Here is a 54,319-nt window from a genome sequence, read left to right as displayed (position 1 = left end):
AGGGCGGTGAGCGCGAGGATGTTCGATCGGGCGACGCGGCTGTGCAGGATGTCGCCGCAGATGACGACGCGCTGCCCCTGAATGTTGCCGCGCCGCCGCCGGATGGTGAGCGCGTCGAGCAGCGCCTGCGTCGGATGCTCGTGCGCGCCGTCGCCGGCGTTGAGCACCGGGCAGTCGACCTTGTCGGCGATCAGTCCGACCGCGCCCGAGGCCATGTGGCGGATGACGATCACGTCGGCGCGCATCGCATTGAGCGTGACCGCGGTGTCGATCAGCGTCTCGCCCTTCTTTACGCTGGAGGCGGCAACGGTCATGTTGACGACGTCGGCGCCGAGGCGCTTGCCCGCGATCTCGAACGACAGAAGCGTGCGCGTCGAGTTCTCGAAAAAGGCGTTGATTTGCGTCACGCCGTCAAGCCGCCGGTCGGACTTCGCGCGATTGCGGTTCGCCTCGACCCATTGTTCGGCTTCGTCGAGGAGAAAGGTGATTTCGTGCGGCTGGAGCCCGGCGATGCCGGTCAGGTGCCGGTGCGGAAACACGGCGCCGCCGGGGAGCAGCGTGGCGGGGCGGTGGTCTGACGGTGGCATCGAGGGGGCGGGTTATCGGGGCGGGTGGGCTTTGACAACACCTGGTCACCCCGGACTTGATCCGGGGTCCCGCCACCGTTGAACCGGCTTAGGAGAAGAAGCGGGATCCCGGATCAAGTCCGGGATGACGAGAGGTCAATCGTCCTCGCGCTCCTCGCGCTTCCGCCGTCGTTCTTCCTCGCGCAAGCGGCGACCCTCAGCGGCTTCCTTCTTGCGCATCTTGCGGCCGTAGTTGCGGTCGGCCTCTTCCTGGCTGGTGGTGGTCCAGTCGACGACCTGGCCCGTCGCCTTGACCGGCAGCGTCGCCACGTCCCACGCGGTCTTCGCAATGCACCCGCCGCTCAGCAGCGGCAGCGTGAGGGCCGCCAGCACCATTCCGATACGCATATCAACTACTTCCCCGTCCCCGCGAACGCATCGCGCGCCGCGACGCCATCATAGGGGAAGTCGGTGAAAAAGCCATCGACGCCGGTGGCGAGCTGGCGCGTGATCTCGCTCAGCAGCCGCCCGTGCGCGGCGGGATCAGTGCCGACACGATCGGCGGGCGGCAGGAAGACGTTTTCGGCGCGCATCGTCCAGGGATGGACCTTTAGCCCCGCGCGGTGCGCGTCGGCGACGAGCGTCGTTCCTTTGCCGTCGTTGCCGACGACCAGTGTCTTCTCCGGCCCGATCCCGTCGGCATAGGCGGCGATCGCGGCGAGCCCGTCCGCCGTGCGCATCGCTGCGTAGCTCGGCTCCGCCCCGTCGGCTGGACCGCCGTCGCTCGACATGAGCTGGATCAGGCGGAGGCGCGTCATCTTTCGCAGCGCCTTGAGGTTGTTCACCTCGAACGATTGGATGAACACCGGCGCAGTTGCCGAGTCCCAGCCGGCGGTGTGCAGCTGATCGACCAGCCGCCGCTCCATCGACTTGCCGATCGAGGCGAAATAGGTCGGGTGCTTGGTTTCGGGATAGATCCCGATCGTCCGCCCCGTCTCCTTCGACCGGCGCTTGGCGAGGGCGATGATCTCGGCCAGCGTCGGCACCTCGAACGTGCCGTCATAGGCGGTGTTCTGCGGGCGCAGCTTCGGCAGGCGCTCCTTGGCGCGCAGCGTCTTCAACTCGGCGAGCGTGAAATCCTCCGTGAACCAGCCGTCGTGGCGTTCGCCGTCGATCGTCTTGACGGTGCGGCGGGCGGCGAACTCCGGGTGCGCGGCGACGTCGGTGGTGTCGGTGATGTCGTTCTCGTGACGGGCGACGAAAACGTCGTCCTTGGTCAACACGAGGTCGGGTTCGATGAAGTCGGCACCGACCTCGATCGCGCGCTCGTACGATGCCAGCGTGTGCTCGGGCCGTTCGCCCGATGCGCCGCGGTGGGCGATGACGATCGGACGGTCAGACATGGGGGCTGCAGCCGCGAGGGCGAGGATCGTCAGGATCAACATTCTGCCTCTTCATGCGCCCGGGGTTAGCAAGCACGGGCCGCGATGCCTATGTGGTCGGCGCATGACGGTGAGGTGACAGGTGAGCGATAACGACGGCGTGCTCGACAAGGCGCGCGAATGGGCGGGGTCGCCGATGGCACTCGCGACAGTGGTGTCGACCTGGGGCTCGGCGCCGCGCCCGCGGGGAAGCCACATGCTCGTCCACGCTGATGGGCGGTTCGAGGGATCGGTGTCGGGCGGCTGTGTCGAGAACGACATTCTGGCGACCGCCGCCGACGTGATCGGCGGCGCGCCCGCGGTGCTGAAACGCTATGGCGTCGCCGATGCGGCGGCGTGGGAAGTGGGCCTCCCCTGCGGCGGCGAAATCGCGGTGCTGGTCCAGCCGGTCGCGGCGCACGGCTTCGACCCCGAATTGTTCGATCGCATCGCCGAGGCGCGGGGGAAGGGGGAGAGCACGCTGGTCTCCACCGACCTCGACAGCGGGCATTCGTCGCTGCGGCCCGTGGAGGGCGCGGCGTTCGTCAACCGCTACGATCCGGCCCGCCGCCTCATCATCGTCGGCGCGGTGCAGATCGCACAGGCGCTAGTGGGCCTTGCCCGGCCGCTGGGGATCGAGACGATCGTCGTCGATCCGCGCGAACGCTTCCTGACGGCGGAGCGGTTTCCCGGTGTCGCGCTCGACGACCGCTGGCCCGACGAGGCGATCGAGGCGCTGGCCCCCGGCCGGACGAGCGCGGTGGTAACGCTGAGCCACGATCCCAAGATCGACGATCCGGCGCTCGCGGCGGCGCTGGCGCGGCCGACCGGATACGTGGCGGCGCTGGGCAGCAAGCGCAGCCACGCGGCGCGGCGCGAGCGGCTGGCCGCGGCGGGCGTCGCGGCAACGGATCTTGATCGGATCGACGGGCCGGCGGGCCTGTCGATTGGTGCGGTCGGGCCGGCGGAGATCGCGCTGTCGATCGCCGCGGCGATGGTGCAGGCGTGGCGCGGGGACGAGGCATGATCGCGGCGGAGGATACCGCGCTCGTCCTGCTCGCGGCGGGCCGGTCGGATCGGTTCGGCGACCTCGACAAGTTGGAGCAGCCTTATCTGGCCGAGCCGGTGGGGATGCATGTCGTGACAGCGCTGGCGGCGGTGCCGTTCCGCGCGCGGATCGCGGTCGTGTCGGGCACGACCCTCGATTACGGCGCGCGCGGCTATCGCGTCGTCCAGAACCCGCGGCCAGAGGACGGGCAGGGCCGCTCGCTCGGCCTGTGCCTCGCGGCGGTGCGGGAGAGCGGGGCGAAGGCGGTGCTGATCGCGCTCGCCGACATGCCGCGGGTGACGGCGGCGCACATTTATCGCCTGCTGGAGACGGCGACCGGCGACGATGCGGTAGTTGCGTCGAGCAATGGCGAGCACCCGACCCCGCCGGCGCTGTTCGGCGCCGCGCATTTCGATTTCCTCGAGGCGCTGACCGGGGACGAGGGCGCGCGCCGGCTCGTCATGGGCGGGCGGCATGTCGTGACGAGCCCGGCGGAACTGGTCGATATCGATACGCCGGAGCAGCTTCAGGCGCTGACGGCGAAGGTGATGCAGGAAGCGCGAGACTGAACCGTACTCCCTCGGAAGCGTGAGTACCTGTTTCTCGTCACCCCAGGCTCGACCTAGGGTCCCGCTTTTTTCTTCGGCGAAGGCAGCGGGACCCAAGATCAAGTCCGGAGTGACGATCCTCTATCGAAAGCTCTTGGGTGCCGGGCTGACCGTCACCGTCGTGCCGCCGCGTACTTCCTTCACTTCCAGCGCGCGTTCGGCGATGCCGTCGCGGCCGAAGCGGAAGGCGCCGTCGAGCCCAGCAAACCCGTCACGATCGGACAGGCGGCTGGCGGGGAACGGCGAGCCGACGCGCCAGTCGCGGGCGATGCGCACGGTCAGCAGCACCGCGTCATAGCCCATCGACGACAGCCGATAGGGGGCGGCGTTGAAGCGCGCGCGGTACTTGCCCGCATATTGCGTGTAGAGGTTGTTCGCGACGCTGGCGTACCACGCGCCCGACAGCGCGGCATTTGCACCGACGTTCGAATCGCTGTTCCAGAGTTCGGTCCCGAGCACGCGTGCGGCCTTGCCCGCGGCGCTGCGGCGGATCACGGGCACTGCGCCCGCTGCGGTCTGCGCGCCGTCTGCGATCAGCACCGCATCATACGGGACGGTGAGCCGGCCGACCGCCGACGCGACGGCGCGCGGCGCCCGGTCGAAGGTCTGGAGCGCGACGACACGGCCGCCCGCGGCTTCCACCGCGCGCAGGAAGCTGGTCGAGGCGCGCTCGCCATAAAGGCCGGTGGGCACGAGGCCGGCGAAGTCGCTGACCCCGCTGCGCCGCGCATGGTCGACGACGCGCTCGATCGACTGGGCGGGGGTGTAGCCCATGATGAAGACGCCGCCGCCGGCAACGCCGGTGTCGTTCGAGAAGCTGATGACGGGCACGTCGGCGCGACGCGCGATCGGCGCCACCGCGCGCACGTCCTCGGCCAGCAGCGGGCCGAGGATCAGGCGGTTGCCGTCACGAATCGCCGCCTGCGCCGCAGCCGCGGCGCCGCGCGCCGTGTCGTAGGTGGTGATGCGCACGACCTCGCTGCGCGTGTCGAGCAGCGCGAGCTGGGTTGCGTTGGCCAGGCTCTGGCCGACGCGGGCATTGGGACCCGTCAGCGGCACGAGCAGCGCGACGCGGTGACGTGCCTGATCCTGGGGCAGGCCCGGACCGACCGGGGCGGGGCCGGTATCGGGGCGGGTGGCGGGCGGCGGCGCCTCACCCGGCGGCGCGCCGCGCGGGACGAGCGTCGAACAGGCGCTCAGAGCAAGCCCGACGGCGAGGACAGCGATCCGTCGCAGATGCTTTCCAGGTTGCGGTAACGCGTACGCCTCTGCCATGGCTTTCCCCTGATGAACGCCGAACTTGTCCCCGGTCTCTATATCGTTGCCACCCCGATCGGCAATCTCGGCGACCTGTCGGCGCGGGCGGCGCATGTCCTGTCGCACGCCGACGTGATCGCTGTCGAGGATAGTCGGGTTACCGCCGGGCTACTCAGGCATATCGGCACCAAGCGGCCGATGACGCCCTATCACGACCATAATGCCGATGCGGTACGCCCCGGCCTGATTGCGCGGATGGGGAGCGAGGTGGTGGCGCTGGTCAGCGACGCGGGGACGCCGCTTATTTCCGATCCGGGCTACAAGCTGGTGCGCGATGCGCGTGCCGCCGGCCATGCGGTCGTTACCGTGCCGGGGCCGTGCGCTGCGGTGGCGGCGCTGACGCTGGCGGGCCTGCCGACCGATCGCTTCCTGTTCGTCGGGTTCCTGCCGTCGAAGCAGCATGCGCGGGCCGAGGCAATCGCCGAGATTGCCGGCATCCGCGCGACGCTGGTCCTCTACGAATCGGGGCCGCGGCTGTCGGCGTGCCTGTCGGCGCTGGCCGAGGGGCTGGGCGACCGCGAGGCGGGCGTCGCGCGCGAGATCACGAAGAAGTTCGAGGAATGCGTGACCGGGCGTCTGTCGGTGCTGGCGACGCGCTATGCCGATACGCCGCCCAAGGGCGAGATCGTGGTCATCGTCGGCCCGCCCGACGCACCGCCGCCAGCCAGCGCCGACGATGGCGACGCGGCGCTGACCGAGGCGCTGGCACGACTGCCGCCGGCCAAGGCGGCGGGGGAGGTCGCCAAGCGGTTGGGGCTCGACCGCAAGGCGCTCTACGCCCGCGCGATGGAGCTCAAGGCCGGGCAATGAGGGACCGCCACGCCGCCGAGGCGCGCGGGCGGCGCGGCGAGGAACAGGCTGCGTGGTATCTCCGGCTCAAGGGCTGGACGATCGTCGCGAGCCGGGTGCGGACCAAGGCGGGCGAGGTGGATTTGATCGCGCGGCGGCCTGGCGTGCTCGCCTTCGTCGAGGTCAAGACGCGCGCGACCGCCGCGGAACTCGACCACGCGATCGACGAGCGGCGGCTGGTGCGCGTCGCGGCGGCGGCGGAGATCCTCGCCAGCGAACACGCGCTGGCGGGCGAGGCGATCCGCATCGACGTGGTGCTGCTCGCGCCCGGGTGCCTGCCGCGGCACATTGAGAATGCGTGGATCGGGTGACAGGGCTCGTCCGGCACCCTAAGTCGCCGCCTCAATCAGGGAGAAGTTCATGTCGCTGACCGTCGCCGTGCAGATGGACCCGATCGAAGGCATCAACATCGCGGGCGATTCGACCTTTGCGCTGATGCTCGCCGGGCAGGCGCTCGGACACCGGCTGTTCCACTACACCGCCGATCAGCTAAATTGGTCGGACGGGCGGCTGTGGGTCAATGCGCGGCCGGTTGAGGTACGGCAAGTCGCGGGCGACCACTTCACGCTCGGCGCGCCGCAGCCGCTGGACCTCGGCGACGAGGCCGATGTGGTGCTGATGCGACAGGATCCGCCGTTCGACCTCGGCTACATCACCGCGACGCATCTGCTGGAGCGGATCAGCGACCGGACGCTGGTCGTCAACGATCCCAAGAGCGTCCGCGATGCGCCCGAAAAGGTCTGGGTGCTCGACTATGCGCGGTTCATGCCGCCGACGCTGGTGACCCGCGATCTGGACGAAGCGCGGACGTTTCTCGCCCAACACGGGTCGGTGGTGGTCAAGCCGCTGCACGGCAACGGCGGCAAGGCGATCTTCAAGATCGACGAGGGGGGACAGAACCTCTCCTCGCTGATCGAGGTGTTCAACATGACGTGGCGCGAGCCGCACATGGTGCAGGCGTTCCTGCCTGGCGTGGCGAAGGGCGACAAGCGCATCGTCCTGGTCGACGGCGAGGTGGCGGGGGCGATAAACCGTCTTCCGGGCGAGGGGGAGATTCGCTCGAACCTCGCCGTGGGCGGGCGCGCCGAGGCGGCGGAGCTTACGCCAAAGGAGCGCGAAATCTGCGCCGCGCTGGGGCCGGAATTGAAGGCGCGCGGGCTGATCTTCGTCGGGATCGACGTGATCGGCGGCGAATGGCTGACCGAGATCAACGTGACGTCGCCCACCGGGATCGTCGCGATCGACCGGTTCAATGGTACGGATACGGCGGGCGCGATCTGGGACGCGATCGACGCGCGGCTCGCGGTGCGGTGATTGCCAGCACCGCTCGACGCGCCTAGAGCGCGCGCCTTCACACCAAGGAAGCGTGCATGACCGACCGCCTGATCGAACTCGTCGGCGCCTGGGGCTATCTGGGGATCGCGTTCGCGATGTTCCTCGAAAACGTGTTCCCGCCGATCCCGTCGGAGGTCATCATGGGCCTGACCGGCATGGCGGTCGCGGACGGCAAGCTGGGCTTTGCCGCGGCGGTCGCGGCGGGGACGATCGGCGCAGTGCTGGGCAACTGGGTCTGGTACTGGATCGGCCATGTCGTCGGCTATGCCCGCTTCAAGCCGCTGATCGACCGCTATGGCCGCTGGCTGACGCTCGACTGGCGCGAGGTCGAGAAGATCATCGGCTTCTTCACCCGCCACGACGGGGCGATCGTGTTCTACGCGCGCTTCCTGCCGACCGTCCGCACGATGATCTCGCTGCCCGCGGGCATGCTGAAGATGAGCCAGGTGAAGTTCCTGTTCTGGACGACGCTGGGCACCGCGATCTGGAACAGCGTGCTGATCGGGGCGGGGTACATCCTCAAGAACGAGTTCGGGCAGTTCGAACATTATTACGGTCCGGTGGCGATCATCCTGATGGTCGCGGTGGTCGTTCTCTATCTCTACCGCGTCTTCACCTGGAAGCCGCAGACCTGACGCGGCGGGCGGCAAGGCCCCTAGCGGCCAGCGCGCGCTGGACGGTGTCGCTGCCGGTCAGGTGGCCGACGCCGACCGCCATGAAGACGGTGCCGGGCCGTTTCAAGCGCTCGGCGATCCAGCCGGCCCAGCGGCGGTTGCGATCAGAGAGGATCGCATTGCCGAAGGCCGCCGAACTGGCGCGCTGATCGGCGTCGATGATCCGGCCGAGCGCGGCGGCGTCGCCCGCCCTCCACGCGGCGAGCACCGCATCGGTTGAGTCGCCGGTCGTGTCCATATTGTCGAGCTGACGCTTCAGCATCGCCATCTGCGCATCTTCGGGCAGCGCATCGAAATAGCCGAGCTGCTGCACCCGAGGTTCCAGCCCGACGATGGGCTTGCCCGCCCCCTGCGCCGCCTTCGTCAGCACTGCCTCCACGCCAGCCGAAACGTCGTAGCCGCGGCGCTTGAGCGGCAGGATCGACAGCGTCGTCGCGGCCAGCCACGGCTTCACCCGGTCGAACGCGCTCGCCGGATAGCCGAGTTCGGCGAGCGCGGCGGCGAGTTTCGGGCGATATCCCTCGGGCAGTCGATCGGGCAGGGTCGGGCCGTTCGCCGTCTTGCCGATCGCGTCCTGCGTCCGCTGCGCCTCGGCCGGCTCCACCGGCGGGGTTTCGAGGACGAGGGTGTCGGCGCGCTCGAACGCGCCGCGCACGTCGTCGTCGAACCAGGCGAGGTTGGGCTTCAGCCAATGGACGCTGCCGAACAGGTAGATGGTGGTATCCGCGTCGCGCACGACCCAGAGCGGCGGGTCGGCGGGGACCGGCGGCGGCGCCGGGCTCGCGAGGAACAGCGCGAACGCGGGCAAGAGGAGGCGAAGCGACATTGCGCCCGGTTTAGCGGGTTCGGGCGCCGATCCAAAGCCGTACCCCGGCCTTCGCCGGGGTACGGCTTTGTTAGGAGCCTCTGTCCCGAATTGTACGTGTTCCCCGATACTTTAACCATTGCGCAAGCTGGCGCGGGCGAGGAAGAGTGCGACCATGAGCGAAGACACGCCCGATACCCCGCCCGTCGAGACCGACGGCACGACGCCCGGCCCGGCCATTTGCCGTCGCGCGCTGATGATCGGTGCGGTGGGCGCGTCGGCGGTCATCTCGATTCGCCCGGCACTGGCACAGACTGCCGCTTCGATCTCGAACTGCCAGATCCCCGTGCCCGATCCGGCGCGTGCGGGCCAGTATATCGCGCCCGACGGCAAGCTGGTGCCCGCCGGCACGCAGGGTGCGTTCCCGCCCGCGGGCCGTCCGTTCAAGGGCGAGGAGGTCAAGCGCGCGCTGAACGGCGGCACGCTGCCCGGCACCGATTACCAGCGCAGCAAGGCGTACACCAATTACATCCGCCGGTTGCAGCAGGGGACGAGCGGCTTCACCTGCTTCGCCTCGCTGCAGATGCCCCGCGCCTGACGCGCCACGCGATGCGCTATCGTGCCGCCGCCCTGGCGAGCCTGCGCATCGTGCCGCTCGACGTGCTCACCGCCATCTATCACCGCGCCTCCGGCCAGACGCATATCGTCGAGGCGCCGGTGCCCGAAATCCTTGCGGCGCTGGGTGAGGAGACCATGGGCGTCGAGGCGATCCTCGACCGGCTGGCGCGCGATTATGCGCTGGTCGATCCCGACCCCGCCGCGCTGACCGATCGGCTGGAGGAGCTTGCCGCCGCCGGATTGGTGGCGCGGGCGTGAGGCACGTTTTCTCGGTGCGGATCGGCCCGGCGGGGTTCCGCGTCGGCAGCGACTGGCGTCGGCCGATCGCCGAGCTAGAGAACCTGTACCGCGACTATCCGAAGCCCGAGGATGGCGTGCCCGACTTTACTGTGCGCCTGTTCGCGGCGCGGCCGTGGCGACGCTTCGTGCGGCCGGCGGTGATGATCGGCGGCGACTTCACGATTCCCGATGCCGCGCCGCTGCCGCTCGATCTCGGCCTCTTGGCCGCGGAAATGGGGATGAACCTTCAGATGGCGCTGGCACAGCGTCGCTACCTGTTGCTCCACGCCAGTTGTGTCGAGCGGAACGGCCGCGCGGTGCTGATGACCGGGGAGAGCGGAGCGGGCAAGTCGACGCTCGCCGCCCTCATGATGGCGCGCGGCTGGCGGCTGATGGGCGACGAGTTCGCGCTGGTCGATCCGGAGACGGGTCTGATCCACGGGTTCCCGCGGCTCGTCAGCCTGAAGAACGAGAGTGTGGCGGTGATGCAGGCGGCGCTGCCACAGGCGCGGTTCGGCCCGCCGCAACTCAAGACACCGAAGGGCGACATCCGCCACCTCGTCCCCGACGCCGCTTCGATCGCGGCGATGGCCGTGCCTGCGGTGGCGGCGCATATCGTTTTCCCCCGCTTCGGGCTGGAGCGCGCGATCCGCGAGGTGCCGCCTGCCGAGACGTTCGTGCGGCTGACGCAGGCGTCGACCAATTACGTCGCGCTTGGCGAGCGCGGGTTCGACGCGCTGACCCGGCTCGTCACGAGCGTCCCGGCAACCGCGATCGACTATCCCGATGCGGCGACCGCGATCCGACAGGTCGAGGCGCTGGCATGAGCGCGCGGCTACTCGTCGCGGCATTGCGCGATCCGGCGTCGGTTGCGGAGTTCAACGCCGCGGGCTGGACCGCGCTGATTTCGGCGGCGCGCGCCGAGCAGATGATCGGCACGCTCGCGCACCGCGTCGCCGGGTTGCCGATGCCGGCCGCGGCGGCGCGCATCCTCGATGATGCCCGCGCCTCGGCCGAGCAGGGGCGGATCGCCGCGCTGTGGGAGGCGGAGATGGCACGGCGGGCGCTGGCGCCCATCGGCGTGCCGGTGATCCTGCTGAAGGGCACCGCCTTCGTCGCGGCGGGGCTGGAGGCGGGACGGGGGCGGCATATCGGCGACCTCGATATCCTCGTGCCCCGCGATCGGCTGGAGGAGGGCGAGGCGGCGCTGCTGGCGGCGGGGTGGGAATGGGTGAAGCCCGACCCCTATGACGACGCCTATTACCGCCGCTGGATGCACGAGTTGCCGCCGCTTATCCACCGCGAGCGGGACCGGATGATCGACGTCCACCACACGATCCTGCCGCTGACCGCCGCGCCGACGCCCGATGCGGCGGCGCTGGTGGCAGGGGCGGTGGAGATCGGCTGCGGGCTCTTCATGCTGAGCCGCGAGGACGTGGTGATCCACGCCGCCGCGCATCTGTTCGCCGATGGCGATCTGGCCGGCGGCCTGCGCAACCTGTGGGATATCCACTGCCTGATCGGCGAGTTCGACGCGCCGGGTTATGTCGAGAGGCTGCGTGAGCGGGCGCAGCTGCATGGGCTGCTGCCCGCGGTCGATCGCGCATTGCGGCTGAGCCAGTGGCTTTACGGCGCGGGGGCACCGCTCACGCCGATTGATCGGCCGTTCGTGCGGCGGCTTCTCGGCCGCGACGGCTGGGGGCGGCAGCGGCGCAAGGTCAGTGAGTTCGGCTTCTACCTGCGCGGGCATCTGCTCCGCATGCCGCCGGCGATGCTGGCACGGCACCTGTGGACCAAGTGGCGCAAGGGCTATCGGCCGGTCGGCTAGCCACCACAGCTCGTCACCCCAGCGAAGGCTGGGGGCTCTGGCCGCTCCTGCGGTGCGCTGTAACGGAGCGATCCCAGCCTTCGCTTGGATGGCGGATCATAGCAACTTGCCCATGTTGATGCGCGGCTCGATTACATAGCCGAGCCGTTCATAAAAGGCGGTGACGGCGGCGTTCCCCTCGCGGATCTGGAGGTTGATCTTCGGGCAGCCGCGCGCGGCCAGCGCCGCCTCGGCCGCGCGGACGAGTGCGGCGCCGAGCCCGCGGCCCCGATGCGATGGAACGACTGCAACGCCCCACAACCAGCCGCGATGGCCGTCATATCCGTGCATGATGCTGCCGACGATCGCGCTTACATCCTCGGCGACGAGGACCGAGCCGGGCTCGACGCGCAGCTTTTCGGGCACCGACACGGGCGCGGCGTTGCGCGGCGGATCGTCCGGGAAACAGATGCGCCACAGCGCGTCGACGCCGGCGAGGTCCCCGGGCGCGAACGGGCGGATCATCCCAGCCGCTCGAGCGCGGGGATGAGCTCGTCGTAATGGCCGATGATCGTGTCGGCGCCGAGTTCCTCGACCGGCTGCATCAGGAAGCCGAAGCTGACCGCGACCGCAGGAATACCCGCCGCGTGCGCTGCCTCGACGTCGAAGATCGAATCGCCGACGAACGCCGCGCGCCCACCGCCCAGCCGCTCGATCATCGCGTGGATCAGCGCGGGGCTGGGCTTGGCATTGCCCGGCCCGAGCGAATCGCCGCCCAGGAGCACCTCGAACCGATCGGCGAGGCCGAGTTCGCGGAGCAGCTTTTCGGCAAAGCCGTACCGCTTGTTAGTGACGATGCCGACCCGCACGCCGCGGCCCGCCAGCGCGTCGATCGCACCCAGCATCCCCGGATAGGGTATCGTTCCGGCGGACAGATTGGCCTCATAGAAGGTGAGCAGTTCGGGCAGCAGCCGGTCGAGCAACGCCTCGTCCCCGCCGCCCGAGGCAGCCAGCCCCTCTGTCAGCATGTGGCGCGCGCCGCGGCCGATCATCGGCTTCACGCGCTCGACATGCAGCGGCGGACGCGCGTCAAGCGCCAGCGCGTGGTTGACCGCGCGGGTCAGGTCCGCGGACGTGTCGAACAGCGTGCCGTCCAGGTCGAAGCCGACGATCTCGAATGAAAAATTGGTCATGTCCGGTGCGATGCCCGTCCGGCTATGGAAATGGCAAGGCTTTCGTGGCACCGCCGCCCGCGATGACCGAGCAATCCTTCCCGAACCGCCCGATCGCCGCAATCGTCCTCGCCGCCGGGCGGGGCACGCGGATGAAATCGGACCTGCACAAGGTGCTGCACCCGATCGCGGGCAAGCCGATGCTGCTCCACCTCCTCGACAGCGTGGCGACGCTCGGCGCCGAGCGGCAGGTGGTCGTCGTCGGCGATCGCCGCGAGCAGGTCGAGACGGCTGTTGCTGGCCGTGCCGATACCGCGCATCAGGCCGAGCAGCTCGGAACCGGCCATGCCGTGGCCCAGGCCGAGGCGGCGCTGGCGGGCTTTTCGGGCGACGTGCTGATCCTCTACGGCGACGTGCCGCTCGTCCGCGCGGAGACGATGCGGCGGATGCTCGATCGATTGCACGCGGCAGATTCACCCGCTTGCGTCGTGCTCGGCTTCCGCCCGGAGGACCCTGGGGCCTACGGCCGTGTCATCGCCGACGATGCGGGCCGGATCGACCGGATGGTCGAGTTCAAGGACGCAAGTGCTGACGAACGCGCGGTGACGCTCTGCAATTCCGGGCTGATGGCGGTGCGGGCGGTGGACCTCTTCGGGCTGCTCGCGCGCGTCGGCAACGACAACGCGGCGGGCGAATATTACCTGCCCGACATCGTCATGCTGGCTGGGCGGGACGGGCGCGCCTCGGCGGTGATCGAAACGGCGGCGGACGAGGTCGATGGCGTCAATAGCCGCGGCGAACTCGCCCGGCTGGAGGCCAAGTGGCAGGCGGCACGGCGGGTGCAGGCGATGGCCGATGGCGCAACGCTGATCGCGCCGGAAACCGTGTGGTTCGCGCACGACACGGTGCTGGGCCGCGATGTGATTGTCGAGCCGAACGTCTGGTTCGGGCCGGGCGTGACGGTGGCGGATGGCGTGGTCATCCACGGCTTCTCGCATCTCGAAGGCTGCACGATCGCCAGCGGCGCGGAGATCGGACCCTATGCCCGGCTGCGCCCCGGCGCGGACATTCGCGCGGGCGCCAAGGTCGGCAATTTCGTCGAACTGAAAAAGGCGGTGCTGGGCGAGGGCGCGAAGGTCAATCACCTGAGCTATGTCGGTGATGCCGATGTGGGTGCGGGCGCGAACATCGGCGCGGGCACGATCACCTGCAATTACGACGGCTATCTGAAATACCGCACGACGATCGGCGAGGGCGCGTTCGTCGGCTCGAACAGCGCGCTCGTCGCGCCGGTGGCGATCGGCGCGGGTGCGATCGTCGGCGCGGGGTCGGTGGTGACCGCCGACGTGCCCGCCGATGCGCTCGCGCTGGCGCGCGGGCGACAGGAAGTGCGCGAGGGATGGGCGGCCCGTTTCCGCTCGATGATGAAGGCGCGAAAGGCGGCGAAGTAACATGTGCGGCATCGTAGGGATTCTCGGCACCAGCGACGTGGCCGAACGGCTGTTCGACGGCCTGAAGCGGCTCGAATATCGCGGCTATGACTCGGCGGGCATCGCCACGCTGCACGACGGCGCGATCGAGCGCCGCCGCGCGCAGGGCAAGCTGGCCAACCTCGGTAAGCGGCTGGCCGAAGAGCCGTTGCCCGGCCATGTCGGCATCGCCCACACCCGCTGGGCGACGCATGGTGCGCCGACCGAGGACAACGCCCACCCCCACGTCGCGGGCAAGGTGACCGTCGTCCACAACGGCATCATCGAGAACTTCAAGCCGCTGCGCGACGAGCTGATCGCCAAGGGCCGCGTGTTCAACAGCCAGACCGATACCGAGGTCGTCGCGCACCTGATCGACGAGGCGCTCCAGGCCACCGGCGATCCGGTCGAAGCGGTGCGTACGGCACTACCCCGGCTGCACGGTGCGTTCGCGCTGGCGATCCTGTTTGCGGATCACGCGGACCTCCTGATCGGCGCACGGCTCGGCTCGCCGCTGGTGATCGGCTATGGCGAGGGTGAGACGTTCCTTGGATCCGACGCGCTGGCGCTGGCGCCGCTGACGCAGCGCATCGCCTATCTGGACGAGGGCGACTGGGTCGTCATCCGCCCCGACGGTGCGCAGGTCTATGACCGCGAGAACACCCCCGTCGAGCGACCGGTGACGATCAGCGGCGTCACCGGCGCGCTGATCGACAAAGGCAACCACCGCCACTTCATGCAGAAGGAAATCTTCGAGCAGCCGATCGTCGTCGCGCAGACGCTGCGCTCGTACCTTCAGCGGCTGGAGGGGCAGATCGTGCTGCCGATCCCCGAGTTCGATCTGTCGGGCATCAAGCGCGTGACGATCGTCGCGTGCGGCACCAGCTTCTATGCCGGGATGGTCGCCAAATACTGGTTCGAGCAGTTCGCGCGTGTCCCCGTCGACATCGATGTCGCGTCCGAGTTCCGCTATCGCGCGCCGGTGATGGAGCCGGGCGGGCTGATGATCGTCATCAGCCAGTCGGGTGAGACCGCCGACACGCTCGCGGCGTTGCGCCATGCCAAGGCAGAGGGGCAGACTATTGCCGCAGTGGTCAACGTGCCCACCAGCTCGATGGCGCGCGAGGCGGATCTGCTGCTTCCGACGCATGCCGGGCCGGAGATCGGCGTTGCCTCGACCAAGGCGTTCTCGTGCCAGCTCGCGGTGCTGGCGGCGCTGGCTGCCAATCTCGCCAAGGCCAAGGGACGGCTGTCGGTGGAGGACGAGCGCGCGCTGGTCCGCCACCTGGGCGAGGCGCCCGCCGCGATAAACGGCGCGCTCGCTTACGACGAGGCGATCGAGGCGATGGCGCCGCTGATCGCCAGCGCGCGCGACGTGCTGTATCTGGGCCGTGGTACGGATTATCCGCTAGCGCTGGAAGGCGCGCTGAAGCTCAAGGAAATCAGCTACATCCATGCCGAGGGCTATGCCGCGGGCGAAATGAAGCACGGACCAATCGCGCTGATCGACGATGCCGTCCCTGTCATCGTCATCGCACCTTCCGGACCGTTGTTCGAGAAGACCGTCTCGAACATGCAGGAAGTGCAGGCGCGCGGCGGCAAGGTCGTGCTGATCTCCGACTATGACGGGATCGAGGCGGCGGGCGAGGGATGCCTAGCGACGATCACCATGCCCAAGGTCCACCCGCTGATCGCGCCGATCGTCTATGCGGTGCCAGTGCAGTTGCTCGCCTATCACGTGGCGGTGGCCAAGGGCACCGACGTCGACCAGCCGCGCAATCTCGCCAAGAGCGTTACGGTCGAATAACTCCGACATTTAACTTGCATCCGACTGCCCTTCGCTGAATAGTCATATTATTGACTGTTCGCGGAGGGCGCACTTTGGTTCGGTGGATCGCGATCGGCGCACTGATGGCGGCGGGGGCGGCGTTCGCGCAGGCCGACGCGCCGCAGGGCGAGGTCCGCCCGGTCCACGACCCCGTCCTCATCCGCGAGGGTCGGGTATGGCATGTCTATTCCACCGGGATCGGCAAGGAAGGGCAGGGCATCCTGTCGGCGCGCGCGTCCGACGACCTGATCCGCTGGCGAACCGTGGCCCCGCCCTTTGCCGCGCTGCCCGATTGGGCGGCGAAGGCGGTGCCCGGCGCGCGCAACCTGTGGGCGCCGGACATCAGTTTCGTCGGCGGGCGTTACCGGCTCTATTATTCGGTCTCGACCTTCGGCTCGAACCGCTCGGCGATCGGCCTCGCCACCAGCGCGACGCTCGATCCTGCCGCGCCCGGCTATGGGTGGCGCGACGAGGGGATGGTGCTGGCCTCGAAGCCGGGTGACGATTTCAACGCGATCGACCCCGCCTTCGTCGCCGATCGCGACGGCCGCCACTGGCTGGCGTTCGGCAGTTTCTGGAGCGGGTTGAAGCTGGTGGAACTCGATCCGCGCACGGGGAAGCCGCGCAGGCCAGGCGAGAAGCCGCTCCCGCTCGCCAGCCGCCCGGTACCGCAGGGCGCGCCGTCGATCATCGAGGCGCCCTACCTGTTTGAGCGGGGCGGCTGGTACTGGCTGATCGCCAGCTACGACTATTGCTGCAAGGGTGCGGCGAGCACCTATTACACCGTGATCGGCCGGTCGAAGACAATCACCGGGCCGTATCTGGGCAAGGACGGGAGTTCGATGCTGGCGGGCGGCGGCACCGTACTGCTGCGCGCCGACCTGGAGGAGAAGGGACGCTTCCGCGGGCCGGGCCATGCGGGGCATTTCCGCGGGCGCGATGGCGTCGATCACCTCGTCTTTCACGCCTATGACAAGGAAAACGGCGGCGCGCCGACGCTTCGCCTCGCGACGCTCGACTGGGGCGCCGATGGCTGGCTGCGCGCCGTGCAACAGGGAGAGAAGCCGTGACCGATCCGATCTCGCGCCGGTGGGTGCTGGGTGGGCTGGCCGCCAGCGCCGCGATTCCAGCGTTCGCTCAAAAGCGGCGGGCCGGGCGCGGCATCGTCAATCCGCTGGTGAAGAACCGCGCCGATGCGCAGGTCTTTCGCCACGATGACGGCTGGTATTACATGACTGGATCGGTGCCGGAATATGACCGGCTGGTGCTGCGGCGGGCGAGGACGCTGGCGGGACTGACGACCGCAGCCGAGCGGGTGCTGTGGCGGCACGAGGCGAAGGGGCCGATGTCGGGCTTCCTCTGGGCGCCCGAACTGCACCGGATCGACGGGCGCTGGATCATGTATTTCGCCGCCGGGCCGAGCGGTGGCGGCGAGGACGTGTTCCGCATCCGCACCTATGCTGTCGCCTGCGACGGCCCGGATCCGATGACGGGCAACTGGTCGGTGCTGGGGCAGCTCCAGACGCCGTGGGACAGCTTCAACCTCGATTCGACCAGCTTCGTGCATCGCGGCACGCGCTATCTGGCCTGGGCGCAGCGCGAGCCGGGGATCGAGACCAACTCGAACCTCTATCTCGCGCCGCTCGCGACGCCGCTGACGCTGGCGGCGAAGCCCGCGCGACTGACCATCCCCGAGCTGCCCTGGGAAATCCGCGGGTTCAAGGTGGCGGAGGCGCCGGCGCTGCTGGCGCGCAACGGCCGCCTTTTCATGACCTATTCGGCGAGCGCGACCGATGCGCGCTATTGCCTGGGCATGCTGACGGCACGGGACGATGCCGACATCATGGACCCGGCCGCGTGGGCGAAGTCGCCGTTGCCGGTGATGCAGACGTCCGCCGCGCACCGCATCTACGGGCCGGGGCACAACAGCTTCACCGTGGACGAGCGCGGGCGCGACATGCTCGTCTTCCACGCGCGCGACTATGAGAAGATCGAGGGCGATCCGCTGTTCGACCCCAATCGCCACACGCGGGTGCAGCCGATTCGCTACGATGCCGCGGGCGTACCGCAATTCGATTCGCCGGTCGCCAACGGCCCGCTGGCCTGATGCGAAGAGGACCCGGCGCCGCGTGGCTGCCGGGTCCATCGAGGTTGGGGGCGGAAAGGGGGGAGAGGGGCCGCCCCGGTGAGGTCTAACGCGTCGGCGATAGGGTCGGTGCCGCCGCGCCGTCTGTCATGCGGATCGGGCGGATGCTGCCGTCGGGGGCGTAGCTGACGCGGTCGATCGCGATCTGGCGCTCGCCCTTGTAGGGCTCCGGCTCCGACGGATTTTCCCAGCGGTGATAGACGATCAGTGTCTCGCCCTTCGGCGTCACGACGAAGCTGTGATGGCCCGGCCCCTTGTGCGTCGCATCGCTCTTCAGGATCGCGCCGCGATAGGTGAAGGGGCCGGTGGGCGAGGGGCCGGTCGCGTAATGCACCGAATAGCTTTCGCCGTTGAAGCGGCCATGGCTGTAGGAGAGGTAGTAGATGCCGCGGCGCTCATGCATGAACGCGCCCTCGGTGAACTCGGGCGGGTTGGCGACGGCGATCTCTCGCTTGATCGAGACCATGTCGCGGTTGAGCTCGAACACGCGCAGCGTCGAGCCCGCGCTGCCGCCCGCATAGAAATAGGGCGTGCCCGATTTGGGGTCGACGAACACCATCGGGTCGATCGCCTCGAACCCCGTTCGCCCGGTCAGCAGCGGCTTGCCGCTGTCGCGATAGGGCCCCTCCGGCCGGTCGGCGACGGCGACGCCGATATGGCTGAACTTCGGCGTGTTGGGCCCGAGCGAATAGTAGAGATACCATTTGCCGTTCGCCCGCGTGACGCCCGGCGCCCACAGGAACCGTTCGGGCGCGCCGTCGTCGCGCACCCATTTGATCGACTTGCGGTTGATGAGCTCGCCGCGATCGCGCCACGATTTCAGATCGCGCGAGGAAAAGGCGTGGAAGCGGTCGGCGTCCCACGCGCCCACCGGGCCGCCGGTGGGAAACACCCACATCTCCCCGCCGATCATCAGCGCGTGGGGGTCGGCACCCTGGAATTGTGGGTTGCCCTGGGGCGCCGGTGCGGCGGCGCCCAGGGTCAGGACAAGCGAGAAGAGAGCGAGGCGCTTCATCAGAAACGGAACCGAACGCCGAGCGAATAGGTCCGCTCGAGATACAGGATCTGGCGGGCATATTCGTCGCCCGCATCGTTGAACTCGCGATAGCGGCGCAGCGGATTGCCGAGCACGTTGACCACGTCGAACGCGAAGGTGACGTTCGGCACCGGCGTCACCGTGGTCGAGAAGTCGAGCTGGCCGCGCCCCTTTTCCACCACGCCGCGGGTCCGCAGGCTGCCGTCCGCGCCGGTATCGAGCGGCTCCTGGCTGTAATATTGCACGAAGTCCGAGCGATAATTGTACGCGAGGCGTGCCGAGAAGAACGGCTTTTCATACAGGCCGACGATGTTGCCGGCCCATTCGGACACCCCGTTGAAGCGTACCCGCTGGCCCGCGACGTTGGGCGCGCTGGCGAGCGCGGCGTTCAGGTCGCCCTTCGAATCGATATAGGTCGCGTTCGCCTGAATACCGAAACCGCGCGCCCATTCGGGAATGCCAGCGAAGTCGAGGAAGCTGGTGAAGCCCACTTCCGCACCCTGGAACCGCGTCTTGCCGGTGTTGACCGGCAGGTTGAGGCGCGACGGGCCGTAGCCCACGTCGACGCCCACCTGCTCGATCCGGCTGATGAAGCCGTCCGCATCGCGCCGGAACAGCGCGCCGGTGAGCGAGCCCGAGCGCGAGAAATACCATTCGAGGCTGACGTCGTAATTGTCGGATGTGAGCGGCCGCAGATTGGGGTTGCCGCCGCTGATGAAGCGCAGGTTGCTGTTCGGCGCGCACTGCGGCAGCGTCGGGCTCGTTGCACACTCCGGCGGGATGTTGACCGGCGGCCCGACGGTGAGTGTCGGGTTGAGGTCGAAGAAGTTGGGCCGGGTCCGCGTCTGCGTGTAGTTGAGGCGCAGCTGCACCTCGCTGCCGATGCCGAAGCGCGCGCTGGCATTGGGCAGATAGTCGACATAGTCGTTCTTGGCCGTGATCGGCGAGAAGGTCGCCGGATTGGTCGAATTGTCCTGAACGAAGCCCGAGATCGTCGTCTGCGTCTTGACCGCACGCAGGCCGATCAGGCCGTCGAGCGTGATGTTGCTGCTGAGGTCGAGGCCATATTTGACCTGTGCATAAGCCGCGTAGGATTTCTCGTTTGCGTTGAAGTTCTCGGTCGGGTTGAACGCCGGCTGGCCCTCCGGCGCGCCGTAGAAGGCGCGGATCGCGGGCAGATTTTCGCGGATGCTGTCCGCGGGGATCGCGGCGAAGGTGCGGACGGGCCAAGCGTTGTTGTAGTCGAAGCCCGGCCGCGTCGACTGGATATCGACGGGCAGTGCGGTCAGCGGAATGCCCGCCGGCAGGTTGAAGATATAGAGCGAGCCGCGGTCGCGCGTCGCATCGCGGTCGTTGTAGCGAATGCCCGCTTGGATGCGCTTGATGAAGCCGCCGTCGAACTCGTACTGCGCGTCGGCGCGTGCCTGGATATCCTTGCCGGTGACGACCAGATTCTCCTGGAAGAAGCCGCGGCTGATGAAGTTCGCGGGATCGGTCACGTCGAAATTGCGGAAGCTCAGGCTCGGCCCGCCGTCGTTGCCGTCGACCTCGAAGATCACGTCGCGCACGGGCGAGCTGCGGAACGCGTGGTCGATGTTGTTGAGCTCGAACGTATACTTGCTGTCGGTATAGGCGACGTCGGCCGAGAGCTGGAGCCCACCCTGCTTCCAGGTCGCGCCGCCGCCGACCTGATAAGTATCGGTCTTGCCCTGTGCAGCGCCGTAATAGCCGTCGGGCGCGTTGGCGCCGGTGACGGTCGCGCTCTGGGCGATGTTGGTGCCGGGGCGGACAGTGACGTTGCTCAGCCGGAAGTCCGGCCCGCCGAAGATCGGGAAGAAGAGGAAGCGGTTCTCGTCCTTGCCGCGATAGCCCTGGAACAGGCCGTCGACATAGATTTCGAGCTCGGGCGTCGGTCGCCACTGGAAGGCGGCGTTGGCCGAGGGACGGAAGCGGTCGCCATAGCCGTAGAACAGCCCCTGCGCGTCGGGAAAGCGGACGCCGGCGGCGCCGGGGGCGTTCCCCTCGTTCGTGGTGCCGATGACCAGCGACTGCTCGCGCGTCGAATCGAGGAAGTTGATGCCGACATAGCTGGCGTTGACCAGCAAGCCCATCTCACCGATGCCGGTGTCCCAGCGGTTGCTGACGAGCAGGTTGCCGTTCCACGACAGGTCGCCCGACTGTTCCCACGACACGCCGTTGAGCGAACCCGACAGCTCGAATCCCTGAAAGTCGAACGGGCGGCGGCCGCGGACGTTGATCTGGCCGCCGATGCCGCCCTCGATCAGGTTGGCGGTACCCGACTTGTAGACCTCGAGCGCGGCGACGGTGCCGGCGGGGAAGTCCTGGATCTGGACGAAGCGGCCCTCGGCGGTGAAGATCTCGCGCCCGTTATAGGTGGTGCTGATGTCGGGCAGGCCGCGGACCTGCACGCCCGCCGCCTCGCCGCCGCCGCGCGTCACCTGGACGCCGGTCACGCGCGCGAGTGCGGCGGAGGCGAAGGTGTCGGGCAGCTTGCCGATATCCTCGGCGACGATCGCATCGACGATGCCATCCGAATTACGCTTGACCGCCTGTGCCGATTCGAGGCTGCGGCGAAGGCCGGTGACGACGATCTCGCCATCGTCGGTCGCGCCCTCCTGTGCCGAGGGGCCGGGGGTGGCGGGGTTGGCGTTCTGGTCGGAAGCCGTCTCGGGCTTGGGCGTCTCGAGCGCGGTGCTCTGCGCCATGGCGGGCGCTGCGGCGCCGAGCATCACGGCCAGCGAAGCCGACGCCAGCAGGACGAGCTTGGTCTTCATCATCTCTCCCCTTCAAGTTCGCCGCGGTCTTTTGCGCGGATAAACTCCGACATATCGCCGCACTGTTTTTGCTGCAATACACATTTATCAGATATATTCGATTTTGCGGCTTGTCGAAGCAAATCGTCGCGTTACGATCCGGCCCAACGACTGCGGGTGCGGCGTCCGGCCGCCCGACCGTCGATCAAGAACGACAAGCACGGGAGCGGTAATGACTCGCACATCCATCATCGCGGCGGCGCTTGGCCTCACGCTGGCCGCGCCGCCGGCGCTGGCCGGCGAGGCGAAGCGATCGACCTTCGGCGCGATGCCCGACGGGCGTCCGGTCGCGGCGATCACGCTGTCGAACGGCAAGGGCGTAAGCGCCACGATCATCGCGCTCGGCGCGTCGATCCAGGCGCTTCGCATGCCCGACAAGAGCGGGAAGGTCGAGGATGTGCAGATCGGCTACGACACGATCGACGGCTATCTGACCAAGCCCGAGTTCTTCGGTGCGACGGTAGGCCGCGTCGCCAACCGCATCGCCAAGGGGCGCTACACGCTAGACGGCAAGGCTTATTCGGCACCGGTTAACAATCGCCCCAATTCGCTGCACGGCGGGACCAAGGGGTTCGACAAGGTGCTGTGGGACGTGACCGAGGTGAAGAGCGGCCCGTCCGCGTCGGTCACGTTGCGTTACGTCAGCCTCGACGGCGACATGGGCTATCCGGGTACGCTAACCACCTATGCCATCTATTCGCTCGACGAGGCGAACCGGCTGACGATCGAGTATCGCGCGACCACCGACAAGCCGACCGTCGTCAACATCAGCAATCACGCCTATTGGAACCTGGCCGGCGTCGGCAGCCCGCGTGGCGCGATGGGGCATGTCGTGACGATTCCGGCGGATCGCTTCACGCCGACCGACGCGACCTCGATCCCGACCGGCGGGCACAGGTCGGTCACGGGCACCGTCTTCGACTTCCGCACGCCGCGGGCGATCGGCGATCGGGTACGCGATGCGAGCGACCGCCAGATCGAATATGGCCGCGGCTACGACCATAACTGGGTGATCGGCGATGCCGTGACCCGCGACGAGCATCTAATGGCGCGCGTGGTCGAGCCGGTGTCGGGCCGCGGGTTCGAATTGTGGTCGAACCAGCCGGGCCTGCAATTCTATTCGGGCAATTTCTTCGACGGGACGATCAGGGCGAAGAAGAACGCGATCCTGCGGATGGGCGACGCGATCGTCATGGAGCCGCAGCTCTTTCCCGACACGCCCAACCAGAAGGGCTTTCCATCGGTGCGGCTGGCGCCCGGCCAGATCTATCGCAACGTCATGACCTATCGACTGTTCGTCGAGCGTTGAGCGCGAGGAAACCGACATGAAGCACATCACCGCAGCGCTGCTTGCCTCAATCGCCCTGTATGCCGCGCCCGCCGAGGCGCGCGACCGCTGGACCGAGGCTCAGGCCAAGGCGTGGTACGACCGCCAGCCCTGGCTGGTGGGATCGAACTACACCCCCGCCAGCGCGATCAACCAGCTCGAGATGTGGCAGGCGGAGACCTGGAACCCCGCCGAGATCGACCGCGAACTCGGGATGGCGCAGGCGATCGGCATGAACACGATGCGCGTGTTCCTGCACGACCAACTTTGGGAACAGGATGCCGAGGGGTTCAAGCGGCGGATCGACGAGTTCCTGACCATCGCGGCGAAGCACCGGATCAAGCCGCTGTTCGTCCTGTTCGACAGCTGCTGGGACCCGAACCCAAAGCTGGGGCCGCAGCATCCGCCGATCCCCGGCGTCCATAATTCTGGCTGGGTGCAGGGGCCGGGCATAGCCGGACTTCGCGACAAGCGGCGCTATCCGGCATACAAGGCTTATGTGCAGGGCGTGATCGGCGCGTTTGCACGGGACGAGCGCGTCCTCGGCTGGGACCTGTGGAACGAGCCCGACAATGGCGCCGATCAATACAAGGGGCAGGAGGGCAAGGAGCCGCTGGTCCGCGCGCTGCTGGCACAGGTGTTCCAGTGGGCGCGCGACGCCGATCCCAGCCAGCCGGTCACCTCCGGCGTGTGGATCGGCGAGGACTGGACGCCGGGCGGGAAGGGATCGCCGATGGAGAAACTGCAGCTGTCCCAGTCCGACGTCATCACCTTCCACGACTATAACTGGCCGGAGACGTTCGAGCGGCGGATCAATCAGCTGATCCCGTACAACCGCCCCATCCTGTGCACCGAATATATGGCGCGCGGGAACGGGTCGACCTTCGACGGGTCGCTGCCGATCGCCAAGCGGTACAATGTCGCGATGATGAACTGGGGCTTCGTCGACGGGCGGACGCAGACGCGGCTGCCCTGGGACAGCTGGCAGAAGCCCTATGTGATGGCGGAGCCGACGATCTGGTTCCACGAGGTGTTACGCGCCGACGGCACACCCTATCGCCAGGCGGAGGTCGATCTCATCAAGCGCCTGGCGGCGGCGCCGAAGGGCGTGGTGCCGGCAACACCGACCGCGACGATGCAGCCGGTGCGCGGGCGGCGGTAGCGTTCAGGGCGCGGGTGCCGGCCCGGCAGCGGGGCGGGCGAATACGGGTTCGCCGTCCCGTGTCCACGTCACCTCCTGCACATGCGGTGCGCGGCGGTTGCCGCACCCGAGCTTTTCCGCGTTGTTCGCGTGATAGACGATCCACGTCCGCCCGCGCGCGATGAAGAAGCCGTTGTGGCCGGGCGCCCAGATGGCCGTCGCGGGCGACTTGGCGAGGACCGGGCGGGGGGTCTTGCGCCAGCTCTCCGGGCGCATCGGGTCGGCGCCCGGCGCGGCGCTCAGCAAGCCCACGGCATAGTCGTCGGACCAGCAGGCGCTGCCCGAATAGGCGATGTGAAGGCCGCCGTCGGGGCCCTTCAGGAATGCCGGCCCCTCGAGGATCTGTCTCCCGCCCTGCCGCTCCCATAGCTGGTCGGGGCGGGCGATGATCGCTTCCCGGCCCGCCAGCGTCCACGGGTTCGCCATCCGCGCGATCGCGATCACGCTGTCGGGGCCGACATAGGGCGAATAGGCGAAATAGCGTCGGCCGTGGACGGTGAAGGTCGTGCCGTCGATGCCGGGCCGCGCGGAGTTCACCCGCCCGCGATCGATCCATTCGCCCTTCAGCGGGTCGGGCGAGCGGTTCTCCAGCACCCAGACACCCCGATGCGCGTCGTCGTCGGCCGCTCTGTCGCTGGCGGTGTAATAGAGGAACCAGCGGCCGTCGATGCGGTGCAGTTCGGGCGCCCAGATCGAGGCGCTGTTCGGGCCGCTGGCAGGCGCGCGCCAGACGACCTGTTCGGGTGCGTCGGCCAGGCGGGCAAGGTTGCGGGTGGTGCGGATCGCCAATCGGTCGCCGCGCGTCGCCATGAAATAGAAGGTGCCGTTCGCCTCGACGATCCACGGATCGGCGCCCGATGGCAGGATCGGATTGACGAGTGTGCGCGCATCCGACGCGGCGACCAGCAGCGTCGCCGCCAGCACGAGCGCGGCGCGCCTCATCCCTCGCGCCACGCGGTCACGAACGCGCGGGCGGCGTCCCCGACCTCTCGGGCGGTCGCGCCGCGCTTGTAAAGAGCGGAGCCGAGCCCGAAGCCGTTAGCCCCCGCCGCCCGCCACGGGGCCATCGTGTCGGGCGCGATGCCCCCGACCGCGAGCACCGGCACGCCCTTCGGCAGCACCGCGCGCTGGGCCTTCAGCACCTGCGGGCTCGCCGCCTCCGCCGGGAAGAGCTTGAGCGCGGTCGCCCCTGCGCCGAGTGCGGCGAAAGCCTCCGACGGGGTGAAATAGCCGGGGAGCGAGGCCATGCCGCGCCGGGCGGTCTCGGCGATCACGTCGATGTTGGTGTTGGGCGAGATCACCATCCGCCCGCCCGCATCGGCGACGCGGGCCACGTCCTCGATCGTCAGCACGGTGCCAGCCCCGATCATCGCGCGGTCGCCGTGGGCGCGCGCCAGCGCCTCGATGCTGGCGAAGGGATCGGGCGAATTGAGTGGCACTTCGATCAGGGTGAAGCCCGCCTCGACCAGCGCGTCGCCGATCCCGACGACCTCGTGAGGCTCGACCCCGCGCAGGATCGCGACAAGCGGCAGGGCGGCGAAGGACGTGTCGAAATCGGTCATGCTTGAAGCTCCCAGATGCGGATGATGCCGGCAAGGAACGCGGCGTGGCTGTCGACGAGGATTGCGCGTGCGCCCAGCGCCTCGATCGCGGCGGTGTAGAGCGCGCCGAGCGCCGGGTCGGCAAGGAGGTGGACGCTATCGCCCGCCCGCACGCGCACGCGGCAATCCGCTCCGATCAGCAGGCCGCTGACATAGGCGGCGGCATCGGCGTCGTCGCGAAGCGCGAGCACGCTCGACGCACGCACGCCGAACAGCGCGGTCGTCAGGTCGCCCTCGCCGCTGCGCGCGATCCCGTCGCGAAACGCGGCGCCATCGGCGACCGGCCCCCGCATCGCCGCGCCGATCAGCGAATGATCGCGCAGCAGCGCGAACAGTTCGCCCGTCATCGCGGTCGAAAAGCGGGTCAGCGCGCCCCCCTCGACCCGCGCCCATTTGCAATGGGTGCCGGGCTGGCACATCAGCGCGTCGGCCGGGGCAAGGCCGCCCGCAACGGCGCCTAGGAACTGCACCTCCTCGCCGCGCATCACGTCGCCGCGCTGCCCCTCGACGATGGAGACGCCCGGGACGATCCACGCGTCTTCAGCTACCGGCAGCAACCGTGCGGCCAGCGCGGCGAGCGACGCGGGGCAGGGGACGTAGCCGGCATCGGCCCAGCCGCGGTTCGACCCCACCATCCCCGCCATCAGCAACGGGCCATCGCCCAGCCGGGCGCGGATCGCCGTGGCGGCATCGGCATAGCCGCCTGGCGGGACCGAGAGGATACCGGTCGCATCGCGCATCACGTCGGCGGGCCGTCCATCCTCGATCCGCCAGGCGCGGCGATTTGTCGTCCCCCAGTCGACGGCGATGAAACTGCTCATGTCGGGGCAATGCCTCGCTTTTTTATAATATCAATCGTTCTTGTCGATCCGAAACCGATCTGCAACAGTCTTTCGACCGAAACGCGAAGCTGATGGGGTGGCTGATGGCGGACGATCCGCTGATCCGGGGTGAACTGGGACGGAACCTGACCTTCGGGCTGCTCGAGGTGCTCGGCCGCGCGATCGTCACCGGCGAATATCGCGACAAGCCGTTCCCGATCGAGGCCGATATCGTGAAGCAGCACGGCGTCAGCCGGTCGGTGACGCGCGAGGCGGTCAAGATGCTGGCGGCCAAGGGCCTGCTCGGCGCACGGCCCAAGCAAGGGACGTTCCTGCGCCCGGAAGAAGCGTGGAACCTGTTCGATACCGACGTACTGCGCTGGCTGCTCGAACGGCGGTCGAGCCTGACGCTGCTGCGCCGGTTCAGCGAACTGCGCATTGCGGTCGAGCCCGCCGCCGCCGCACTGGCGGCGCAATATGCGACCGAGGATCAGCAGGCGGCGATCACCGCCGGGCTCGAACGGATGCGCTCGGCTGAAATCGGCGACGACGACGCGCTGGAGGCGGACATCGCCTTTCACGTCGCGGTGCTGCGGGCGACGAACAACCCCTTCTTCTCGCAGTTTCGCGACGTGGTGGCGACGGCGCTCAGGACCTCGATCCGGTTCACCAACCGGCTGGCAGGGCGCAGCGCGAGCATCGCCGATCATGCCGCGGTGGCCGACGCGATCCTGGCGCGCGACGGCGCGGCGGCGCATGCGGCGATGGAGACGCTGATCGCAAAGGTCCTCGACCTCATCGTCGCCTCGGTCGAGCGCGAGGGCGGGAATATCGAGCGCGGCTAGGCGCTTGCCGGGCGGCCCCGCATCCCCCTAGAACCCCCGGCGACATGAACGCACGAGAGGGTTGCCGATGCCGCGTCTGAAGCCGTTGTTCCTTGCCGCCACGATGCTCGCCGCACCGCTCGCCGCGCAGCAGGCGCCCCAGCCCGCCGCGACCGTGGCGACCAGGCAGGAGGGGACGGCGACGCTTCAGAACGTGCCCGAAATCCCGGGCGACGTGCGCGCCGCGGTTCAGCGGTATCAGAACAGCCGCTCCGCCGAGTTGCAGGACTGGCTACCCGACGGGTCGATGCTCGTCACCACGCGCTTCGGCGCGACCGCGCAGTTGCACCATGTCGCGGCGCCGGGGGCCGACCGGCGGCAAATCAGCTTTTACGACAGCCCCGTCGCCGGCGCGGACGCGCTGCCGGGGCAGGGCAACCGCTTCATTCTCACAAGGGATACCGACGGTGACGAGTGGTTTCAGCTGGCGGTCAAGGGGCTGACCGGGCCCGAAGTGCTGCTGACCGAACCCGGCACGCGCAACGGGTCGCTGGTGATCGCCAAGGACGGCAGCCTTGCCGTGTGGGCGCGCGCGACCAAGGGCGCGGCCAACTACACGATCCTGTCCGCCGATCCGGCCATTCCGGGGTCACGGCGAGAGGTGTTCAAGGCCGGTGGCGCGGTGGCACCGGCGGACCTTAGCGAGGACAAGTCGAAGCTCGTTTTCCTGCGCTCGATCTCGAACCGGGAGAGCCAGATCTTCGTGCTCGACATGGCCAGCGGACAGGCGACGCGCATCGCGCCGAATGCGGCGATGGCGCGGTACGAGGACCCGCATTTCCTTCCCGGCGGCAAAAGCCTGATCGCGATTTCCGATCGCGACAGCGACGTGCGTCGGCTGGTCGAGATCGACCTGGCCACCGGGGCCGAGCGGGTGCTGACCCCCGGCCTGAAATGGGATGTCGAGGCGTACGACCTGTCTGGCGACGGGCGCATCCTCGCCTATTCAGTGAACGAGGACGGGGTGAGCCGCGTCGTCGTGCAGGACCGGGTGACGCGCCGCGCGCTGCCGCAGCCGGTGCTGCCCAAGGGCGTGCTCTCCGCCCTCAAGTTCGCGCCTGACAATCGCCGGCTGGCGATCGGCCTGTCGACCGCGACCTCCGCGGGCGATGTCTGGACCTATGACGCAGTGGCGGGCGGCGCGCTGACGCGCTGGACGAACAGCGAGCTTGGCGACCTCGATCCCGCAAAGCTGGCCGAACCGAGCCTGATCCGTTTCAAGTCGTTCGACGGCCTGTCGGTGCCGGCGTTCGTCTATCGTCCAACCAATGTACCCGCGGGCACGCGCACGCCGGTCATCATCGACATTCACGGCGGACCGGAGGCGCAGACGCGGCCGAGCTGGAATTACGGCGCGCAATATTTTGCCGATACGCTTGGCGCGACGGTGATCCTGCCCAATGTCCGCGGGTCGGACGGATACGGGAAGCGCTACCTCAACCTCGACAATGCCGAGAAGCGCGAGGAGTCGGTCAAGGACATCGGCGCGCTGCTGGACTGGATCAAGGCGCAGCCGAACCTCGATGCGGGCAAGGTCGCGGTCTATGGCCAGTCCTATGGCGGCTATATGAGCCTGGCCGTCATGACGCATTACAGCGACCGGCTGGTCGGCGGGGTCGAGCGGTACGGCATCAGTGACTTCCGCACCTTCATGGAGCGGACCGAGGCCTATCGCCGCGACAATCGCCGCGCCGAATATGGCGACGAGCGCGATCCCAAAATGGCAAAGGTGTTCGCGCGGATCGCGCCGATGGCGAACCTGGGCAAGATCACCAAGCCGATGCTGGTCATGCAGGGCGCGCAGGACCCCCGCGTGCCGCAGTTCGAGAGCGATCAGGTCGTCGCCAAGCTGCGCGGCCAGGGTGTCGAGACCTGGTACGTCCTGTTCAGCGACGAAGGGCACGGTTTCCAGAAAAAGGGCAACAACGACCTACGGCGGGAGGTCGAGACAGTGTTCCTGCGCAAATTGTTCGGGCAGACGCCCGCGCAGTAGGACGGCGTTAACCCTGTCCGCTTACCCCCTCGTAAGTTCGGGCGAGGGGGAGCGGCCAGGTGCGCATTCTGATTGTCGACGACGAGCCGGCGATGCACGATAGCTATCGCCACTGCCTGTCGCCCGCGCCTTCGCACGAGGCTGGGTTGCGCGCGATGGCCGACGAACTGTTCGGCGCGTCGAACGACGACGGGCCCGCGCCGCATTTCGAGCTGGTCCACGCGCATCAGGGACAGGAAGCGGTCGACCTCGTCGCCGCGGCCAAGGGCGAGGATCGCTTCGCTGTCGCGTTCATCGACGTGCGGATGCCGCCGGGTATCGACGGGCGAGAGACGGCGCGGCGCATCCGCGCCATCGACCCAGACGTCAATCTCGTCATCGTCACCGGCTTCTCCGACTACGCCCCGATCGAGATCGGGCGCGTGGCGGGGCCGGTCGACAAGCTGTTCTACATCGCCAAGCCGTTCGAGATCGAGGAGATCGTCCAGACCGCGACCGCGCTGACGCAGCGTTGGTCGGTCGACCGGCAGCTTGCCGCCGTGCGCGCCGAGCTGGCCGACAAGGTCGAGGCGCTGGAGGAGCAGGCGCACGAGCTTGCCGCCAACGAGATGAAGGCGCTGCACCTTGCCAATCACGACCCGCTGACCGACGCGCCCAACCGGCTCGCCTTCGTCCGGTCGTTGTCGGGCTGGGTGCGCGCGGACGAGCCGTTCGCGATGGCGATGATGGACCTCGACCGTTTCAAGCTGGTCAACGACACGTTCGGCCACCTGGCCGGCGACGAAATGCTGCGCACGATCTGCGACATCCTCTCGGCGCAGGTGCCCGACGGCGGGATGATCGCCCGGCTGGGCGGCGACGAGTTCGCGATCCTGTTTCCGACGCCCGGCACCGAGGCGGCGGTGATGGAGGTCGAGCGGATGATCCACGCCTGCTCTGCCAATTTCCGCATCTTCGGCCACAGTCTTCAGGGCGGGGCGTCGGCCGGGCTGGTCGTGGTCGAGCCCGATACCGGGGTCGATCCGACCGACGTGATGCGCCGCGCCGACCTAGCGCTCAACGACGCCAAGAAGTCGGCGCGCGGTTCTGTCCGCGTATTCGACGAGAGCATGGACGGCGCGATCCGCTTCCGCCGCGCGATCGAGGGCGGATTGTCGAACGCGATCGAGGCGGGCGAGCTTCGCCTCGTCTATCAGCCGATCGTGTCGCACGACACGCTGGAGGTCGTCGCGTTCGAGGCGTTGATGCGCTGGGACAGCGCCGAGTACGGCTCAATCAGCCCGGCGATGTTCATCCCGATCGCTGAGGAATCGAACCTCATCCACGATCTCGGCGACTGGGTGCTGGGCGAGGCGCTGACGATGCTGGAGCGGTGGCCGGGGCAATATGTCTCGGTCAATTTCAGCCCGCGCCAGTTCCGCCGCCCCAATTTCGTCGGGCACGTGGTCGAGCGCGTCGATCGCGCGGGCATCGCGCCGTCGCGGCTCCAGATCGAGATTACCGAAACCGCGATCTTCGACGATGCGGAGCGGGCGGCGGACACGCTCTATCGCGTGCGCCAGATGGGCTTCCGCATCGCGCTCGACGATTTCGGCACGGGCTATTCCAGCCTTTACAATATCCGCAAGTTCGCGCTCGACTGTCTGAAGATCGACAAGAGCTTCATCGACGGCATGGGTCGCGAGCGCGAGTCCGCGGCGATCGTCCAGTCGATCATCCATCTCGGCCGCGCGCTCGGCCTCGAGGTGGTGGCGGAGGGCGTGGAGACCGAGGCACAGGTACAGGCGCTGCGCATCGCCGGATGCAGCCATCTGCAGGGCTTCCACCTGTCGCGACCGATCGAGGCCGCGCGGGCGACCGAGCTTGCCGAGGCACGTTTCATAGAGGCGTCGGCAATGATCGCCGAGGGCGCGCGCGGGTCCGGGACGGTCGGCTGATGCGCGCGCGCGGGGCGCGCGGGTGGATCGACGGGTCGCTGGGCGCGCAGTTCATCGCGATCCTGACGGGCGTGGGGCTGCTGGGCTCGGTCGCGATCACGCTTTTGCTGGCGATCGTCATCACGCCGGGGTTCGACCGGCTGGAGATCGAAGCCGCCGCCGCGCAGCGCGACCGTGTGGCCGCGATGCTGGCCGAGATCGGCGAGCGTACCGCCGCGGCGGCGGGCACCGCCCGCCCGGGCGATGCGCCGGCGGCCTATTCGGTCGATGCGCTCCGGCCGCTCGCCGGGCGTGCCGACGCGCGGCTGCGTTACCGGATCGAGGGCGGGGGCCTGACGATCGTCGCACGCGCCGACCACATGGCAGCAATACGTCGCCTGGATGCCGCGATGCTGCAGCGCCTCACCGGCCTTGGCGTGGTCATCGAGCGGGGCGGCGGCAGCGCGATCGTGCGCGACGGTGACCGGATCGCGGCGACGCTGCCACTGACCGACGCCGACGGGCGCGTTGCCGGACGACTTCGCCTGTCGATGCCGCGCGACCTGTCGGCGCTGGGCCAGCGGATGCTGTTGCTGGCAGTGGGTGGCTCGACGCTGCTGTTGCTCATCGTGCTGGCGGTGCTGCGCCGGTCGATAACGGCGCTGGTGCTGCAACCGCTCGAGCGGCTGGAAGCGCATATGCTGGCGGTGCGCGAAACGGGGGCTCCCACGCCGCTCGCCGCCGATCCGCGCGGCGACGAGATCGGCCGTGTGACGCGCAGCTTCGATGCGATGCTGGCGCAGCTTGCGGACCTGCGCGAACGAATGGCCGCGCAGTCCTATCGCCTCGGTCAGTCGGAAAGCGCGGTGGCGATGATTCACAATGTCCGGAACGCACTGACCCCGGTCAGCACGATCCTGTCGCAGGGGCTGGCCCAGCCGCCCGCGGCCGATCCGGCGCTGTTGGCGCGGGCGCTGGCCGAGCTGGCGGGCGATGCCGTACCCGCGGCGCGGCGGCGAAAGCTCGCCGGGTTCGTCGCCGCGGCGCTGGAGGCCGAGCAGGCGGCCCGCGCCGAGCGACTGGAGCGGCTGGAGATCGGCCGCGCGTCGATGCGGCAGGCGCTGTCGATCATCGGGCGACAACCCGGCGACCTCCACACCCGCCCGCACGTGACGCCGTGCGACGTGGCGGAGATCGTCGCGCAGAACGCGGCGATCGCGCGGTTCGCCGGCGCGCTGCCGGTCGCGCTTGGCTTGCCGACGGGACCCGCCTGGGCGATCGCCAACCGCGTGGTGCTGAGCCAGATCGTCGGCAATCTCCTCGCCAATGCAGTGGAGGCGATCGCCGCGACCGGGCGCAGCGGGCGGATCGACGCGACGATCGAGCATGCGGGCGATCGGCTGGTGCTGACCATCGCCGATGACGGCGAAGGGTTCGATGCCGCGCGCAGCGGGCAGCTGTTTCAGCGCGGCTTTTCAACGCGGTCGGACAAGGCCGGGGGGCTCGGCCTGCACTGGTGCGCCAATGCCGCCAACGCGATGGGCGGCACGTTGACGCTGGAGAGCGACGGCCCCGCCCGGGGCGCCCGCGCGCGGCTGACGCTGCGCAAGGACGGGGCGGATCAGGCCGGCACGCGTGCCGCCGCATAGGCTTGCGTACCGCGATGGAGGACGCGGTCGCTGTCGATCAGCTTGGCGACCGGGATCGAGGGAAGCGGCAGGATCCGCTCGTATAGCGGCGCGAAATCGGTCTCGACGGTGACGCGGAGCAGTTCCTCGAAGCTCGGGATCACAAAGTAATTCTGCTGAAAGTCGTCGATCCGGTATTCGGTCCGCATCACCCGCTCAAGGTCGAAGCCGATGCGATGCGGGCTGGGGTCGTCGAGCGCGAAGACGCTCTCGGCCGAGGACGAGACGATGCCCGCGCCGAAGATGCGCAACCCCTCGTCCTCCTCGACCAGTCCAAACTCCACCGTGTACCAGTAGAGCCGCGCCAGTTGCGGCAGTGCGCCGAGTTCAAGCGCGCGCAGGCCGCCGCGGCCATAGGCGGCAAGATAGTCGGCAAACACCGGATCGGCGAGCATCGGCACATGCCCGAACACGTCGTGGAAGACGTCGGGCTCCTGCAGATAGTCGAGCTGGTCGGCGCGGCGGATGAAATTGCCCGAGACGAAGCGGCGGTTCGCCATATGCTCGAAGAACACGTCGTCGGGGACGAGACCGGGAACGGCGACCACCTGCCAGCCGGTGAGCTTCATCAGCCGTTCCGACAGGTCGTCGAAATTGGGGATGCCCGATTCGGAGAGGCGCAGCGCCTCGAGCCCGCGCAGAAACGCCTTCGACGCACGGCCGGGCAGCAATTTCGCCTGCCGTTCGAATAGCGTATCCCAGACGGCGTGCTCTTCGCGCGTGAACGCGTCCCAATTCTGTGGGATGGTCCAGTCGGTGGCGGCGCCCTCGGGCGGCGCAGCGTGGATGTGCAGGTCAGCGGTCATGGGCGGAATATAGGCAGTTGCACGCGAAACTGAACAGGTTGAAAGGTTCGGCGCTCGGGACACTGGTCGCGCTGCTGCTGCTGGTCGCGGTCGTCGCGCAGGGTTACTGGATCGCCGGATGGATCGGCGCGGCTTTGGAGGCCGCCGGTGCCGAGGCGCGGGCCGCGAGCGGCATCGCGGTTTATGTCGAGGATAACGGCATTCACACCGGCATCGTCGTGTCAAAGGCGCTGCTCACGCCGCGGCTGGCCGGGCGGTTCGTCGCGGCGGACCTTCGCGATCCTCGATACGCGCGGCACGATTGGGTGGCGGTCGGGTGGGGCGACCGCGCCTTCTACCTCGATACGCCGACGTGGCGCGACCTGAGCCTGTCGACGGTCGCCGCGGCTGCCGTCGGGAGCGATGCGACGGTCCTGCATGTCGAGCATGTGCCGCCCCCAATCGCGGGCGGGTCGGTGAAGCGGGTATTGCTGCGGCCCGATCAGGCGCGGCGGCTGGTCGGGTTCATCGACGCGAGCCTGGGTGAGGGGCCTGCCGACCGCGGTTATGACGCCTGGGATGCCTTCTATCCGGCGCGAGGTCATTACAGCGCGGTCCGAACTTGCAACGCGTGGACGGGGGAAGCGCTGATGGCGGCCGGGGTACCGATGGGGCGGTGGACGCCGTTTTCGGGGACGGTGATGTGGTGGCTCTAACCCCGCCCGCGTGGCGCCACACCCTGACCGAAGTGCCGCGCGGGGCGGCGGGGGTGCTTCGCCTAGCCGGCAAATGGCGCGCGATGGCGACGGGGCCGCGCGGGCGGGGCGAGCCGGTGATGGTGCTGCCGGGGCTGTTTAATTCGGATCGCTCGAACGTGGCGCTGCGCCGTCACCTGACGCGGATGGGCTATCGGGTGGAGGGCTGGGGCCTCGGCCGCAATCTCGGGCAGCGGGCGATCGGGCAGGACGGCGAGCGGCTGTTCGCGCGGATCGATGCGATGGCCGAGCGGTATGGTGCGCCGATATCGCTGGTGGGGATCAGCCTGGGCGGACTGATGGCGCGGATCGCGGCGCATCGGATGCCGGGACATGTCGCGCAGGTGGTGACGATCAGCTCGCCCTTCGCCGGGCCGCCCGATGCGACGCGCGTCTGGCGCGCCTATCAGGCGCTGTCGGGCGCACGGATCGACGACCCCGAGGTGCGCGCGCTGGTCGGGGAGGCCGGGCGCCCCCTGTCGGTGCCAACGACCGCAATCTGGAGCGCGAGCGACGGGCTGGTCGGCGGCGCAATCTGCCGAGGTGAGGATTGCGCCGCGGTCGAGGTGCGGTCGAGCCACGTCTGGGTGCAGTTCAACCCCGACGTCCTGCGCGCGGTGGCGGTGGCGCTGGCGACCTGAACAGTCAACCCGGACTTGTTCCGGGGGCCACCGGGCGGCAGGCAGGGCGCTCAAGACGGAATGGCGGCGTTCGTGGCTAACTGGACCCCGGAATAGGTCTGGGGTGACGTGTAACGTCAGGCTTGAGGCACGTTCGCCAGCGCATCGATCGCGGCTTGGAGGATATGCGCTGCCGCCAGCGAGTCCACGCGCTCAGCGCGCTTGGCACGGCTGAGGTCCTGCTCGATCATCAAGCGCTCGACCGCGACGGTGGACCAGCGCTCGTCCCAGAGCAGGATCGGCAGGCCCATGTCGATGAGGTTACGCGCGAACGCCCGCGTCGACTGGGTGCGCGGGCTGTCGGTGCCGTCCATGTTGAGCGGCAGGCCGATGACGATGCCTTTCACCGACTGCTTCACGATCAGGTCGGCGAGCGCGGCCTTGTCGGCGGTGAACTTGGTCCGGCGGATCAGCGGCGCGGCGCTGGCGAAGCTCCAGCCGGCGTCGCAGAGCGCAGTGCCGATCGTCTTAGTCCCCACGTCGAGGCCGATCAGCCGCCCGCCATCGGGCAGCGCGGCGGCGAAGTCGGCGGCGAGCGTGGCGATCACGCGCCGAACGCCGTCAGCCGCCGCTCCGCATCGGCGCGGACGTTGCCCCAGAACAGGCTATAGTCGAACACATGATAGTTATTGCCCGGCAGGACATAGTTGCCGAGATCGGGACCCTCACCGATCATCAGCAGCCCCCGGCCCTCGCACCGTGCGGGGACGCGACCCTTCTCAAGCGTCGCCGAAGTGAGGTCGGCCGACGGGAACAGCGTGCCGAGATTGGCCTGCGCCGGGGCGGCATCGCCCATGTTGCCGGTGATCGGGTTGGTGCAGACCATCGGCGTCCCCGCGCGGCGGGTGCCGTTGAACCCGGTGGTCGCATCGAACGTGTCGAGGATCAGCGACGGATCGGCGGGCTCGCCGAAGCTCTGCCACGACAGGATGCAGCCGACCTGATCGGCGCGCTGGCACTCGGGCAGGCCCATTTCAGGCAGGTCCGCGGTGCGCGAGATCGGCCACCCGACCACGTATGCCGCGACGATTCGCTTAGCGATCGGCTGTCCTGCGACGCGATCCTTAAGGAGACGCGACAGGTGAAGCGCGCCCTGGCTGTGCCCGGCGAGAATGATCGGACGGTCGCCCGCTTCGCTCAAGAACCGGTCGAAGGCGGCGAGCACGTCGCCATAAGCGAGGTCGAGCGCCTGCGTCGCCGCCTGCACATTGGTCAGGAAGGCGCCGAACGTCGCCTGGCGATAGCGCGGCGCCCAGATCGCGCCGACACCGTTGAACGCCGATGCCTGTCCGCGCAGGAACAGCGCCGCGCGGTCGTTGGCGTCGCGGTTGTCGAGCGGCGCGTTCCATGCGGCGCGGTCGAGGTACGAGGTCGGGTGGATGAAGAAGACCGCGGCGGTCGGGTTCCTGCTCGCCTCGACCCCCGGCGGCGTCCACATCGCGGGATTGTTCGGCCTGTCGGGCCGCGCGATCCACATATCGGCTTTTGCATAGGCGTCAGCAGGCGTTGCTGGCAGCGCCTGGAACTGCGCGGTTGGCACCATCGTCTGGCGGAGCAGCCGCACGCCGAACAGGCGGTAGGCGAACATGGCGGCGATGGCGAGCACGATCAGGATGGCGACCAGATAGAGGAACTTGCGGGCCAGCTTGGGCCTCCATTGTGCGATGCAGCATAAACCGGCGACCGGCAATTCGGTTTCGATGCCGCTTGTTTGCGCGATCTGCAACCGCGGGGGCGCTTGATGGGGCTGGATGCGGATGCTAGCCGCACCCGCATGGCCGTCGACACTGCAACCGTAAAGCGCATCGCGGGGCTCGCCCGCATCGCCATCACCGATGAGGAGGCCGGGCGTATCGCGCCCGAGCTCGACAACATCATGGGCTGGATCGAGCAACTGGGCGAGGTCGACACCTCTGCCGTCGCGCCGATGACCGCCGTCATCCCCAACATGCTGCGCCTGCGCGACGATGTCGTCACCGACGGCGGCGTGCGCGAGGCGGTGCTGGCCAATGCCCCGCAGGCCGAGCACGGCTTCTTCGCGGTTCCCAAGGTGATCGAATGACCGACCTGACCGACCTGACCGTCGCCGGCCTGCGCGACGGTTTCCGCGCCGGCGACTTCACTGCGCGAGAGGCGGCGGAGGCGTTCAATACTGCCGTTGCGGGCGCCAAGGCGCTCAACGCGTTCATCGTCGAGACGCCCGAGCACGCGCTCGCCGCCGCCGATGCGGCCGATGCTGCGCGCGCGGCGGGTGAGGCGCCCAAGCCGCTGGCGGGCGTGCCGATCGGCATGAAGGATCTGTTCGCGACGAAGGGCGTGCAGACGACCGCGGCCAGCCACATCCTCGAGGGGTTTACGCCTACCTACGAATCCACCGTCTCGCAGAAATTGTGGGACGCGGGCGCGGGGATGCTGGGCAAGCTCAACCTCGACCAGTTCGCGATGGGATCGTCGAACGAGACGAGCTTCTTCGGCAACGTCATCAGCCCCTGGCGGCGCAAGGATGGCGGCAATGCCGCGCTGACGCCGGGCGGATCGTCGGGCGGCAGCGCCTCGGCGATCGCGGCGCGATTGTGCCCGGCGGCGACGGGCACCGACACCGGCGGCTCGATCCGCCAGCCCGCGGCGTTCGTCGGCATCTCGGGGATCAAGCCCACCTATGGCCGCTGCTCGCGCTGGGGCACGGTCGCCTTCGCCTCCTCGCTCGACCAGGCGGGGCCGATGGCGCGCGACGTCACCGACTGCGCGATCATGCTTGAGGCGATGTCGGGCTTCGATCCGAAGGACGCGACCTCGCTCGACCTGCCCGTGCCGGCGTGGGAAGCAGGGCTGTCGCCCGACATGACGGGCAAGCGGATCGGTATCCCGAAGGAATACCGCGTCGACGGGATGCCGGCGGAGATCGAGGCGCTTTGGCAGCAGGGCATCGAGTGGATGCGCGACGCCGGGGCGGAGATCGTCGAGGTCTCGCTGCCGCATACCAAGTACGCGCTGCCTGCCTATTACATCGTCGCGCCGGCGGAGGCGTCGTCGAACCTCGCGCGTTATGACGGCGTGCGGTTCGGTCAGCGCGAACTGCCCGAGGGCGCGAACCTTCAGGACATGTACGCCGCCACCCGCGCGGCGGGCTTTGGCGACGAGGTGAAGCGCCGCATCCTGATCGGCACCTATGTGCTGTCGGCGGGCTTCTACGATGCGTACTATACGCAGGCACAGAAGGTCCGCACGCTGATCGCGCAGGATTTCGAGAAGGCCTGGGCAGTCTGCGACCTGCTGCTGACGCCCACCGCGCCCTCGGCGGCGTTCGCGCTGGGCGAGAAGCAGGCCGATCCGCTGGCGATGTACTTGAACGACGTTTTCACCGTGCCCGCCTCGCTCGCCGGCCTGCCCGCGATGAGCGTGCCGGGCGGTCTGGACGGCGCCGGGCTGCCGCTGGGGTTGCAGGTGATCGGCAGGCCGCTCGACGAGCAGGGCGTGCTGAACGCCGGCCTCGCGATCGAACAGCGCGCGGGCTTCAGTGCGCGCGCGGAAAAGTGGTGGTAAGATGAGCGAATATCGCATTCACGGCGCAACCGGCGACTGGGAAGTCGTTATCGGGCTCGAGGTCCACGCGCAGGTCACGTCGAAGGCCAAGCTCTTCTCTGGCGCGGCGACGGCGTTCGGGGCGGAGCCGAACACGCAGGTCAGCCTAGTCGACGCGGCGATGCCGGGGATGCTGCCGGTGCCGAACCGCGAGTGCATTCGTCAGGCGGTGCGCACCGGCATGGCGATCGACGCGGCGATCAACAAATGGTCGCGCTTCGACCGCAAGAATTATTTCTACGCCGACCTGCCGCAGGGATATCAGATCAGCCAGCTCTATCACCCGCTGGTGGGTGAGGGGCGGATCGAGATCGCGCTGGACGACAAGAACCCCGATGCGGGCACGAAGGCGATCGGCGTCGAGCGCATCCATGTCGAGCAGGACGCGGGCAAGCTGATGCACGACCAGCATCCGACTCGCTCGTACGTCGACCTCAACCGCTCGGGTGTCGCGCTGATGGAGATCGTATCGAAGCCCGACATGCGCTCGCCAGCGGAGGCGGGGGCCTATGTCCGGAAGCTGCGCACGATCCTGCGTTACGTGGGCTCGTGCGACGGCAACATGGAAGAAGGCTCGATGCGCGCCGACGTCAATGTCAGCGTGCGCAAGCCGGGCGACGCGTTCGGCACGCGGACCGAGACGAAGAACGTCAATTCCGTCCGCTTCGTCATGCAGACGATCGAGTACGAGGCGCAGCGGCAGGTCGACGTGCTCGAGAGCGGCGGCACGATCGTGCAGGAAACGCGGCTGTTCGACCCCGATAAGGGCGTGACCCGCTCGATGCGGTCGAAAGAGGACGCGCACGACTACCGCTATTTCCCGGACCCCGACCTGCTGCCGCTGGAACTCGACGACGCGTTTCTCGAGGAATGCCGTGCGAGCCTCCCCGAACTGCCCGACGCCAAGCGCGCGCGGTACGAGGGTGAGCTTGGCCTGTCGCCCTACAACGCCGCGGTGCTGACGGCGGAGGGGGAGACGGCGCGCTGGTTCGAGGCGCTGCTGGACGCGGCCGGATCGACCGTTACGGCCAAGGCAGCGGCAAACTGGGTCATTTCCGACCTGTTCGGCGCGCTCAACCGGATCGGCAAGGATATCGAGGCGTCGCCGGTCACGCCCGCGCAGGGCGGCGAACTGCTGCGCCTGATCGCCGACGGGACGATCTCGAACACGCTGGGCAAGCAGGTGTTCGAGATTATGCTGGAGACGGGCGAGGGCGCCGAGGCAATCGTCGAGGCGCGCGGTTTGAAGCAGACCAGCGATACCGGCGCGATCGAGGCGGAGATCGCCAAGGTGCTGGCGGCGAACGCCGACAAGGTCGCCGACTATCGCGGGGGCAAGGACAAGCTGTTCGGCTTCTTCGTCGGCCAGACGATGAAGGCGATGGCGGGCAAGGCCAATCCGGGCGTCGTCAACGACCTGCTGAAGAAGGCGCTGGACCAATAATATTGTATCCCGGCGAAGGCCGGGGTCCAGCTGGTGAGGCGATAAAGAGAGGCATTGCGCTCGCTTTCCGGCGCCTCACCAACTGGACCCCGGCCTCCGCCGGGGTACGGAATGATTACTGCGCGTCGTCGTCCTGATTGCGGACCGTGCCGCCCGCGCCGCCGGCGGTGTCGGGCGAAACCGTGGGCTCGAGCGGCGTGCGGCCCTTGTCCTCGGCGCGCTCGACGTCGGTGCCGCCGCGATCCTCGTTCACGGCGCGTTCGATATCGCTCGGGCGGTCGGCGGGCGGGCTGTCGGGATTGCGGTCGGTATCGGTCATAGCGGTTCCTTTCGTACCCTCAACGCACCGCGGCGCGATCGGGTCGCTTCGCCTTAAGCTTTTTGCGGCATAGGCTGGCCCATGCGGATGATGGCATGGGTTCTGGCGGCGGCTGCCCTCGGGGGATGTACCTCGACGCGCGAGATGACGGCGCCGGGCTATCGGCTGCCGCCCTCGGTCGCGATCGCGCTGCCTCGCGCCGATGTCGAGGTAGGGCGCATCAGCATCGGTGGCGTGGCGCAGGCGGATGCCGAGCGAACCGCGCGCGCCCGTGCCGAGATCGCCCGCGCAGTGTCGGTCTATCTGCGGCATGATCGCGTATCGGCTGCGCCGGACACGCCACGACTGGCCGAGTATGAAGCCTTGCATCGCACCGTCGCCACCGCAATCGCACTCCACAAATATGGCGAGGTCCCGCTGCCGACGAAGCACGGCCGCTTCGACTGGACGCTCGGGCCGGGAGTGCGCTCTGTGATCGGCGCGGGCGATCACGCGCTGTTCCTGACGGTGCGCAGCTACGAGTCCGACGACGGGCGAAAGGCAATGGCGGTGGCGGGCGCGATCGGGTGCGTCGTCGGCCTCTGCCTGCTGCCGGGCGGGGGCGAGCATATCGCCTATGCCTCGCTCGTCGATCTGAAGAGCGGCGACATCGTCTGGTTCAACGTCATGACGGGCGGTGTCGGCGATCCTGCCACGCCGGCGGGGGCCGAGGCGCTGGTCGCCAAGCTGCTCGGTACGATGCGGGGTGCGAAGTGAAGGCGCTCGCCACGGCGCTGGCGCTCGCACAGGCGATGCCCGGCGACGAAGCGGGCCTTAGGATGCAGATGGACGAGGCGGAGCGGCAGCTTCGCACCTCGCCGTTCGTCGTCGCCGACCCTGCGCTCAACGCCTATGTCGGCGGGCTGGTCTGTCGCTTGGCGGGGCCGGACTGTGCAGCGATCCGGGTGCACATCGTCCGCACGCCTTACCTCAACGCTTCGATGGCGCCGAACGGTGCGATGATCGTGTGGAGCGGCCTGTTCCTTCGTACCGCGAACGAGGCCGAACTGGCGGCGGTGCTGGGCCACGAGATCGCGCACTACCGCGCGCGCCATTCGCTCCGCGCGTTTCGCGATCATCGGCGAAAGGCGGATGGTTGGGCGCTGCTGGGCCTGCCGGTTGGGCTGGTCGCGGGCAATCTGGGCTATTCGGCGGTGCAGGTGGGGCTTGCGGCGTCGCTGTCGGCCTATTCGCGCGAGATGGAGCGGGAAGCCGACGCCGCGTCGATCGCGCTGGTGCGGGCGGGCGGGTATGATCCGCATGCCGCCGCCGCGATCTGGTCCGGCGTGCGCGCCGAGCGGCTTGCCGCCGCAACCGCGCGGGGGCGCAAGCCACGCGGGGAGGGCGGGCTGTTCGCCAGCCATCCGCCGAGTGCCGAGCGCGAAGCGACCTTGACGGCGCTCGCGGGGGGTGAACGCGGGCGCGACGGTGCTGACATCTATGCAGCGGCGATGGCGCCGCACTGGCGCTGGCTGATCGAGGACCAGTTGCGGCTGAACGATCCGGGCGGGACGGCTTGGCTGCTCGATCGGATCGAGGCGCGCGGCGGACCGCCTGACTGGATCGCCTATGCGCGCGGCGAATTGGCGCGGGGGGCGGGGCGGCTCGAAGATGCGGTTTCGGCCTATCGCCGGGCCGCGCCGCTGCCCGAGGCTGAGCGGGGGCTGGCACTGACTCTGCCGCATATGGGGGACAGGGCGGGGGCCCAGGCGGCGATCGACCGCTATCTGACGGCGCGGCCCGACGCGCCCGACGCGGAAATGCTGCGCAGCATGGTGACGCCGTGAGGGCGGCTGTGCCGATCCTCGCGCTGCTGCTGACGGGGTGCGGCGACTATGTGCTCGTGCCGCCGGGGCGAGCGGTCGGCGTCGCGAAGGCGGCGATGACGGTGACACCCGATCGCGCCTGGAACCGCAACGGGGGCCTGGGGCCGGGCAAGCGGGCGGAGAGCTGGACGCGCGACGGGGCGATGCTGAACGATCTCACCTTCTACGGCGGGATCGCCGACGGCGAGACGCTGTTCCGCGAGGTCGACAAGCGCGAGGCGCCGCTGCCGAGGTTTGCCGCGGGCATGAGCGCACCGGAGATCGCCGAGTTGCTGGAACGCAGCTATCGCGTCGCGACGGGGACGACGCTGTTTGCGCTAGATGCATTGGCCCCGATGCCGCTGGCGGGGCAGGCGGGGTTCGTCATGCGCTATCGCTACACGCTACCCGGCGACGACGTGGCGCGGCGGGGCGAGGCGCGGGGGGTGGTCGTCGGCGGACGGCTGTACCTGCTGACGTACGAGGCGCCGGCGATCCATTATTTCGAGCGTGATCTGGCGGCGTTCCGCGCGGTGGCGGACAGCGCGCGGCTGAATACTTAGCCAGGCCAGACGAACGCAAACCCGGCAAGGACGAGCGCCGAGAGCAAGCCGTAACGGCCCAGTGCCGCCAGCGAGGGTTAGTCGATCCCGCGGACTGCGCCGAGGGTGTTCGCGATCGCCACGACCAGCGCAGCGGCACTTCAGACCGCGAACCACGGTGATCCGAACTTGAACCGGAGCAGCATGACGAAGATCAGCAGCGATGCGGCGAACCCCGCGATCAGCGCAAGAAACGCGAATAGGGGCATGGCCGCGATTTGAGCCAAAGCCCCCAGGTTGGTCAGCACGGTATTGCCCGTCTTGCAGTCCACGCTCTTGAACGTCGCACATAAAGAAAAGGGCCGGGAAGTCGCCCTCCCGGCCCTGTCCTACAGTCGGTCAGCCGTGCTTAAACGGCCGAGACGTCCGCGACATCGACCTTGATGCCCGGGCCCATCGAGGAGCTGACCGCGATCTTGCGCAGATACTTGCCCTTGGCGCCCGACGGCTTGGCCTTGACCACCGCATCGACCAGCGCGTCGAAGTTCGCGCGCAGGTCCTCGGCCGGGAACGACGCCTTGCCGATGCCCGAGTGGATGATGCCGGCCTTTTCGACACGGTACTCGACCTGGCCGCTCTTGGCCGCCTGGACGGCTGCCGCCACGTTCATCGTCACGGTGCCGAGCTTGGGGTTCGGCATCAGGCCCTTGGGACCCAGGATCTTGCCGAGGCGACCGACGACGCCCATCATGTCGGGCGTGGCGATGCAGCGATCGAAGTCGATCTTGCCGCCCTGAACGATCTCCATCAGGTCCTCGGCCCCGACGACGTCGGCGCCAGCCTCACGAGCCTCATCCGCCTTCGCGCCCTTGGCGAACACGCCGACGCGGACGGTCTTGCCGGTGCCCTTGGGGAGGAGGACGACGCCGCGGACCATCTGGTCGGCGTGGCGGGGGTCGACGCCGAGGTTGAGGGCGACTTCGATCGTCTCGTCGAACTTCGAGGTCGCGTTGGTGCGGGCGAGGGCGATCGCCTCGTCCACATTGTACAGCTTCTCGCGGTCGACGGCGGTGGCCAGTGCCTTGGCCTTCTTGGTCAGCTTGGCCATGATTTCAGCCCTCCACCACTTCGAGGCCCATCGCGCGGGCCGAACCTTCGATGATCTTCGTCGCGGCATCGATGTCGTTGGCGTTCAGGTCCTTCATCTTGGCCTGCGCGATTTCCGACAGCGCCGAGCGCTTGATCTTGCCCGCGGTCACCTTGCCCGGCTCCTTCGAGCCCGACTTCAAACCCGCGGCCTTCTTGATGAGATAGGTCGCCGGCGGCGTCTTGGTCTCGAACGAGAAGGAACGGTCCGCATAGACGGTGATGACGGTGGGCAGCGGGGTGCCGACCTCCTGGTCGCCGGTCGAGGCGTTGAACGCCTTGCAGAATTCCATGATGTTGACGCCGCGCTGACCCAGCGCCGGGCCGATCGGCGGCGACGGGTTGGCCTTGCCGGCCGGCACCTGCAGCTTGATATAGCCGGTGATCTTCTTTGCCATGTGTCTCACTCTGTTGCCGAGGCGCAAGCGCCGCGGATCAAGTTGAGCGGTTGAAGCGGCCGGGCCGAAACCCCGCCTCCCGCAAATCCCGTCGATGTCTCGATGGAAGCCGCGCGCCTAGCGCAAAGCCCGCCCACTTGCAATGTAGGATTTCATGTGAACAGATGGCGAACATGGCCCGATTGTTCACCGCCGAACAGGCAGAAGAGAACCGCCGCTTCCTGACCGAACTCGCGCGCACGGGCAATGCCCGACTGTCGGCGCGGGTCATCGGCAAGGCTTACGGCACGATGCAGCACCGGCGAAAACAGCACCCGGTGTTCGCGACCAAGTGGGACGCGGCGGTCGTCGCGGCACAGGCGCGGCTGGCGCGAAAGGGCGCGGCCCGGCCCGAGGCGCGGCAACCGGGCGCACGGGCGAAACGCGCCGCGCCCGAGCTTCGCACCGCGGGCGGCGAGCCGGTGATCCTGCCGCTCAGGAACGGCCGGCTCCAGCTGCGTGCCGCGCAGCCCGGCAAGCTGACGCGCGCGGCCGAGCAGGCGTTCCTGATGGCGCTGGCCGCCACGTGCAACGTGCGGCTGTCGGCGGCGGCGGCGGGCGCGGCGGAAGCCGCCTTCTATCGCCGCCGCCGCCGCGACCCCGGCTTCGCCCGCGAATGGGACGAGGCGCTGAAGATGGGATATAAGCGGCTGGAGGCGGCGCTGATCGAGGGGTTCAATCCCTGGAGCCACGAGCATGACGGCTGGCGCGACAACGAGCCGCTGCCGATCCCGGCGATGACCACCTATCAGGCGATGGCGCTCCTCTATCACCACGACAAGCGCATCCGCGATCCCGATCCGCTGGCGATCAAGGTCGACAGCCTCGGCCGCTACAGCCGCGCCAACAAGCCCGCCGAAGTCCGCGCCGCGCAATATATGGAAGACCGCGCGCGTCAGGCCGACGCGATCCTGCGCGCGCATGTCGAATGGAAGCTTGGCGTGGCGCTCGACAAGTTGAACGGGCGGCCCGAGGGGGCAGGGCCGCCGATCGCGCCGCTGGATATGGTGGCGGAGTGGGAGAAGGCGGGGAAGCGGGGGTAGCTTCGTTAAGAGTGTGATGTTACCGCAATGCGCGGCTTGGATGATCCCATGGCTACCTGTGCGCATACTTTCTAAGGTCGCAGGTTCTCGGTTCGTTCTTCTCTGAGGTTCTACACTGAATGTTGTCTGAATTAACGATTGAGCGATTCAAAACTGTACGTGAAGAAACGCTGCAGTTTGGCCGCGTAAATCTTTTTATCGGTGGAAATGGAACCGGAAAGTCCAATTTACTTGAAGCTATCGGTCTGGCCTCTGCTTGCCTAGGCCGAGGCTTGGGGGATTCGGATATCGGCCAGAGAGGCTTGCGAATTACACCACCCGAATTGATGAAGTCGTCCTTCAAAAACGAGGACTTGCCTAAAACGCTCATGCTTGAAGCAAAGTTCAGTAGCCGGATCACTTACAAGGCTACTTTGCAGAGCCGAGAAGGCGATCCCCTGCTGAGATTCTTCTCTGAGTCAGCGTCGATCAGGGGAAAGAAGGTCTTTGGGCGTAGCAATCGCGGCGCGAGCGCGACCGGTGTCTCACATGCTCATCGGCTGGAGCAGCACAGAGGTATTTGGGATCAAATCAAGGCTACGTATGATATTGATGAGTCAGCTGCTGCTGAGTTTTCCGAATTTAGCCGATTTTCGATTTATACGCCACAACCTGATTTTCTAAGAGGCCGTCAAGCTGGTCGTGTTGATAATCCACCCATAGGTCTTCATGGCGAAGGGCTCCCCGAAGCAGCGTCTGGCCTTCTAAGCGCTTGGAGAAGTTTCCGAAGAGGCGGTGAGCATTTTTTGGATAAGCACAACAAAAAGATTATAGACGATTGCGTGCAACTTGTTGGATTGCCCGGATGGGCGTCTGAGTTCGGTACGCATAGGCCGGCGCCTCTGTTAACTTCTCGCGACATGGCGGATCGTACTGAAATTGTATATTTTGTTGATTGCTTTATGCACGCTCGAAGAAATCAGTTGTCAGTTTATGATAGCAGCGAAGGTACTCTTTTCCTTTTATTTGCTGCTATATTGTTATCCCATCCAGGTGCACCGAAGGTATTTGCATTCGACAACGTCGACAATGCCCTTAACCCAAAACTAACGAGAAGCCTCGTCGAGCAAATTATCAAAGTATGTAAGACATCTAGCGAAAATCAGACCTGGCTAGGGGCTAAGCAGGTATTTCTCACTAGCCATAATCCGACTGCCCTTGATGCATTTGATCTATTTGACAATGATAATAGGGTTTTTGTTGTAAAGCGGGGAGAGAAAGGTTTTACAACTGCTACACGACTGAAAGTGCCGAAGGGTATGTCTCGTGAGAGGTGGGAAGCGGTTAAGGGAGGGCGAAACCTATCCCAGCTTTGGCTTGATGGCGACATTCCCGGCGCTTTGGGGGTAATGTGATGAGGATTGGCGTCGTTTGCGAAGGGCCCAGTGATTATCCAGCGATTGAACATTTTGTAGGGGTGGCGTTGGCAGATCTTGGTATATCGGCAACGTTCAGATCGCTACATCCCGAAATGGATCGGACTAGGCCTACTGGCGGGTGGGCATCAGTTCTCACTCGGTTCAAACGTTACACGGCTCAGACGCGAATCCAAAAATACTTCAACGGCGGTTTGTTTGGTGGCGATTTAGGCGAGGATCATTTAGATGCAATTTTGGTGCATTTAGATAGTGACGTTTTAGAGGACGTCTCTTTCAAAAAGTTTGTTTTGAAAGAATATGGTGTATCGATCGTTACTGCAAGTAATCCAAGAGCAAGGGCGCAGGAAGTCGAAAAGGTTCTCGCTGGCGCCGCCGAGATGTCTATTCTCTCATCATCAGATCGTAAGCGTCATGTTTTTTTTCCAGCTATCGAGTCGACAGAAGCTTGGTGCGTTTCGGCTTTTTCGGGAAAGCCGATTAAGGCCAATTATCTAAATGGTAATGCTTTGAGGGATGCCTTCATGTCTGCTCTTGAGGCGTCGGAAGGGAAGTCTCCAAAGCACGCCTATGAGAATGTTGACAAGTCAGCGACCCGTCGAGAGCGTTTTTGTAAAAAGCACAGCAAGGGTGCTGGCCGTATTTCTCGAAATTGTGTAGTCTTTCGAAGCAGTATGCGAAAACTGGCAAACGTTTAGACTAGTAATTTCAGGAAAAGGAATCCCGCATGGCCGGCGGCCTAATCGCACTACTCGATGACGTGGCGGCGATCGCCAAGCTGGCGGCGGCTTCGGTCGATGACGTGGGCGTCGCGGCGGCTCGGGCGGGGACCAAGGCCGCGGGGGTGGTCATCGACGATGCGGCGGTGACGCCGGGCTATGTCGTCGGCCTCGCCCCCGCGCGCGAGTTGCCGATCATCGCCAAGATCGCGGTGGGCTCGCTTCGCAACAAGCTCATCATCCTGTTGCCCGCGGCGCTGCTGCTGTCGGCGTTCGCGCCATGGGCGATCACGCCGATCCTGATGCTGGGCGGCGCGTTCCTCTGTTACGAGGGGGCCGAGAAGCTGCTGCACAAGCTGACCGGCGATACGCATACCGACGATGCGGCGGCGATCGCCGATCCGGCGGAGCTGGAGGCGCGGCAGGTGTCGGGGGCGATCCGCACCGACCTGATCCTGTCGGCGGAGATCATGGCGATCGCGCTCGCCGAGCTGCCGCAGCAGAGCCTGTGGATGCAGGGCGTGGTGCTGGCGATCGTCGGCATCGCGATCACGATCGCGGTCTATGGCGCGGTGGCGCTCATCGTGAAGATGGACGATGTGGGGCTGCACCTGGTCAAGACGGGGCGCGCGGTGGGGCTGGGCCGCGGGCTGCTCGCGGGGATGCCGGTGCTGCTCAAGCTGCTCGCCTGGATCGGGACCGCGGCGATGCTGTGGGTCGGCGGCGGGATCATCGTCCATGGCCTCGCGGGCTTCGGCATCGCCGGGCCGGAGCATGTGATCCACGACGCCGCGGTCGCGGTCGGCGGCGGCGTGGGCGCGATCGAGTGGGGGGTGACGGCGCTGGGGTCGGGCATCCTCGGGCTGGTGGTCGGCTTCGTCGTGGTGGGGCTCATCAAGCTGTTGCCGGGGAAGAAGGCGCATTGATGTTTTGACGGGCTCACGCGCGTAGGCGGCGCCGCGAGCGGAATCACGCCGCGCGCAGCGCCTCCGCCGCGCCGTGGAGTTCGCCCTCGGCCATCGTCTCGAAGCGGATCGGGACCTGTGCCACCTGCCGCGCGTGGCGGCTGATGCCGGCAAAGGCGGCGGCGACGCGCGGGCGGTGGAACATCGGCGACAGCGCGGTGCCGAGCCCGCCCGCCACGATCACCCCGTCCCACGCGCCATAGCAGAGCACGAGATTGCCGAGATGCGCGGCAAAGGCGGTGGCGAGCGTCTCGCACGCGGCCTCTGCAATGGGATCGCGGGTGGCGGCGGCGGTGATCGCCTCGGGGCTGGCGAAGCGGGGGGCGGCGCCCCTGGCGCGCGCCATCGCCTGATAGACGGTGACCAGGCCGGAGGCGCAGATGAGCTCCTCCGCGCCGACGATTCTCCGGCCGGGGAAGAGCTCGGCGACCAGCGCGGCGAGGGGGGCGTCGGGGGCGGCGAAAGCGGCGTGGCCCGCCTCGGTCGCAAGGACGCTCACCCCGCGGACGGGATCGCGGCGCAGGACCGCGACGCCGAGGCCGGAGGTGGCGCCGGCGACGACGTGCGTGGTGGGGTGGCCGGCGGGCCGCTCGCGCGCGGCAAGCGCCCAGGCCTCCGCCTCGAAATCGTTGAGGATGACGGGGGCGTGGCCGAGCATGCCGGCGAGCCCCGATCGCGACAGGAACCAGCGCGTGCGCGTGACCGAGATCGCGTCGCCGCGGACGAGGCCTGCGACCGCGAAGGCGGAGCGGACCGGGCCGGGGGGCAGCGCCATCTCGCGCTGGAACGCGCTGATCGTGCCCGACAGGCTGGTGATCGCGGCGGCATCGTGAAAGCGCGTGGTGCCGGGGTCGATCCCGCCCGCGGGTCCGACGAGCGCGAGGCGCATTCCCTTGCGGCCGACATGGCCGACGATCGCGCGTGGTCTCACGCGGTCCGTTTCGAACATCCTCATCCCCCTGTTTTGTGGGGGATGTTAGCGGTCACGTCTTAACGATCAATCCCCAAATCGGCGGGGCCGAAGGCATGGGGGAGAAGGTCGGACAGGCGGTGGCGCTCGACGCGCTGACCCTCCGCACCCGCGCACAGGATTGTGAGGTCGCGGCCCGACATGCCGGCAGCCTCGTTCAGCACCTGGCGGCAGCGGCCGCACGGGCGGACGGGGGTGTCGCCGGTGGGGCGGCCACCCTCGATCATCCCGCCGATCACCGCGACGGCGACGATATCGCGGAGGCGCCCGGCGGCGCTGGCCGACGCGGTGGCGACGGTTTCGGCGCAGAGCGACAGGCCGTAGCTCGCATTCTCGAAATTGGCGCCGGTCATCACGCTGCCGTCGGTCAGCAGCAGCGCCGCGCCGACGCCAAAGCGTGAATAGGGGGCGTGGGCGTTGAGCGCCGCGGTGCGGGCGGCGGCGACCAGTGCGGTTTCGTCAATCTCGATCATGGTGCAACGACATCCCAGGCGACCGGCGCCTCGAACCCTTCGACGCGGCGCGCGCCGTTCGCCTGCCACATCCGCCACGGCCGCGCCAGATAGTCGGGCGGGAACCAGTTGCCCGTTGCCCAGAAGGTGCGCGGCAGGCCGTCGCTCAGCCGGTACTGCTTCTCGAAATCGGGGCTGACGCGGATCAGCACGCGCTCGCCGGTATGGCGCTCGACGCGCTCGAGGAAGGTCGCGACCTCGCGCAGCAGCACCTCGCGCGTCGGGCGGTCGGTACAGTCGGCGGCGAAGTCGAACGCGACCACCGCGGGGAGGGCATCGGGCATCCGGGGGACGACCGCGTTGAAATGGTCGGCCTGATCGGCGGCGAGGCGGCAGAGCGAATAAGCGTGCATCGCCCCGCGCCGGATACCGCTGTCCGCCAGCGCCGCCCAATGCCCCCCGAACGTGGGATCGCGGCCCCGGTCGCCCATGGTGGCGAGCACATAGGCGAAGTCCGCGCCCTCGGCCTTGGCCGTACCCCAGTCGACCGCGCCGGTCGCGGCGCTGACGTCGACGCCCTGGATCGGGAAGTTCTTGACCGCAGGGCGCCAGTGCGCGGCGAACCACCAGCCGGCGATTCCCAGAATCACGACGAACACGACGGCGCCGATCCAGCGCCCCAAACCCCACATTGCGGCCCCCCTCAGCCCTTGATGTGCAAAACGCAGATGAGCGTGAACAGCCGCCGCGCGGTGTCGAAGTCGATCTCGATCTTGCCGTCCAGCCGCTCGCGAAGCAGCTCGGCCGCCTCGTTGTGGATGCCCCGCCTGGCCATGTCGACGGTTTCGATCTGCGCGGCGGTGGCGCTGCGGATCGCCTGGTAATAGCTGTCGCAGATCGCGAAATAGTCCTTGATCGGCCGGCGGAACCGCCCGAGCGCCAGGACCAGCGTCTCCAGCGGCGTCCCATCCTCTCGCGCGATCGCCAGCGCCAAGCGTCCTTCCTCGACGCTGAGCGCGAGGCGATAGGGGCCGGCATAGCCGTCGGGATGCTCGCGCAAGGGGCGGAAGTGATTGCCCTCGAGCAGGTCGAAGATCGCGATGCGGCGTTCCTGCTCGACATCGGCCGACCGCCACAGGATCGTCCGCTCGTCGAGCGTCACGTCGATGATGCGGGGGTCGGCCATGCTGTGTCCCGCTTGCCGCGTTCGGATCGCGATTACAACGGCCCACAGCTTTCACAGGCCGATCGGGTTGCACGTGGGGCGGGGATGCGCCCAAGAGGGGGCATGGCCACCCAACTGATTCCGACGGCGCCCGCCGAACCCATCCGCCTGCCCCAGAATGTCGAGGCGGAGGCTGCGCTTCTCGGCGCGATGATGATCGACAACCGGCTGGCCGACGACATCGTCGACATGCTGAAGACCGAGCATTTCCACGAGCCCGTCCATGCCCGCATCTTCGGCGCGATCGCCAAGCTGCGCGGCGACGACCTGCTCGCCAACCCGCTGACGCTGCGGCCGATGTTCGAGGCGGATACGGGGATGGCGGCGCTCGGTGGACCGGCGTACCTCGCGCAGCTCACCGGATCGGGCGCCGGCCTGATCGGTGCGCGGCAGTTTGCCAAGCAGATCTACGACCTCGCCCAGCTTCGCACGCTGGTGGAGGTGGGCCGCGAACTGGTCGACCGGGCGATGGACACCTCGGAGAAGATCGATCCTTCGGCTCAGATCGAAGCGGCGGAGGAGCGGCTGTTCGCGGTTGCGGCGGGCGGCACCACGACCAAGTCGATCAAGACCTTTGCCCAGGCGACGGCGGCCGCGGTCGACATGGCGGCGAAGGCGCTGAACGCCGGCGGCGGCCTGTCGGGTTCGACCACGGGGTTCGAGAGCATCAACCAGCGGATCGGCGGTCTGCATCACTCCGACCTCATCATCCTTGCCGGGCGTCCGGGCATGGGCAAGACCTCGCTCGCCACCAACATCGCGTTCAACACCGCGCGGCGCTGGAACGACGACATGGCGCTCGGCCTCAGCCCCAAGGAGACGGTGGGTGCCAAGGTCGCGTTCTTCAGCCTCGAAATGTCCGCCGACCAGCTCGCCACCCGTATCCTCGCCGAACAGTCGCGCATCAGTTCGGAGGCGCTGCGCATGGGCCGGATCAGCAAACAGGAGTTCCGCCAGCTCGCCGATGCGGCCACCGACCTTCAGAACCTGCCGCTCTATATCGACGATACCGCGGGCATTTCGATCAGCGCGCTGCATACGCGCGTGCGGCGGTTGAAGCGGACGCTGGGCGACGACCTGAAGTTCATCGTCGTCGACTATCTTCAGCTCCTGTCAGGATCGGGCGGCAAGAGCGACAATCGCGTGCAGGAAATCTCGGAGATCAGCCGCGGGTTGAAGACGCTGGCCAAGGACCTCAACGTCTCGGTCATGGCACTGTCGCAGCTCAGCCGTCAGGTCGAAAGCCGCGAGGACAAGCGCCCGCAGCTCTCCGACCTTCGCGAATCCGGCTCGATCGAGCAGGACGCCGACATGGTCTGGTTCGTGTACCGCGAGGACTATTACGTCGCCGCCAAGGAGCCCAAGCGCCCGGTCGAGGGCGACGACCCCAAGGTGTTCGAGGACCACCAGAAGTGGCACATGGACATGGAGCGCGTCTTCGGCCTCGCCGAGCTCATCATCGCCAAGCAGCGCCACGGCGCCACGGGCAAGGTGACGCTGAAGTTCGAGCCGGAGATCACGCGGTTCAGCGACTATGCCGGTCCGCAATATCAGGGGCCGCTGGACTGAGGCGAGGGGGCTTTCCCTAAAAGCGACGCCGTACCCCGGCGAAGACCGGGGTCCAGTCGGGTACCGTTCAATGGCTGACGGTAGAACCGCACACGTTCCGCAACTGGACCCCGGCCTTCGCCGGGGTACGGGCTTATTGCGGTGGCGCGCGCGTCGCATCGGTCCGAAGTTGGTAGCGCGATCCTAACGCGGTCTTCACCAATTTGGCCCTAGGCGTAACCCATGATTAAGCTGTTTCCGGGGTCGGTCGCCGTTGCCGCCCAATGCTTGCTCGTCATCGGCGGGATCGGGGCGCTGCTGCTGGCGCCGCCGGCGGAGGGGGCGCTGCTGATCGTGCCCGTCGCGGGCAGCGGGGTCGGCGCGCTCAACGCCGCGATTGGAGCCGGCGCGCGACTGGTCGGCGAAGGCACGCTGCCCGGCAGCCTGGTCGTCGAGGGGCGGCGCGACGCGGTGCTGGCGGTGGTGCTGCGCGCAGGCGGCGTGGTGGTCGCGGCGCGGCCGGCGCTGTGCGGACAGGCGGGGAGGACGGCATGAACACGATCGCGAGCGATGCGGACTGCGGGCTGACGGCGCTGCGTCGGCGGGGCGTGATGCTGGTGGCGGGGGCGGGCTGGGCGAGCCTCATCGCGATCCTGCTCGTCGCGTTGGGGACGGAGCGGCCGGTCTTGCCGATCGCGCTGCTCGGCGGTGCCGCGTGCCTGTTGCCGACGGTCGCGGCGGTGCGGCGGCGGTCCGATGCGACCGCGCGGCTGATCGCGGGGACGCTGGCGGCGGTGATGCCCGCGCTGCTCGTCTATGCGCTGGCCGGCCATGAGTGGCAGATGGACGCGCACATGTATTTCTTCGTCGCGCTCGCGCTCTTGACGGTGCTGTGCGACTGGCGGCCGATCCTGCTCGCGTCTGGCCTGATCGCGGTTCACCATCTGGCGCTGGAGTGGCTGGCGCCCGACTGGGTGTTCAACGGCAACGGCAATCTGGGGCGGGTGGTGTTCCACGCGCTGGCGGTGGTGCTGCAATTCGGCGTGCTGGGGTATGTGACCACGCATCTCGCCAAGCTGGTCGCGGCGCAGGATCGGGCGGTGGCGGAGAGTACCCGCCTGGTCACCGCGGCGGAGGCCGAGCGCGAGCGGGCCGAGCGCGAGGCGGCGCGCGCCGAGGATGCGCTGGCGCAGGTGCGGCGCGCC

57 protein-coding genes and 1 pseudogene (2 of these 58 only partly in view) are annotated in these 54,319 nt (G+C 68.0%); 35 read left to right on the top strand and 23 right to left on the bottom strand.

Features of this window, described 5'->3' with window-relative positions; translation table 11 throughout:
• The 3 genes from FHR19_RS10945 to FHR19_RS10935 all read right to left on the bottom strand — a co-directional run.
• Nucleotides 1-587 carry the 5' portion of an aspartate carbamoyltransferase catalytic subunit gene (locus tag FHR19_RS10945; RefSeq protein WP_184028178.1) on the bottom strand. It extends 403 nt beyond the left edge of the window, so 587 of the gene's 990 nt are visible here — the first part of the coding sequence; its start codon is at nt 585-587; its stop codon lies beyond the left edge, outside the window.
• A gap of 135 nt (nt 588-722) precedes the next feature.
• Complete coding sequence (locus tag FHR19_RS10940) at nt 723-974, bottom strand: hypothetical protein (protein WP_184028176.1); 252 nt, start codon at nt 972-974, stop codon at nt 723-725.
• A 5-nt stretch (nt 975-979) separates the two neighbouring features.
• Nucleotides 980-2,011, bottom strand: coding sequence for a glycerophosphodiester phosphodiesterase (locus tag FHR19_RS10935; protein ID WP_184028174.1), 1,032 nt, complete (start codon nt 2,009-2,011; stop codon nt 980-982).
• Nucleotides 2,012-2,090: 79 nt separating this feature from the next.
• On the opposite strand from FHR19_RS10935, the gene FHR19_RS10930 reads away from it, so the two are divergent.
• Both FHR19_RS10930 and FHR19_RS10925 read left to right on the top strand, forming a co-directional pair.
• Nucleotides 2,091-3,014, top strand: a complete 924-nt coding sequence (locus tag FHR19_RS10930; RefSeq protein WP_184028171.1) for an XdhC family protein — start codon at nt 2,091-2,093, stop codon at nt 3,012-3,014.
• A complete protein-coding gene (locus FHR19_RS10925) occupies nt 2,993-3,604 on the top strand; it encodes a nucleotidyltransferase family protein (protein WP_343053243.1) in 612 nt (203 codons plus the stop codon). Before FHR19_RS10930 ends, FHR19_RS10925 begins: the two co-directional genes overlap by 22 nt.
• A 120-nt stretch (nt 3,605-3,724) precedes the next feature.
• Here the strand turns inward: FHR19_RS10925 and FHR19_RS10920 are convergent, their stop codons facing one another.
• Nucleotides 3,725-4,918 carry a penicillin-binding protein activator gene (locus FHR19_RS10920; protein ID WP_184028168.1) on the bottom strand — a complete coding sequence of 398 codons (1,194 nt, stop codon included), beginning with the start codon at nt 4,916-4,918 and terminating at the stop codon, nt 3,725-3,727.
• A gap of 12 nt (nt 4,919-4,930) precedes the next feature.
• On the opposite strand from FHR19_RS10920, the gene rsmI reads away from it, so the two are divergent.
• The 4 genes from rsmI to FHR19_RS10900 are packed head-to-tail and all read left to right on the top strand — an operon-like array spanning nt 4,931 to nt 7,779.
• Nucleotides 4,931-5,770: a 16S rRNA (cytidine(1402)-2'-O)-methyltransferase gene (gene rsmI, locus FHR19_RS10915; RefSeq protein ID WP_184028165.1), complete on the top strand. Its 840-nt coding sequence runs from the start codon at nt 4,931-4,933 to the stop codon at nt 5,768-5,770.
• Nucleotides 5,767-6,120: a YraN family protein gene (locus FHR19_RS10910; protein ID WP_184028162.1), complete on the top strand. Its 354-nt coding sequence runs from the start codon at nt 5,767-5,769 to the stop codon at nt 6,118-6,120. Before rsmI ends, FHR19_RS10910 begins: the two co-directional genes overlap by 4 nt.
• A gap of 49 nt (nt 6,121-6,169) precedes the next feature.
• Nucleotides 6,170-7,123 (top strand): glutathione synthase, encoded by a 954-nt coding sequence (gene gshB, locus FHR19_RS10905; RefSeq protein WP_184028159.1) that lies wholly within the window; start codon nt 6,170-6,172, stop codon nt 7,121-7,123.
• 56 nt (nt 7,124-7,179) lie between these two features.
• Entirely contained in the window at nt 7,180-7,779 is a 600-nt protein-coding gene (locus FHR19_RS10900; RefSeq protein WP_184028156.1) for a DedA family protein, read from the top strand.
• Here FHR19_RS10900 and FHR19_RS10895 read toward each other — a convergent pair.
• The gene (locus FHR19_RS10895) at nt 7,757-8,644 is read right to left on the bottom strand and encodes a TraB/GumN family protein (RefSeq protein WP_184028154.1); all 888 of its coding nucleotides are present in this window, start codon (nt 8,642-8,644) and stop codon (nt 7,757-7,759) included. The two genes, FHR19_RS10900 and FHR19_RS10895, sit on opposite strands and share 23 nt — an antisense overlap.
• Before the next feature lie 154 nt (nt 8,645-8,798).
• Between FHR19_RS10895 and FHR19_RS10890 the strand changes: the two genes are divergently transcribed.
• From FHR19_RS10890 to FHR19_RS10875, 4 genes are read left to right on the top strand one after another with little or no spacing between them, the layout of a single operon-like run.
• Complete coding sequence (locus FHR19_RS10890) at nt 8,799-9,221, top strand: hypothetical protein (protein WP_184028152.1); 423 nt, start codon at nt 8,799-8,801, stop codon at nt 9,219-9,221.
• A gap of 11 nt (nt 9,222-9,232) precedes the next feature.
• On the top strand, nt 9,233-9,499 hold the full coding sequence (locus FHR19_RS10885; RefSeq protein WP_184028148.1) for an HPr-rel-A system PqqD family peptide chaperone: 267 nt from the start codon (nt 9,233-9,235) through the stop codon (nt 9,497-9,499).
• Entirely contained in the window at nt 9,496-10,347 is an 852-nt protein-coding gene (locus FHR19_RS10880) for an HprK-related kinase A (protein ID WP_184028146.1), read from the top strand. The genes FHR19_RS10885 and FHR19_RS10880 overlap by 4 nt, the downstream gene beginning before the upstream one ends.
• Nucleotides 10,344-11,348, top strand: coding sequence for a nucleotidyltransferase domain-containing protein (locus tag FHR19_RS10875; protein ID WP_184028144.1), 1,005 nt, complete (start codon nt 10,344-10,346; stop codon nt 11,346-11,348). Before FHR19_RS10880 ends, FHR19_RS10875 begins: the two co-directional genes overlap by 4 nt.
• A gap of 96 nt (nt 11,349-11,444) precedes the next feature.
• Here FHR19_RS10875 and FHR19_RS10870 read toward each other — a convergent pair whose 3' ends face one another.
• On the bottom strand, nt 11,445-11,852 hold the full coding sequence (locus tag FHR19_RS10870; RefSeq protein ID WP_184028142.1) for a GNAT family acetyltransferase: 408 nt from the start codon (nt 11,850-11,852) through the stop codon (nt 11,445-11,447).
• Nucleotides 11,849-12,520: an HAD-IA family hydrolase gene (locus FHR19_RS10865; protein WP_184028140.1), complete on the bottom strand. Its 672-nt coding sequence runs from the start codon at nt 12,518-12,520 to the stop codon at nt 11,849-11,851. The genes FHR19_RS10870 and FHR19_RS10865 overlap by 4 nt, the downstream gene beginning before the upstream one ends.
• A 62-nt stretch (nt 12,521-12,582) precedes the next feature.
• Between FHR19_RS10865 and glmU the strand changes: the two genes are divergently transcribed.
• From glmU to FHR19_RS10845, 4 genes and pseudogenes are all read left to right on the top strand, one after another.
• Nucleotides 12,583-13,950, top strand: coding sequence for a bifunctional UDP-N-acetylglucosamine diphosphorylase/glucosamine-1-phosphate N-acetyltransferase GlmU (gene glmU, locus FHR19_RS10860; RefSeq protein WP_184028927.1), 1,368 nt, complete (start codon nt 12,583-12,585; stop codon nt 13,948-13,950).
• Between the two features lies 1 nt (nt 13,951).
• Nucleotides 13,952-15,775 carry a glutamine--fructose-6-phosphate transaminase (isomerizing) gene (gene glmS / locus FHR19_RS10855; RefSeq protein WP_184028138.1) on the top strand — a complete coding sequence of 608 codons (1,824 nt, stop codon included), beginning with the start codon at nt 13,952-13,954 and terminating at the stop codon, nt 15,773-15,775.
• Nucleotides 15,776-15,879: 104 nt separating this feature from the next.
• Nucleotides 15,880-16,866: an arabinan endo-1,5-alpha-L-arabinosidase gene (locus FHR19_RS10850; RefSeq protein WP_184028925.1), complete on the top strand. Its 987-nt coding sequence runs from the start codon at nt 15,880-15,882 to the stop codon at nt 16,864-16,866.
• Nucleotides 16,863-17,897, top strand: a pseudogene (locus FHR19_RS10845) (glycoside hydrolase family 43 protein); the annotation flags it as partial. The gene FHR19_RS10850 and the pseudogene FHR19_RS10845, both read left to right, overlap by 4 nt.
• A 91-nt stretch (nt 17,898-17,988) precedes the next feature.
• Here the strand turns inward: FHR19_RS10845 and FHR19_RS10840 are convergent.
• Together FHR19_RS10840 and FHR19_RS10835 are read right to left on the bottom strand one after the other, a co-directional pair.
• Nucleotides 17,989-18,957 carry a family 43 glycosylhydrolase gene (locus FHR19_RS10840; protein ID WP_184028135.1) on the bottom strand — a complete coding sequence of 323 codons (969 nt, stop codon included), beginning with the start codon at nt 18,955-18,957 and terminating at the stop codon, nt 17,989-17,991.
• The gene (locus tag FHR19_RS10835; RefSeq protein WP_184028133.1) at nt 18,957-21,773 is read right to left on the bottom strand and encodes a TonB-dependent receptor; all 2,817 of its coding nucleotides are present in this window, start codon (nt 21,771-21,773) and stop codon (nt 18,957-18,959) included. Before FHR19_RS10835 ends, FHR19_RS10840 begins: the two co-directional genes overlap by 1 nt.
• Before the next feature lie 211 nt (nt 21,774-21,984).
• Here FHR19_RS10835 and FHR19_RS10830 point away from each other — a divergent pair, with 211 nt between their 5' ends.
• Together FHR19_RS10830 and FHR19_RS10825 are read left to right on the top strand one after the other, a co-directional pair.
• Complete coding sequence (locus tag FHR19_RS10830) at nt 21,985-23,121, top strand: aldose epimerase family protein (protein WP_184028131.1); 1,137 nt, start codon at nt 21,985-21,987, stop codon at nt 23,119-23,121.
• A gap of 16 nt (nt 23,122-23,137) precedes the next feature.
• On the top strand, nt 23,138-24,301 hold the full coding sequence (locus FHR19_RS10825) for a glycoside hydrolase 5 family protein (RefSeq protein WP_184028129.1): 1,164 nt from the start codon (nt 23,138-23,140) through the stop codon (nt 24,299-24,301).
• Between the two features lie 3 nt (nt 24,302-24,304).
• On the opposite strand, the gene FHR19_RS10820 is transcribed toward FHR19_RS10825, so the two are convergent.
• Genes FHR19_RS10820 through FHR19_RS10810 form a run of 3 tightly spaced genes read right to left on the bottom strand, consistent with a single transcriptional unit; the run spans nt 24,305 to nt 26,762 of the window.
• Nucleotides 24,305-25,282: a glycoside hydrolase family 43 protein gene (locus tag FHR19_RS10820; RefSeq protein ID WP_184028127.1), complete on the bottom strand. Its 978-nt coding sequence runs from the start codon at nt 25,280-25,282 to the stop codon at nt 24,305-24,307.
• A complete protein-coding gene (locus FHR19_RS10815; RefSeq protein ID WP_184028126.1) occupies nt 25,279-25,902 on the bottom strand; it encodes a 2-dehydro-3-deoxy-6-phosphogalactonate aldolase in 624 nt (207 codons plus the stop codon). Before FHR19_RS10815 ends, FHR19_RS10820 begins: the two co-directional genes overlap by 4 nt.
• Nucleotides 25,899-26,762 (bottom strand): 2-dehydro-3-deoxygalactonokinase, encoded by an 864-nt coding sequence (locus tag FHR19_RS10810; RefSeq protein ID WP_184028124.1) that lies wholly within the window; start codon nt 26,760-26,762, stop codon nt 25,899-25,901. Before FHR19_RS10810 ends, FHR19_RS10815 begins: the two co-directional genes overlap by 4 nt.
• A 92-nt stretch (nt 26,763-26,854) precedes the next feature.
• On the opposite strand from FHR19_RS10810, the gene FHR19_RS10805 reads away from it, so the two are divergent.
• The 4 genes from FHR19_RS10805 (at nt 26,855) to FHR19_RS10790 (ending at nt 33,204) form a co-directional block, all read left to right on the top strand.
• Complete coding sequence (locus FHR19_RS10805) at nt 26,855-27,607, top strand: FadR/GntR family transcriptional regulator (protein ID WP_246359469.1); 753 nt, start codon at nt 26,855-26,857, stop codon at nt 27,605-27,607.
• 67 nt (nt 27,608-27,674) lie between these two features.
• Nucleotides 27,675-29,639 carry a S9 family peptidase gene (locus tag FHR19_RS10800; RefSeq protein WP_246359468.1) on the top strand — a complete coding sequence of 655 codons (1,965 nt, stop codon included), beginning with the start codon at nt 27,675-27,677 and terminating at the stop codon, nt 29,637-29,639.
• A gap of 59 nt (nt 29,640-29,698) precedes the next feature.
• Nucleotides 29,699-31,576 carry a two-component system response regulator gene (locus FHR19_RS10795; protein WP_343053242.1) on the top strand — a complete coding sequence of 626 codons (1,878 nt, stop codon included), beginning with the start codon at nt 29,699-29,701 and terminating at the stop codon, nt 31,574-31,576.
• Nucleotides 31,576-33,204, top strand: a complete 1,629-nt coding sequence (locus FHR19_RS10790; RefSeq protein WP_184028121.1) for a HAMP domain-containing sensor histidine kinase — start codon at nt 31,576-31,578, stop codon at nt 33,202-33,204. The genes FHR19_RS10795 and FHR19_RS10790 overlap by 1 nt, the downstream gene beginning before the upstream one ends.
• Here the strand turns inward: FHR19_RS10790 and phhA are convergent.
• Nucleotides 33,177-34,049 carry a phenylalanine 4-monooxygenase gene (phhA, locus tag FHR19_RS10785; RefSeq protein ID WP_184028119.1) on the bottom strand — a complete coding sequence of 291 codons (873 nt, stop codon included), beginning with the start codon at nt 34,047-34,049 and terminating at the stop codon, nt 33,177-33,179. The genes FHR19_RS10790 and phhA overlap by 28 nt on opposite strands.
• A gap of 38 nt (nt 34,050-34,087) precedes the next feature.
• On the opposite strand from phhA, the gene FHR19_RS10780 reads away from it, so the two are divergent.
• Complete coding sequence (locus FHR19_RS10780; RefSeq protein ID WP_184028117.1) at nt 34,088-34,744, top strand: TIGR02117 family protein; 657 nt, start codon at nt 34,088-34,090, stop codon at nt 34,742-34,744.
• Nucleotides 34,735-35,424, top strand: coding sequence for an alpha/beta hydrolase-fold protein (locus tag FHR19_RS10775; protein ID WP_343053241.1), 690 nt, complete (start codon nt 34,735-34,737; stop codon nt 35,422-35,424). Before FHR19_RS10780 ends, FHR19_RS10775 begins: the two co-directional genes overlap by 10 nt.
• A 116-nt stretch (nt 35,425-35,540) precedes the next feature.
• Here the strand turns inward: FHR19_RS10775 and ruvX are convergent, their stop codons facing one another.
• The gene (gene ruvX / locus FHR19_RS10770; RefSeq protein WP_184028115.1) at nt 35,541-36,011 is read right to left on the bottom strand and encodes a Holliday junction resolvase RuvX; all 471 of its coding nucleotides are present in this window, start codon (nt 36,009-36,011) and stop codon (nt 35,541-35,543) included.
• Nucleotides 36,008-37,108 carry a DUF3089 domain-containing protein gene (locus FHR19_RS10765; RefSeq protein ID WP_184028920.1) on the bottom strand — a complete coding sequence of 367 codons (1,101 nt, stop codon included), beginning with the start codon at nt 37,106-37,108 and terminating at the stop codon, nt 36,008-36,010. The genes ruvX and FHR19_RS10765 overlap by 4 nt, the downstream gene beginning before the upstream one ends.
• A 129-nt stretch (nt 37,109-37,237) precedes the next feature.
• Here FHR19_RS10765 and gatC point away from each other — a divergent pair, with 129 nt between their 5' ends.
• From gatC to gatB, 3 genes are read left to right on the top strand one after another with little or no spacing between them, the layout of a single operon-like run.
• Nucleotides 37,238-37,525 (top strand): Asp-tRNA(Asn)/Glu-tRNA(Gln) amidotransferase subunit GatC, encoded by a 288-nt coding sequence (gatC, locus tag FHR19_RS10760; RefSeq protein WP_184028113.1) that lies wholly within the window; start codon nt 37,238-37,240, stop codon nt 37,523-37,525.
• Nucleotides 37,522-39,006: an Asp-tRNA(Asn)/Glu-tRNA(Gln) amidotransferase subunit GatA gene (gene gatA / locus FHR19_RS10755; protein WP_184028111.1), complete on the top strand. Its 1,485-nt coding sequence runs from the start codon at nt 37,522-37,524 to the stop codon at nt 39,004-39,006. The genes gatC and gatA overlap by 4 nt, the downstream gene beginning before the upstream one ends.
• 1 nt (nt 39,007) lies before the next feature.
• Nucleotides 39,008-40,489, top strand: a complete 1,482-nt coding sequence (gene gatB, locus FHR19_RS10750; RefSeq protein WP_184028108.1) for an Asp-tRNA(Asn)/Glu-tRNA(Gln) amidotransferase subunit GatB — start codon at nt 39,008-39,010, stop codon at nt 40,487-40,489.
• A 115-nt stretch (nt 40,490-40,604) separates the two neighbouring features.
• Here the strand turns inward: gatB and FHR19_RS10745 are convergent, their stop codons facing one another.
• The gene (locus FHR19_RS10745) at nt 40,605-40,808 is read right to left on the bottom strand and encodes a hypothetical protein (protein WP_184028107.1); all 204 of its coding nucleotides are present in this window, start codon (nt 40,806-40,808) and stop codon (nt 40,605-40,607) included.
• A gap of 81 nt (nt 40,809-40,889) precedes the next feature.
• Here FHR19_RS10745 and FHR19_RS10740 point away from each other — a divergent pair, with 81 nt between their 5' ends.
• Genes FHR19_RS10740 through FHR19_RS10730 form a run of 3 tightly spaced genes read left to right on the top strand, consistent with a single transcriptional unit; the run spans nt 40,890 to nt 43,215 of the window.
• Nucleotides 40,890-41,564: a hypothetical protein gene (locus FHR19_RS10740; RefSeq protein WP_184028105.1), complete on the top strand. Its 675-nt coding sequence runs from the start codon at nt 40,890-40,892 to the stop codon at nt 41,562-41,564.
• Nucleotides 41,561-42,634 carry a M48 family metalloprotease gene (locus tag FHR19_RS10735; RefSeq protein WP_184028103.1) on the top strand — a complete coding sequence of 358 codons (1,074 nt, stop codon included), beginning with the start codon at nt 41,561-41,563 and terminating at the stop codon, nt 42,632-42,634. The genes FHR19_RS10740 and FHR19_RS10735 overlap by 4 nt, the downstream gene beginning before the upstream one ends.
• Nucleotides 42,631-43,215 (top strand): hypothetical protein, encoded by a 585-nt coding sequence (locus FHR19_RS10730; protein ID WP_184028101.1) that lies wholly within the window; start codon nt 42,631-42,633, stop codon nt 43,213-43,215. Before FHR19_RS10735 ends, FHR19_RS10730 begins: the two co-directional genes overlap by 4 nt.
• 140 nt (nt 43,216-43,355) lie before the next feature.
• On the opposite strand, the gene FHR19_RS10725 is transcribed toward FHR19_RS10730, so the two are convergent.
• The 3 genes from FHR19_RS10725 to rplK form a co-directional block, all read right to left on the bottom strand.
• Complete coding sequence (locus tag FHR19_RS10725; protein ID WP_184028099.1) at nt 43,356-43,502, bottom strand: hypothetical protein; 147 nt, start codon at nt 43,500-43,502, stop codon at nt 43,356-43,358.
• A gap of 101 nt (nt 43,503-43,603) precedes the next feature.
• Nucleotides 43,604-44,302: a 50S ribosomal protein L1 gene (gene rplA / locus FHR19_RS10720; RefSeq protein ID WP_184028096.1), complete on the bottom strand. Its 699-nt coding sequence runs from the start codon at nt 44,300-44,302 to the stop codon at nt 43,604-43,606.
• A gap of 4 nt (nt 44,303-44,306) precedes the next feature.
• Nucleotides 44,307-44,738: a 50S ribosomal protein L11 gene (gene rplK / locus FHR19_RS10715; protein ID WP_184028094.1), complete on the bottom strand. Its 432-nt coding sequence runs from the start codon at nt 44,736-44,738 to the stop codon at nt 44,307-44,309.
• 173 nt (nt 44,739-44,911) lie between these two features.
• Here rplK and FHR19_RS10710 point away from each other — a divergent pair, with 173 nt between their 5' ends.
• From FHR19_RS10710 to FHR19_RS10695, 4 genes are all read left to right on the top strand, one after another.
• A complete protein-coding gene (locus FHR19_RS10710) occupies nt 44,912-45,820 on the top strand; it encodes a hypothetical protein (RefSeq protein WP_184028092.1) in 909 nt (302 codons plus the stop codon).
• A gap of 119 nt (nt 45,821-45,939) precedes the next feature.
• Nucleotides 45,940-47,214 carry an AAA family ATPase gene (locus tag FHR19_RS10705; protein WP_184028089.1) on the top strand — a complete coding sequence of 425 codons (1,275 nt, stop codon included), beginning with the start codon at nt 45,940-45,942 and terminating at the stop codon, nt 47,212-47,214.
• Nucleotides 47,214-47,933 (top strand): hypothetical protein, encoded by a 720-nt coding sequence (locus FHR19_RS10700; protein WP_184028087.1) that lies wholly within the window; start codon nt 47,214-47,216, stop codon nt 47,931-47,933. The genes FHR19_RS10705 and FHR19_RS10700 overlap by 1 nt, the downstream gene beginning before the upstream one ends.
• A gap of 29 nt (nt 47,934-47,962) precedes the next feature.
• A complete protein-coding gene (locus FHR19_RS10695) occupies nt 47,963-48,880 on the top strand; it encodes a DUF808 domain-containing protein (protein WP_184028084.1) in 918 nt (305 codons plus the stop codon).
• A 43-nt stretch (nt 48,881-48,923) separates the two neighbouring features.
• Here the strand turns inward: FHR19_RS10695 and FHR19_RS10690 are convergent, their stop codons facing one another.
• Genes FHR19_RS10690 through FHR19_RS10675 form a run of 4 tightly spaced genes read right to left on the bottom strand, consistent with a single transcriptional unit; the run spans nt 48,924 to nt 51,527 of the window.
• Nucleotides 48,924-49,868 (bottom strand): glucokinase, encoded by a 945-nt coding sequence (locus tag FHR19_RS10690; RefSeq protein WP_184028082.1) that lies wholly within the window; start codon nt 49,866-49,868, stop codon nt 48,924-48,926.
• 41 nt (nt 49,869-49,909) lie between these two features.
• Nucleotides 49,910-50,362, bottom strand: a complete 453-nt coding sequence (locus FHR19_RS10685; protein ID WP_184028080.1) for a cytidine deaminase — start codon at nt 50,360-50,362, stop codon at nt 49,910-49,912.
• Nucleotides 50,359-51,033 carry a GH25 family lysozyme gene (locus tag FHR19_RS10680; protein WP_184028078.1) on the bottom strand — a complete coding sequence of 225 codons (675 nt, stop codon included), beginning with the start codon at nt 51,031-51,033 and terminating at the stop codon, nt 50,359-50,361. Before FHR19_RS10680 ends, FHR19_RS10685 begins: the two co-directional genes overlap by 4 nt.
• An 11-nt stretch (nt 51,034-51,044) precedes the next feature.
• A complete protein-coding gene (locus FHR19_RS10675; RefSeq protein ID WP_184028076.1) occupies nt 51,045-51,527 on the bottom strand; it encodes a UPF0262 family protein in 483 nt (160 codons plus the stop codon).
• A 102-nt stretch (nt 51,528-51,629) separates the two neighbouring features.
• Between FHR19_RS10675 and FHR19_RS10670 the strand changes: the two genes are divergently transcribed.
• From FHR19_RS10670 to FHR19_RS10660, 3 genes are all read left to right on the top strand, one after another.
• Complete coding sequence (locus FHR19_RS10670) at nt 51,630-53,135, top strand: replicative DNA helicase (RefSeq protein ID WP_184028072.1); 1,506 nt, start codon at nt 51,630-51,632, stop codon at nt 53,133-53,135.
• Between the two features lie 222 nt (nt 53,136-53,357).
• The gene (locus tag FHR19_RS10665) at nt 53,358-53,669 is read left to right on the top strand and encodes a hypothetical protein (protein ID WP_184028069.1); all 312 of its coding nucleotides are present in this window, start codon (nt 53,358-53,360) and stop codon (nt 53,667-53,669) included.
• Nucleotides 53,666-54,319, top strand: partial view of a methyl-accepting chemotaxis protein gene (locus FHR19_RS10660; RefSeq protein WP_184028066.1) — the 5' end (the start) only. Its footprint extends 930 nt past the window's final position; 654 of the gene's 1,584 nt are visible here — the first part of the coding sequence; its start codon is at nt 53,666-53,668; its stop codon lies beyond the right edge, outside the window. The genes FHR19_RS10665 and FHR19_RS10660 overlap by 4 nt, the downstream gene beginning before the upstream one ends.

Source organism: Sphingomonas yantingensis, assembly GCF_014199325.1.
Classification (GTDB): Bacteria; Pseudomonadota; Alphaproteobacteria; order Sphingomonadales; family Sphingomonadaceae; genus Sphingomonas; species Sphingomonas yantingensis.
The sequence above is the reverse complement of the archived record's forward strand: the minus strand, read 5'-3'. Positions and strand labels throughout refer to the sequence as shown.

Coding starts and splice junctions, on each gene's coding strand:
- FHR19_RS10940 (WP_184028176.1), bottom strand. CDS start 974: ATGCGTATCGGAATGGTGCTGGCGGCCCTCACGCTGCCGCTGCTGAGC.
- FHR19_RS10935 (WP_184028174.1), bottom strand. CDS start 2,011: ATGTTGATCCTGACGATCCTCGCCCTCGCGGCTGCAGCCCCCATGTCT.
- FHR19_RS10920 (WP_184028168.1), bottom strand. CDS start 4,918: ATGGCAGAGGCGTACGCGTTACCGCAACCTGGAAAGCATCTGCGACGG.
- rsmI (WP_184028165.1), top strand. CDS start 4,931: ATGAACGCCGAACTTGTCCCCGGTCTCTATATCGTTGCCACCCCGATC.
- FHR19_RS10910 (WP_184028162.1), top strand. CDS start 5,767: ATGAGGGACCGCCACGCCGCCGAGGCGCGCGGGCGGCGCGGCGAGGAA.
- gshB (WP_184028159.1), top strand. CDS start 6,170: ATGTCGCTGACCGTCGCCGTGCAGATGGACCCGATCGAAGGCATCAAC.
- FHR19_RS10900 (WP_184028156.1), top strand. CDS start 7,180: ATGACCGACCGCCTGATCGAACTCGTCGGCGCCTGGGGCTATCTGGGG.
- FHR19_RS10895 (WP_184028154.1), bottom strand. CDS start 8,644: ATGTCGCTTCGCCTCCTCTTGCCCGCGTTCGCGCTGTTCCTCGCGAGC.
- FHR19_RS10890 (WP_184028152.1), top strand. CDS start 8,799: ATGAGCGAAGACACGCCCGATACCCCGCCCGTCGAGACCGACGGCACG.
- FHR19_RS10885 (WP_184028148.1), top strand. CDS start 9,233: ATGCGCTATCGTGCCGCCGCCCTGGCGAGCCTGCGCATCGTGCCGCTC.
- FHR19_RS10875 (WP_184028144.1), top strand. CDS start 10,344: ATGAGCGCGCGGCTACTCGTCGCGGCATTGCGCGATCCGGCGTCGGTT.
- FHR19_RS10870 (WP_184028142.1), bottom strand. CDS start 11,852: ATGATCCGCCCGTTCGCGCCCGGGGACCTCGCCGGCGTCGACGCGCTG.
- FHR19_RS10865 (WP_184028140.1), bottom strand. CDS start 12,520: ATGACCAATTTTTCATTCGAGATCGTCGGCTTCGACCTGGACGGCACG.
- glmU (WP_184028927.1), top strand. CDS start 12,583: ATGACCGAGCAATCCTTCCCGAACCGCCCGATCGCCGCAATCGTCCTC.
- glmS (WP_184028138.1), top strand. CDS start 13,952: ATGTGCGGCATCGTAGGGATTCTCGGCACCAGCGACGTGGCCGAACGG.
- FHR19_RS10850 (WP_184028925.1), top strand. CDS start 15,880: ATGGCGGCGGGGGCGGCGTTCGCGCAGGCCGACGCGCCGCAGGGCGAG.
- FHR19_RS10840 (WP_184028135.1), bottom strand. CDS start 18,957: ATGAAGCGCCTCGCTCTCTTCTCGCTTGTCCTGACCCTGGGCGCCGCC.
- FHR19_RS10835 (WP_184028133.1), bottom strand. CDS start 21,773: ATGAAGACCAAGCTCGTCCTGCTGGCGTCGGCTTCGCTGGCCGTGATG.
- FHR19_RS10830 (WP_184028131.1), top strand. CDS start 21,985: ATGACTCGCACATCCATCATCGCGGCGGCGCTTGGCCTCACGCTGGCC.
- FHR19_RS10825 (WP_184028129.1), top strand. CDS start 23,138: ATGAAGCACATCACCGCAGCGCTGCTTGCCTCAATCGCCCTGTATGCC.
- FHR19_RS10820 (WP_184028127.1), bottom strand. CDS start 25,282: ATGAGGCGCGCCGCGCTCGTGCTGGCGGCGACGCTGCTGGTCGCCGCG.
- FHR19_RS10815 (WP_184028126.1), bottom strand. CDS start 25,902: ATGACCGATTTCGACACGTCCTTCGCCGCCCTGCCGCTTGTCGCGATC.
- FHR19_RS10810 (WP_184028124.1), bottom strand. CDS start 26,762: ATGAGCAGTTTCATCGCCGTCGACTGGGGGACGACAAATCGCCGCGCC.
- FHR19_RS10805 (WP_246359469.1), top strand. CDS start 26,855: ATGGGGTGGCTGATGGCGGACGATCCGCTGATCCGGGGTGAACTGGGA.
- FHR19_RS10800 (WP_246359468.1), top strand. CDS start 27,675: ATGCCGCGTCTGAAGCCGTTGTTCCTTGCCGCCACGATGCTCGCCGCA.
- FHR19_RS10790 (WP_184028121.1), top strand. CDS start 31,576: ATGCGCGCGCGCGGGGCGCGCGGGTGGATCGACGGGTCGCTGGGCGCG.
- phhA (WP_184028119.1), bottom strand. CDS start 34,049: ATGACCGCTGACCTGCACATCCACGCTGCGCCGCCCGAGGGCGCCGCC.
- gatC (WP_184028113.1), top strand. CDS start 37,238: ATGGCCGTCGACACTGCAACCGTAAAGCGCATCGCGGGGCTCGCCCGC.
- gatA (WP_184028111.1), top strand. CDS start 37,522: ATGACCGACCTGACCGACCTGACCGTCGCCGGCCTGCGCGACGGTTTC.
- gatB (WP_184028108.1), top strand. CDS start 39,008: ATGAGCGAATATCGCATTCACGGCGCAACCGGCGACTGGGAAGTCGTT.
- FHR19_RS10745 (WP_184028107.1), bottom strand. CDS start 40,808: ATGACCGATACCGACCGCAATCCCGACAGCCCGCCCGCCGACCGCCCG.
- FHR19_RS10740 (WP_184028105.1), top strand. CDS start 40,890: ATGCGGATGATGGCATGGGTTCTGGCGGCGGCTGCCCTCGGGGGATGT.
- rplA (WP_184028096.1), bottom strand. CDS start 44,302: ATGGCCAAGCTGACCAAGAAGGCCAAGGCACTGGCCACCGCCGTCGAC.
- rplK (WP_184028094.1), bottom strand. CDS start 44,738: ATGGCAAAGAAGATCACCGGCTATATCAAGCTGCAGGTGCCGGCCGGC.
- FHR19_RS10710 (WP_184028092.1), top strand. CDS start 44,912: ATGGCCCGATTGTTCACCGCCGAACAGGCAGAAGAGAACCGCCGCTTC.
- FHR19_RS10705 (WP_184028089.1), top strand. CDS start 45,940: ATGTTGTCTGAATTAACGATTGAGCGATTCAAAACTGTACGTGAAGAA.
- FHR19_RS10700 (WP_184028087.1), top strand. CDS start 47,214: ATGAGGATTGGCGTCGTTTGCGAAGGGCCCAGTGATTATCCAGCGATT.
- FHR19_RS10695 (WP_184028084.1), top strand. CDS start 47,963: ATGGCCGGCGGCCTAATCGCACTACTCGATGACGTGGCGGCGATCGCC.
- FHR19_RS10690 (WP_184028082.1), bottom strand. CDS start 49,868: ATGTTCGAAACGGACCGCGTGAGACCACGCGCGATCGTCGGCCATGTC.
- FHR19_RS10685 (WP_184028080.1), bottom strand. CDS start 50,362: ATGATCGAGATTGACGAAACCGCACTGGTCGCCGCCGCCCGCACCGCG.
- FHR19_RS10680 (WP_184028078.1), bottom strand. CDS start 51,033: ATGTGGGGTTTGGGGCGCTGGATCGGCGCCGTCGTGTTCGTCGTGATT.
- FHR19_RS10675 (WP_184028076.1), bottom strand. CDS start 51,527: ATGGCCGACCCCCGCATCATCGACGTGACGCTCGACGAGCGGACGATC.
- FHR19_RS10670 (WP_184028072.1), top strand. CDS start 51,630: ATGGCCACCCAACTGATTCCGACGGCGCCCGCCGAACCCATCCGCCTG.
- FHR19_RS10665 (WP_184028069.1), top strand. CDS start 53,358: ATGATTAAGCTGTTTCCGGGGTCGGTCGCCGTTGCCGCCCAATGCTTG.